General features: G+C 57.9%; 42 protein-coding genes and 2 pseudogenes (1 of these 44 running past the window's edge). 27 read left to right on the top strand and 17 right to left on the bottom strand.

Features of this window, described 5'->3' with window-relative positions; all coding sequences use genetic code 11:
- The 3 genes from FHW68_RS16870 to FHW68_RS16860 form a co-directional block, all read left to right on the top strand.
- On the top strand, positions 1–549 hold the end of the coding sequence (locus FHW68_RS16870) for an OprD family porin (protein ID WP_183681545.1). The gene continues 702 nt to the left of window position 1, outside the view; the window shows 549 of its 1,251 coding nt (coding positions 703–1,251); its start codon lies off the left edge, out of view; it ends in the stop codon at positions 547–549.
- A gap of 369 nt (positions 550–918) precedes the next feature.
- Positions 919–2,622, top strand: a complete 1,704-nt coding sequence (locus FHW68_RS16865; protein ID WP_183681542.1) for an AMP-binding protein — start codon at positions 919–921, stop codon at positions 2,620–2,622.
- A 104-nt stretch (positions 2,623–2,726) separates the two neighbouring features.
- A complete protein-coding gene (locus FHW68_RS16860) occupies positions 2,727–4,235 on the top strand; it encodes a CoA-acylating methylmalonate-semialdehyde dehydrogenase (RefSeq protein ID WP_183681539.1) in 1,509 nt (502 codons plus the stop codon).
- Between the two features lie 57 nt (positions 4,236–4,292).
- Here the strand turns inward: FHW68_RS16860 and FHW68_RS16855 are convergent, their stop codons facing one another.
- Together FHW68_RS16855 and FHW68_RS16850 are read right to left on the bottom strand one after the other, a co-directional pair.
- Positions 4,293–7,442 carry an efflux RND transporter permease subunit gene (locus FHW68_RS16855; RefSeq protein ID WP_183681536.1) on the bottom strand — a complete coding sequence of 1,050 codons (3,150 nt, stop codon included), beginning with the start codon at positions 7,440–7,442 and terminating at the stop codon, positions 4,293–4,295.
- Positions 7,439–8,548, bottom strand: a complete 1,110-nt coding sequence (locus FHW68_RS16850; protein ID WP_095632632.1) for an efflux RND transporter periplasmic adaptor subunit — start codon at positions 8,546–8,548, stop codon at positions 7,439–7,441. The genes FHW68_RS16855 and FHW68_RS16850 overlap by 4 nt, the downstream gene beginning before the upstream one ends.
- Positions 8,549–8,837: 289 nt before the next feature.
- Between FHW68_RS16850 and FHW68_RS16845 the strand changes: the two genes are divergently transcribed.
- Positions 8,838–10,328, top strand: coding sequence for an efflux transporter outer membrane subunit (locus FHW68_RS16845; protein WP_183681533.1), 1,491 nt, complete (start codon positions 8,838–8,840; stop codon positions 10,326–10,328).
- Positions 10,329–10,481: 153 nt separating this feature from the next.
- On the opposite strand, the gene FHW68_RS16840 is transcribed toward FHW68_RS16845, so the two are convergent.
- Entirely contained in the window at positions 10,482–11,102 is a 621-nt protein-coding gene (locus FHW68_RS16840; RefSeq protein WP_095632634.1) for a TetR/AcrR family transcriptional regulator, read from the bottom strand.
- A 525-nt stretch (positions 11,103–11,627) separates the two neighbouring features.
- Between FHW68_RS16840 and FHW68_RS16835 the strand changes: the two are divergent.
- Positions 11,628–12,283, top strand: a pseudogene (locus tag FHW68_RS16835) (substrate-binding domain-containing protein); the annotation flags it as partial.
- 333 nt (positions 12,284–12,616) lie between these two features.
- On the opposite strand, the gene FHW68_RS16830 reads toward FHW68_RS16835, so the two are convergent.
- Entirely contained in the window at positions 12,617–13,057 is a 441-nt protein-coding gene (locus tag FHW68_RS16830) for a CBS domain-containing protein (protein ID WP_095632635.1), read from the bottom strand.
- 58 nt (positions 13,058–13,115) lie between these two features.
- Positions 13,116–14,123 carry an AraC family transcriptional regulator gene (locus FHW68_RS16825; RefSeq protein ID WP_183681530.1) on the bottom strand — a complete coding sequence of 336 codons (1,008 nt, stop codon included), beginning with the start codon at positions 14,121–14,123 and terminating at the stop codon, positions 13,116–13,118.
- A 236-nt stretch (positions 14,124–14,359) separates the two neighbouring features.
- Here FHW68_RS16825 and antA point away from each other — a divergent pair, with 236 nt between their 5' ends.
- From antA to antC, 3 genes are read left to right on the top strand one after another with little or no spacing between them, the layout of a single operon-like run.
- Entirely contained in the window at positions 14,360–15,745 is a 1,386-nt protein-coding gene (antA, locus tag FHW68_RS16820) for an anthranilate 1,2-dioxygenase large subunit (RefSeq protein ID WP_183681527.1), read from the top strand.
- Between the two features lies 1 nt (position 15,746).
- A complete protein-coding gene (gene antB, locus FHW68_RS16815; RefSeq protein WP_183681524.1) occupies positions 15,747–16,235 on the top strand; it encodes an anthranilate 1,2-dioxygenase small subunit in 489 nt (162 codons plus the stop codon).
- 18 nt (positions 16,236–16,253) lie between these two features.
- Entirely contained in the window at positions 16,254–17,285 is a 1,032-nt protein-coding gene (gene antC / locus FHW68_RS16810) for an anthranilate 1,2-dioxygenase electron transfer component AntC (RefSeq protein WP_183681521.1), read from the top strand.
- A 70-nt stretch (positions 17,286–17,355) separates the two neighbouring features.
- On the opposite strand, the gene FHW68_RS16805 is transcribed toward antC, so the two are convergent.
- The 8 genes and pseudogenes from FHW68_RS16805 to FHW68_RS16775 form a co-directional block, all read right to left on the bottom strand.
- The gene (locus FHW68_RS16805) at positions 17,356–18,456 is read right to left on the bottom strand and encodes a methyl-accepting chemotaxis protein (protein ID WP_409258760.1); all 1,101 of its coding nucleotides are present in this window, start codon (positions 18,454–18,456) and stop codon (positions 17,356–17,358) included.
- Between the two features lie 141 nt (positions 18,457–18,597).
- A pseudogene (locus FHW68_RS27555) lies at positions 18,598–18,897 on the bottom strand (PAS domain-containing protein); the annotation flags it as partial.
- A gap of 99 nt (positions 18,898–18,996) precedes the next feature.
- Positions 18,997–19,944: a transporter gene (locus tag FHW68_RS16800; protein ID WP_260296645.1), complete on the bottom strand. Its 948-nt coding sequence runs from the start codon at positions 19,942–19,944 to the stop codon at positions 18,997–18,999.
- Positions 19,945–20,176: 232 nt separating this feature from the next.
- A complete protein-coding gene (locus tag FHW68_RS16795) occupies positions 20,177–20,719 on the bottom strand; it encodes a flavin reductase family protein (RefSeq protein WP_007905566.1) in 543 nt (180 codons plus the stop codon).
- 25 nt (positions 20,720–20,744) lie between these two features.
- The gene (locus FHW68_RS16790; protein WP_183681515.1) at positions 20,745–21,983 is read right to left on the bottom strand and encodes a styrene monooxygenase/indole monooxygenase family protein; all 1,239 of its coding nucleotides are present in this window, start codon (positions 21,981–21,983) and stop codon (positions 20,745–20,747) included.
- 78 nt (positions 21,984–22,061) lie between these two features.
- Positions 22,062–22,847, bottom strand: coding sequence for an SDR family oxidoreductase (locus tag FHW68_RS16785; RefSeq protein ID WP_183681512.1), 786 nt, complete (start codon positions 22,845–22,847; stop codon positions 22,062–22,064).
- Positions 22,848–22,857: 10 nt separating this feature from the next.
- Positions 22,858–24,102: a dienelactone hydrolase family protein gene (locus tag FHW68_RS16780; protein WP_183681508.1), complete on the bottom strand. Its 1,245-nt coding sequence runs from the start codon at positions 24,100–24,102 to the stop codon at positions 22,858–22,860.
- Between the two features lie 17 nt (positions 24,103–24,119).
- The gene (locus tag FHW68_RS16775; protein WP_095632643.1) at positions 24,120–24,662 is read right to left on the bottom strand and encodes a lecithin retinol acyltransferase family protein; all 543 of its coding nucleotides are present in this window, start codon (positions 24,660–24,662) and stop codon (positions 24,120–24,122) included.
- A 414-nt stretch (positions 24,663–25,076) separates the two neighbouring features.
- Here FHW68_RS16775 and FHW68_RS16770 point away from each other — a divergent pair, with 414 nt between their 5' ends.
- From FHW68_RS16770 to FHW68_RS16740, 7 genes are all read left to right on the top strand, one after another.
- The gene (locus FHW68_RS16770) at positions 25,077–26,105 is read left to right on the top strand and encodes an AraC family transcriptional regulator (RefSeq protein ID WP_095632644.1); all 1,029 of its coding nucleotides are present in this window, start codon (positions 25,077–25,079) and stop codon (positions 26,103–26,105) included.
- A 196-nt stretch (positions 26,106–26,301) separates the two neighbouring features.
- Positions 26,302–27,555: a multidrug efflux RND transporter periplasmic adaptor subunit MexE gene (gene mexE, locus FHW68_RS16765; protein ID WP_095632645.1), complete on the top strand. Its 1,254-nt coding sequence runs from the start codon at positions 26,302–26,304 to the stop codon at positions 27,553–27,555.
- A 12-nt stretch (positions 27,556–27,567) separates the two neighbouring features.
- Positions 27,568–30,759, top strand: a complete 3,192-nt coding sequence (locus tag FHW68_RS16760) for an efflux RND transporter permease subunit (protein WP_095632646.1) — start codon at positions 27,568–27,570, stop codon at positions 30,757–30,759.
- Entirely contained in the window at positions 30,756–32,177 is a 1,422-nt protein-coding gene (locus FHW68_RS16755) for an efflux transporter outer membrane subunit (protein WP_183681505.1), read from the top strand. Before FHW68_RS16760 ends, FHW68_RS16755 begins: the two co-directional genes overlap by 4 nt.
- A gap of 337 nt (positions 32,178–32,514) precedes the next feature.
- On the top strand, positions 32,515–33,570 hold the full coding sequence (locus tag FHW68_RS16750) for a lipopolysaccharide assembly protein LapB (RefSeq protein ID WP_095632648.1): 1,056 nt from the start codon (positions 32,515–32,517) through the stop codon (positions 33,568–33,570).
- A 278-nt stretch (positions 33,571–33,848) separates the two neighbouring features.
- The gene (locus FHW68_RS16745; protein WP_183681502.1) at positions 33,849–35,351 is read left to right on the top strand and encodes an ATPase domain-containing protein; all 1,503 of its coding nucleotides are present in this window, start codon (positions 33,849–33,851) and stop codon (positions 35,349–35,351) included.
- 5 nt (positions 35,352–35,356) lie between these two features.
- Positions 35,357–37,018 carry a response regulator gene (locus FHW68_RS16740; RefSeq protein ID WP_221217184.1) on the top strand — a complete coding sequence of 554 codons (1,662 nt, stop codon included), beginning with the start codon at positions 35,357–35,359 and terminating at the stop codon, positions 37,016–37,018.
- Positions 37,019–37,135: 117 nt separating this feature from the next.
- On the opposite strand, the gene FHW68_RS16735 is transcribed toward FHW68_RS16740, so the two are convergent.
- The 4 genes from FHW68_RS16735 to FHW68_RS16720 all read right to left on the bottom strand — a co-directional run bounded on the left by FHW68_RS16735 (position 37,136) and on the right by FHW68_RS16720 (position 43,155).
- Positions 37,136–37,513: a response regulator gene (locus tag FHW68_RS16735; protein ID WP_095632651.1), complete on the bottom strand. Its 378-nt coding sequence runs from the start codon at positions 37,511–37,513 to the stop codon at positions 37,136–37,138.
- A gap of 44 nt (positions 37,514–37,557) precedes the next feature.
- Positions 37,558–38,772 carry a hybrid sensor histidine kinase/response regulator gene (locus FHW68_RS16730; RefSeq protein ID WP_095632652.1) on the bottom strand — a complete coding sequence of 405 codons (1,215 nt, stop codon included), beginning with the start codon at positions 38,770–38,772 and terminating at the stop codon, positions 37,558–37,560.
- A 76-nt stretch (positions 38,773–38,848) separates the two neighbouring features.
- Positions 38,849–39,664 (bottom strand): protein-glutamate O-methyltransferase CheR, encoded by an 816-nt coding sequence (locus tag FHW68_RS16725; protein ID WP_095632653.1) that lies wholly within the window; start codon positions 39,662–39,664, stop codon positions 38,849–38,851.
- Positions 39,664–43,155 carry a response regulator gene (locus tag FHW68_RS16720; protein WP_183681499.1) on the bottom strand — a complete coding sequence of 1,164 codons (3,492 nt, stop codon included), beginning with the start codon at positions 43,153–43,155 and terminating at the stop codon, positions 39,664–39,666. Before FHW68_RS16720 ends, FHW68_RS16725 begins: the two co-directional genes overlap by 1 nt.
- A gap of 259 nt (positions 43,156–43,414) precedes the next feature.
- On the opposite strand from FHW68_RS16720, the gene FHW68_RS16715 reads away from it, so the two are divergent.
- The 12 genes from FHW68_RS16715 to tssI all read left to right on the top strand — a co-directional run.
- The gene (locus FHW68_RS16715; protein ID WP_095632666.1) at positions 43,415–43,777 is read left to right on the top strand and encodes a response regulator; all 363 of its coding nucleotides are present in this window, start codon (positions 43,415–43,417) and stop codon (positions 43,775–43,777) included.
- A 56-nt stretch (positions 43,778–43,833) separates the two neighbouring features.
- Positions 43,834–45,126 carry a glycosyltransferase gene (locus FHW68_RS16710; RefSeq protein WP_183681496.1) on the top strand — a complete coding sequence of 431 codons (1,293 nt, stop codon included), beginning with the start codon at positions 43,834–43,836 and terminating at the stop codon, positions 45,124–45,126.
- A gap of 170 nt (positions 45,127–45,296) precedes the next feature.
- Positions 45,297–46,169 (top strand): phospholipase, encoded by an 873-nt coding sequence (locus FHW68_RS16705; RefSeq protein ID WP_183681493.1) that lies wholly within the window; start codon positions 45,297–45,299, stop codon positions 46,167–46,169.
- A 201-nt stretch (positions 46,170–46,370) separates the two neighbouring features.
- Complete coding sequence (locus tag FHW68_RS16700) at positions 46,371–47,276, top strand: AraC family transcriptional regulator (RefSeq protein ID WP_095632657.1); 906 nt, start codon at positions 46,371–46,373, stop codon at positions 47,274–47,276.
- 321 nt (positions 47,277–47,597) lie between these two features.
- Positions 47,598–48,908: a sugar ABC transporter substrate-binding protein gene (locus FHW68_RS16695; RefSeq protein WP_183681489.1), complete on the top strand. Its 1,311-nt coding sequence runs from the start codon at positions 47,598–47,600 to the stop codon at positions 48,906–48,908.
- Positions 48,909–49,036: 128 nt separating this feature from the next.
- Positions 49,037–49,963 carry a carbohydrate ABC transporter permease gene (locus FHW68_RS16690; protein ID WP_095632659.1) on the top strand — a complete coding sequence of 309 codons (927 nt, stop codon included), beginning with the start codon at positions 49,037–49,039 and terminating at the stop codon, positions 49,961–49,963.
- Positions 49,964–49,973: 10 nt separating this feature from the next.
- Positions 49,974–50,804 (top strand): carbohydrate ABC transporter permease, encoded by an 831-nt coding sequence (locus tag FHW68_RS16685; protein ID WP_183681486.1) that lies wholly within the window; start codon positions 49,974–49,976, stop codon positions 50,802–50,804.
- A gap of 78 nt (positions 50,805–50,882) precedes the next feature.
- Positions 50,883–51,986, top strand: a complete 1,104-nt coding sequence (locus FHW68_RS16680; RefSeq protein WP_095632661.1) for an ABC transporter ATP-binding protein — start codon at positions 50,883–50,885, stop codon at positions 51,984–51,986.
- A 14-nt stretch (positions 51,987–52,000) separates the two neighbouring features.
- The gene (locus FHW68_RS16675) at positions 52,001–53,476 is read left to right on the top strand and encodes a mannitol dehydrogenase family protein (protein WP_183681483.1); all 1,476 of its coding nucleotides are present in this window, start codon (positions 52,001–52,003) and stop codon (positions 53,474–53,476) included.
- A 125-nt stretch (positions 53,477–53,601) separates the two neighbouring features.
- On the top strand, positions 53,602–55,098 hold the full coding sequence (gene xylB / locus FHW68_RS16670; RefSeq protein ID WP_183681481.1) for a xylulokinase: 1,497 nt from the start codon (positions 53,602–53,604) through the stop codon (positions 55,096–55,098).
- A gap of 13 nt (positions 55,099–55,111) precedes the next feature.
- Positions 55,112–56,056, top strand: a complete 945-nt coding sequence (locus tag FHW68_RS16665; RefSeq protein WP_183681477.1) for a carbohydrate kinase — start codon at positions 55,112–55,114, stop codon at positions 56,054–56,056.
- Positions 56,057–56,412: 356 nt separating this feature from the next.
- A partial coding sequence (gene tssI / locus FHW68_RS16660) for a type VI secretion system tip protein TssI/VgrG (protein ID WP_183681474.1) occupies positions 56,413–57,671 on the top strand: 1,259 nt, incomplete at its 3' end.

Below are 57,671 nucleotides of genomic sequence, written 5' to 3'. Positions count from 1 at the left end.
CACCTGGTCAACCTGACCTACGTGTTGCCAGTCACCACCGGCCAGTCGCTGAAGACGGATCTGCGCTTTGCCCGTTCCACGGATGATGGCGGCAGCAATATTGATAACAATGCGATTGGCGCGATGCTCACCTACAGCCTCGGCGGGCATGCGCTGGGCCTGGGTTACCAAGGCATGAGCGGCGACACCGGCTACGCCTACGTCAACGGCACCGATGCGTACCTGGTGAACTTCGTGCAGATCGGCGACTTCGCCAGCAAGGACGAAAAGTCCTGGCAGGCGCGTTATGACTACAACTTTGCGGCCATTGGCATGCCGGGCCTGACCTTCATGACCCGCTATCTCTCCGGTGACAACATCGATCTGGGCGGCAACCGCCCGCAAGGCAAGGAATGGGAACGTGATACCGACATTGGTTATGTGGTGCAGAGCGGGCCGCTGAAGAATGTCGGCGTGAAGTGGCGCAACGCGACGGTACGCTCGACCCACTTCGGCAGCGACCTGGATGAAAACCGCCTGATCATCAGCTACACCCTGAAGCTCTGGTAAATACGCCCGCGGGCCGAATGCCATTCCCAGCGCCAGGGCGGTGTGAGTGGCATTCGCCTTGCGGTTCAGCCACGAGACGTGGCCAAACAGCTGCATGCATTTTTGCACAACATACGGGCTTTTTTAGCCATTCATATTTGTTTTATGCATACCTATACTCGATTCATATCTGGTCATGAACCAGGTCAGTCCCGACAAAAATAACCAAGGGAATCCACCGTGAAACCATTCTTGACGGCCGTCTCTCCATCATCAGGTTTGCGCACCTGTCCCGTACGCCACGCGACGCGCAGCGATGCCTCTCTCGGCGCGTGACTGCTTCGTACTCGCTACCCGCGCCGATCGACACCTTGATTGATGGAGAGAACCATGAACACCAACAGCCACCCCTTCCTCGCCGCTCGCGACTTCCTGCTTTCCCACCGCACCGATTACGCCACAGCGGTGCGTGACTTCCACTGGCCGCAATTGAACGAGTTCAACTGGGCGCTGGATTACTTCGATGCCATGGCGCAGGGCAATCACGCCAACGCCTTGTGGATCGTCGAAGAAGACGGCAGCGAACAGCGCTACAGCTTCCAGCAACTGGCCTCGCGCTCCAACCAGGTGGCCAACCACTTGCGCGCCCTTGGCGTGCGTCGCGGCGATCGCATCCTGCTGATGCTCGGCAACGACGTGGCCCTGTGGGAAACCATGCTGGCCGCCTTCAAACTCGGCGCCGTGGTCATTCCCGCCACTGCCCTGTTGACCCCGGATGACCTGAGCGACCGCATCGAGCGCGGCCAGGTTCGCCACCTGGTGGTCGGCGGCGCCCATGTCGACAAGTTCGTCGGCCTGGGTGAAGGCTGCAGCCGCATCTGCGTCGGTCCGGGCCCCGCCGACTGGACCCCGCACAGCGCCGCCAGCGAATATTCCGAGCAGTTCGAAGTCGAGGGCCTCACCCTGGCCACCGACCCGATGCTGCTGTACTTCACCTCCGGCACCACCTCCAAACCGAAGATGGTGCTGCACAGTCACCAGAGCTACCCGGTCGGCCATCTGTCGACCATGTACTGGATCGGCCTGCAGCCGGGTGACCTGCACTTGAATATCTCCTCACCGGGTTGGGCCAAGCATGCGTGGAGCTGCCTCTTCGCACCCTGGAACGCCGGCGCCTGCATCTTCATCCACAATGTCGCGCGCTTCAGCGCCCCGGCCCTGCTCGGCGCGCTGGAGCGCTACGGCGTCACCAGCCTGTGCGCCCCGCCCACCGTCTGGCGCATGCTGATCCAGGAAGACCTGGCCAGTTACAAGGAGCGCTTGAAACTGCGTGAACTGGTCGGCGCCGGTGAACCGCTGAACCCGGAGATCATCGAGCAGATCCTGCATGCCTGGGACTTGCCACTGCGCGACGGCTTCGGCCAGTCGGAAACCACCGCCCTGGTCGGCAACACACCTGGCCAACTGCTCAAACCCGGCTCCATGGGCCGTCCGCTGCCGGGTTATCGAGTGACCATGCTTGACCCCGATGGCGTACCCGGCAATGAGGGTGAAGTAGCCCTGCCGCTGGATGTGCGACCACTCGGTCTGATGTTGTGCTACGAGGACAGCCCGGAAAAAACCGCCGAAGTGATGCGCGACGGTTACTACCGCACCGGCGATACCGCCCAGATCGACGAAGAGGGCTACATCACCTTCGTCGGCCGTGCCGACGACGTGTTCAAGGCTTCCGACTACCGCATCAGCCCCTTCGAACTGGAAAGCGCGCTGATCGAGCACCCGGCCGTCATGGAGGTGGCCGTGGTGCCGAGCCCTGATCCGGTGCGCCTGGCAGTGCCCAAGGCTTATCTGATCCTGGCCCATGACGCTCCGGGCAGCTGCGAACTGGCCGCCGACATCCTCGCCTTTGCCCGCGAGCACCTGGCGCCCTACAAGCGGGTGCGACGTATCGAATTCGTCAGCGAACTGCCCAAGACCATCTCGGGGAAGATTCGCCGGGTGGAATTGCGGCAAATGGAAGTGCAGCGTCGCCAGGGTGACGCGCGCGGCCCGCAGGAATACTTCGAAGAAGACTTCCCGCACCTCAAGGGCTGAACCTCGGGCCGGTGCGCCGGCCCCTTCTGAATTCAAACGCGACCGCTCGGCCAATCAGGCCGAGGGGCCTCACTCGACTCAAAAAAAGTAGACAGGACCCGAAAATGACCGCCTCCAGCATTCCTAGCGTCAAGCTTCTCATCAATGGCGAATTCGTCGAATCGCGCAGCACCCAATGGCGCGACGTGATCAACCCGGCGACCCAGGAAGTCCTGGCCCGCGTGCCCTTCGCCACCGCCGAAGAAATGAACGCTGCCGTGGCCAGCGCCAAGGAAGCCTTCAAGACCTGGCGCAAGACGCCGATCGGCGCCCGCTCCCGGATCTTCTTCAAATACCAGCAACTGATCCGCGAAAACATCAAGGAACTGGCCGCCCTGCTCACCGCCGAACAGGGCAAAACCCTGCCGGATGCCGAAGGTGATGTGTTCCGCGGGCTAGAGGTCGTCGAGCACGCAACCGCCATCGGCAATCTGCAGATGGGCGAATTGGCCAACAACGTGGCCAACGGCGTCGACACCTACACCTTGATGCAGCCGCTGGGCGTGTGCGCCGGCATCACCCCGTTCAACTTCCCGGCAATGATCCCGTTGTGGATGTTCCCGATGGCCATCGCCACCGGCAACACCTTCATCCTCAAACCGTCCGAGCAGGATCCGCTGGTGACCATGCGCCTGGTGGAACTGGCGCTGGAGGCCGGTGTACCGAAAGGTGTGCTCAACGTTATCCACGGTGGTGTCGACGCGGTGAACTTGATCTGCGACCACCCGGACATCAAGGCCGTGTCCTTCGTCGGTTCAACCAAGGTCGGCACCCACGTCTATAACCGCGCGACCCAGAATGGCAAGCGTGCACAGTGCATGATGGGCGCCAAGAACCACGCCATTGTGCTGCCCGATGCCAACAAACAGCAGACCCTGAACAACCTGCTGGGTGCTTCCTTTGGCGCTGCGGGCCAGCGCTGCATGGCTCTGCCAGTGGTGATTCTGGTCGGTGAAGCGCAGGCCTGGTTGCCGGACCTGATCGAGCGAACCAAGACCCTCAAGATCAATGGCGGCACCGAGCCGGGCACCGACATCGGCCCGGTGATTTCCTGCGCCGCCCTGGAGCGCGTCAACGGTCTGATCGCCAGCGGCATCGAAGAAGGCGCCAGGCTTGAACTGGATGGGCGCAACCCAAGCGTGCCGGGCTACCAAGATGGCAACTTCGTCGGCCCGACCATCTTCTCCGGCGTTACCGCGCAGATGTCTGTGTACCGCGAAGAGATCTTCGGCCCGGTGCTGTGCGTGATGCACGCCGCCAGCCTGAGCGAGGCGATCGAGATCATCAATGCCAACCCGAATGGCAACGGTACCGCCCTGTTCACCCGCTCCGGCGCTGCCGCCCGTCATTTCCAGGAAGAGATCGACGTCGGCCAGGTGGGCATCAACGTGCCGATCCCGGTGCCGGTCCCACTGTTTTCCTTCTCGGGTTCGCGCGCCTCCAAGCTGGGCGACCTGGGTCCCTACGGCAAGCAGGTGGTGACCTTCTACACCCAGACCAAGACGGTCACCCAGCGCTGGTTCGACGAAGACGACACCAGCGGCGCGGTAAACACCACCATCACCCTGAAATGACCTTTGCTGGCGTCCCGATGCTAGCGCGATCAACCTCGGCGCAAGCTCTACCTATGGCTAGAGCTTTGTGGTGAGGTGAACGGAGAGAGGACGGGGTGATGTCCTCTCCACCAGACTGGCTGGCTTGCTCGCGGTTTCAGTTTGACTCGTATTGTCAGGACCGATCTTGAACCAGATGGCATACATCGCTGGCAGGAACACCAGCGTCATGATGGTGCCGACCAACGTTCCTCCGATCAGCGTGTAGGCCAGCGTCCCCCAGAAAACGGAATGGGTCAGCGGAATGAACGCCAGGATTGCCGCGAGTGCAGTCAGCAGTACCGGACGAGCACGCTGTACGGTGGCTTCGACTACAGCGTGAAACGGGTCCAGCCCTTCTTGCGTATTGTGATGAATTTGCCCTATCAGAATCAGCGTATTGCGCATCAAAATGCCCGACAGCGCGATCAGGCCGACCAGAGCGTTGATCCCAAACGGCTGCTGGAAGATTAGCAGCGTTGGCACCACGCCGATCAATCCCAGCGGCGAGGTGAAGAACACCATGATCATTGCCGAGATCGACCGCACCTGGACAATGATGATCAGCAACGTCAGGGCAATCATGATCGGAACCAATGGCACTATCGCTTGGCCGGCCTTGCCCGATTCCTCAATTGCACCCGCCTGCTCAATCCGGTACCCGGCAGGCAGTTTATCGATGATCGGCTGCAGCTCCTTCATGATCACGCTCGAGACGTCCGGTGGCTGCAAGCCTTCGGCAATGTCGCCGCGCACGGTGATCGTCGGCGTGCGGTCACGGCGCCTGAGGATCGGATCCTCCATACGCACATCCACCTTTCCGACCTGGGACAGAGGGATACGCTGACCCGCCGCTCCCACCAATGTGAAACCTTCAATCCGAGCCGGATCAAGGCGGATGTCACCCGCGGCGCGACCCACCACCTGCACTGAACGAATGTCTTCGCGAACCGCGGTGATCGGCACCCCGGTCAGCAGGAATTGCAACTGCTGGGCGACCGCACTGGATGTCAGTCCAACCGCCTGCAAGCGATCCTGATCCAGGCTGAAATGCAGCGTCGGCGTCAGAGGCCCCCAGTCACTGTTGACCGTCCGCATCATCGGGCTGGCTTGCATGACCTCTTGGACACGGCCCGCAATCTCGCGCAGCTTCGTCGGGTCAGGCCCCATCACCCGGTAGGCAACCGGGTATGGCGAATACGGACCAAACACAATTTGAGATGCCCTGACCCGGGCCTCTGGGGCGAGGCCTGCAGCGACCGCTTCGCGAAGACGGAACTTGAGGGTTTCACGTGCCTCCTGGCTGTCCGTCAGCACCACGATCTTGGCGAACGATGGATCGGGCAGTTCTGGCGCCATCGCCAGGAAGAAACGCGGCGCGCCCTGCCCGATATAGGCCGTGACGATTTTTGCCTCTTCCTGCTTTTGCAGCCAGGCCTCGACTTTTGCCGCAGTGGCACTGGTCTGTTCGATGGAGGTTCCGTAGGGCATTTGCACCTCGACCATCACCTCGGGACGGTCTGAGGTCGGGAAGAACTGCTTCTTCACCAGGCTCATGCCCAGAACGGCCACGAAAAACAGCGTGACAACCGTACCGGCCACCAGCCATTTGCGGGCGATGACGCGTGTCAGAACCCGGCGGAAGCGGTTGTAATGGGGGGTGTTGTAGATGGCCGCGTGACCACCCTCGACTTTCTTGATGTTCGGCAACATCTTCACACCCAGATACGGGGTAAAGGCGACCGCAACGACCCAAGAGGCAATCAGGGCAATGCCCACGATCCAGAACATGTTGCTGGTGTATTCGCCAGCAGTCGATTGCGCGAAGCCGTTGGGCATGAAGCCAATCGCCGTTACCAGCGTACCGGCAAGCATCGGTGCGGCCGTGTGGCTCCAGGCATACGCGGAGGCTTTGATGCGGTCGTAGCCCTCCTCCATTTTCACCACCATCATTTCGATAGCAATGATGGCGTCGTCCACCAGCAGTCCGAGCGCCAGAATCAACGAGCCGAGGGTAATGCGGTCAAAGTTCTTTCCGGTGGCCGCCATCACCACAAACACGATCGCCAGCGTCAACGGTACCGCCGCTGCGACCACGAGGCCTACCCGCCAGCCCATGCTGAGAAAGCAAACAAGCATCACCACAAGCAGCGCGACAAAAAATTTGACCATGAACTCGCCAACGGCTGAGTCGATGTTCACGGCTTGATCAGTGACTTTGGTCAGCGTCATGCCCAGCGGCATGCTTTCATTTATCTTCGTCGTCTCGGCGTCCAGCGCCTTGCCCAGGTCCAGGCCATTCCAGCCCTCGCGCATTATGACCCCCAGCAACAAGGCCTCTTCGCCGTTATTGCGCACCAGGAAGGTGGCAGGGTCTTCATAGCCTCGCTCAACCGTTGCCACGTCCGAGAGCTTCAACGTGCGCCCCTGAATCGCCAGGGGCGTGTCACGAATTTTTTCCAATTTATCGAAAGCGCCATCCACCCGCAGGAAAACCTGTGGCCCGTTGGTTTCAATGGAACCGGCGGGTGTGAGCACGTTCTGGCTATTCAGCGCGGCGAAGATGTCCTGGGGAGAAACGCCCAAGGTGGCCAGTCGGTCGTGGGAGAAGGACACAAAAATGCGCTCGGCTTGCTCACCGATGATGTTGACCTTCTTCACGCCCGGCACATGCAACAGTTGTTGGCGCAAGGATTCAGCATCGCGCACCAGCAAGCGCTGCGACTCGCCCTTGGCTTTCAAGGCAAACAGCGCAAACGTCACGTCCGAATACTCGTCGTTGACCAATGGCCCGATCACACCCGCCGGTAGCTTGGTGGCTTCGTCGTCGAGCTTTTTGCGCGCCTGATAAAACTCTTCCTGCACCTGTGAGGGTGGCGTGCGGTCCAACAACGACACCATGGTGAACGCGAGACCGGGCCGCGTATAGGTTTCCGAGCGGTCGTACCATTTCAGTTCTTGCAGGCGTTTTTCAAGGGGTTCTGCTACCTGGTCCTGCATCTCCTGCGCGGTGGCGCCCGGCCACGCGGTAATGACCGTCAACTGCTTGACCGTAAACGGAGGATCTTCCGCACGCCCCAACTGGAAGAACGCCAGTGTGCCTGCAACAGCGATCAGAAAGATCAGAAACACCGTAATAGATCGCTCACGAACGGCGATCGAAGAAAGATTGAAGCGCCCCTCGCTCATGGACGCCCCCCGGCAACTTTTTCAGCATCCTGTTGAGGCAATCTAACCTCTTCGCCTTCGTGCAACAGATGTGCGCCTAACGCAACGATCTGTTCGCCGACCTGGAGGTCGCCCGCGACTCGCACTGAGTCGTCGCTCAAACCCAGGACTTGTACAGGTCGCCAGGCCACCTTCGCCGGTGTACCGGCAATGACCCACACGCCAGTGCCTTGGCCTGGGTCATAAACGGCAGCGATCGGTACTTGCAGCTCCTGCCCTTGCATGGTGGATTCAGCGATCCGAAGCGTGACGGTCGAACCGATCGGTGCATTGGCCAATGCGCCCTCAAGCACATACCGCGCCTCGAAGGTGCGCGTCATTGGGTCGGCCGAGTCAGACAGCAGCCTCAACTTCGCTGTCACAGCGTCCGTGGTATTGCCATAAAGCGTTGCCTGCGCGGTGGATCCTGCGGCAGGGCGCAACGTCTCGGGCAGGTGCACGATGGCTTCGCGCTGCCCTGCCCGCGCCAATCGAACCACTGGCTGTCCCGGGCTGACAACTTGTCCGGGCTCGGCGAGTGTCTCCACCACCACGCCGTCGGAATCCGCAAGCAGCACCGCATAACCGGAAGCATTACGGGCAACGTCAGCCTGCGCTTCAGCGGCGCTAAGCTGCGCCTTTGCGGTATCCGCTGCGGCTTTGATCTGGTCGTAGGCCGATGCAGAAATAGCGCCTGCGGCCACCAGACTGCGGTATCGCGCTTCGTCATCTGCTGTCTGTTTGGCTCGGGCCCGAGCGGCTATGACCGACTCTTGCTGTGCTCGCGCTTGCAGTCCCAAGTCGGTGGGATCGAGGCGCATGAGCGGCTGACCACGCTTAACGGTCTGGCCGGTATCTACCAGGCGCTCAAGGATCTTGCCCGAGACCCGAAACCCGAGATCGCCCTGCACACGGGCGGCCACCACGCCAGTGAAAGAACGTGAGTAGTCGGAGGAACCCTGAACCGTTCCAGGCCTTATCAGAGGGGCATGCGTGCGCGGATCGTCAGCACTGGATGAGTCACCACACGCCGTCAACACGAGAGGCAACAAGCAGGCCGCAATGGGGATGGGTCGAAGCCGGAGCATAGGTTCCCTTACTCGATCAGATAGAACAGGAATCCTATATTAGAATAGTGACCATAATTGTCAATGGTCACATTTGGAATGCTCAACTGCGGAGTATCAACACTGAAAGAGACTCAGCGTGTTGAAGCCCGCGAAATAAGTCATAGCGCCATAATCGCCCATTTCTCTTGCCTTCAACGATCTCATCGCGAACGCCAGGGTCGCGCAGTTCAGCCAAGAACCTCAAGTTGACAGAGAGTGACCGTGACGTACTATAGTCACCAACAACATTCAGCTCCAGGAATTCTCGATGCTCTCCCTCCGCCTCGCTCTATTGGTAAGCGCTAGCTTGATGGCAGGCTGCGCGGTCGGTCCGGACTATCAGCGTCCGGACGTTCCGCTTTCAGACCGCTACATGGGTCAGACTATTGTCGAACAGAGGCCTGGGCCGAGGCAGGCCGGTCTTGTTGACTGGTGGGAAGGCTTTGGTGATCCACAGCTTGCCGACTTCGTCTCTAAAGCACTCGAACAAAACCTGGACCTGGCGCAAGCGTCGGCGCGAGTCACACAAGCGCGGGCAGGACTTGGCGCCGCAAATGCCGCTTTACTGCCCTCAGGAAACATCAGTGGCCAGGCTGCGCGCTCCTACCAGTCCATCGAGACGCCACTGGGCCAAGTGTTGAACTCGACACCTGACTTCGATCGGTACGCAAGTTCCTACGAGCTCGACCTTGATGCCAGCTGGGAGATCGATATCTTTGGCGGGCTGCGACGCGGACGGGAGGCTGCATTAGCCGAGTATCAGGCTGCCGAAGCGGGCGCCGTCGCCACACGCCTGGCCATCGCCGCGCAGACCGCCGACACCTACATCATCATCCGTGGATTACAGTCGCGCCTGGACATAGCGAACCGACAAGTCACAACGCAGGAGGAGCTGTTGAAGAAAGTCCAACTGCTTTATGGCAAAGGCCTCGCCGCCCACTATGAAGTTCGCCAAACGGAGGGCGCGCTGTCGCAAGTCCAAGCGACAGTGCCAGCTCTGCAAACGGGTCTGGATGAAGCCATGAACGCACTGGATATCTTACTCGGCACGCCACCAGGCACTCATAGAACGCAACTAGCAAGTACTGGCCACATTCCTCTAGCGCCCCAGTTAAAAACCACTGGAGCACCCGCCGAACTGTTACGCCGCCGACCAGATCTCATTGTGGCCGAGCGCCGCCTTGCAGCCTCCAACGCACGCATCGGGGAGGCAATCGCTGAGTACTATCCGAAATTTTCCCTTGGCGCATTGCTAGGCAGTGCAACGGCCGTATCCAGCGGCAACCTTTTTAGCGGTGGTGCCAGCCAGTCCACAGGCGTATTGGGTTTGCGCTGGAGACTCTTCGACTTCGGTCGCATAAACGCCCAAATCGACCAAGCCAAAGGACAGGAAGCCGAAGCCCTGGCCGCTTACCGCCAGTCAGTGTTACGCGCCACCGAGGATGTCGAAAACGCCTTCTCCGCGCTGGTGAATCGGGAAGCGCAAGCAACCCTCCTCACCCGAGGAGAGGAATCACTGACACAGGCTCGCCAGTCATCGTTCACCGCCTATGAAATGGGCACAGCCAGCCTTATTGATGTTTTGCACGCCGACGAGACAATGCTGCAGGCCTCCGATACGCGGGCGCAAGCCAGAACAGAATCGGCCAGGGCCGCGGTCGCGGCATTTCGAGCGCTTGGAGGTGGCTGGCAGGCTCCCCAAGCCCAACCTATGACGAGTACGGCAAATACTGGCGCTGAATCATGGCGATCCCACTAGAGGTAATGCACCCTGTTTTATTCAGGTGACTTTTTATACCAATAGTCACGAATCAGGCATCAGCGCCCTCTTCCGCTGCCCAGTGCAAGAACTGAAATTCGATATGATTTTTTGTCTCTCGCAGCAGGGCAGCGTGCAATGCTTTGCCCGTAATCATGGCATGAGGCTACGCAATATCAGGTTGGAGGTGAGCGTTGGCGCCTCTTCGATGAAATCGAGATTGAACTGCAGCAGCAAAGGGTTGACGAAAGGTCGCAGCGCAAGATGTATTGAATTGACCGTCTCGTCTAAAGGAGTCTTGCGTTCAAATTCGTTGTTTTCCCGTCCCTCCCGCACGATCTGCGACACAAAACCCTTGATCTGTGCGTCGTAAACCTGCGAACTCGGCCAGCTTTCCAATGCAGCAAACGCCGCGATGTCGTAAAGCTTTCGGTCGTTAAAGAACAGGCTTACGCCTGTGGAGATCAGGGTTTTGACCAGACGTCGGAAGCGCTCCGTCGAGGAAATACCATCGACATTGATGGCATCCTCAACGGCTGCCACGATTTCCGCCAGGCAATTTGCGCAGATGGCTTCACCGATCGCCTGCTTGGAATCAAAGAACTTGTAGATGTAAGCCTTGGAGAATCCGATGGCCTTGGCCAGATCGGAAACCGTGGTTTTGCTGTAACCGTATTGGCTGAAATGCTCGTTGGCCGCCACGACAATCTGATTTCGAATGTCATGATCCGCTGGCCCCCGAACGCCGGGTGAAGGTATTGATGGCTGGTTCATATTTGTAGCTTACGCATCCATATGACGGTTGACAACTTGTGACCCATTTGTAATGCGGTCACAATCGGTTGATATAAAGGGTTTTGCCACCTTCCTGACTGAACTGCAGCCACAGCCAGAGATTGCCCATCGCACAGTTACAAAAAGCCCGAGACAGCAAGATTCTGCGATGAAGTGCCATTCAGGTTACGTGCAACGCTTTCGGCAAGCCTTCACACTGGATTGAAATGCCGGTAAGTAAAAGCCATTACAGCTACGACGCTCTCCTTGTAGGAGCTGTCGAGCCTGCGAGGCTGCGATCGGCTGCGCAGCAGTCGTGAAGCCGGCTGATGCGGTCTGCCTGACACACCGCGACCTCTGGTTTTACGACTGCTGCGCAGCCGATCGCAGCCTCGCAGGCTCGACAGCTCCTACAAGGCCGAGCGCAGCCTCGCGGGCTCGACTGTTGCTACAGATCGCATTACGCATTTTTTTGATTTTGATGAAGTTCAACTCATATCAAAAAAGGAAAAACCATCATGCGTCGCCGCCGCCAACATGACTCGCGCCGCCGTCGAGCGAAAATACCGCTGGTCTACGTCAATCGCCATCCGGACGAACGCGTCCTGCCCAAAGGCGTGGTCACGGTAACGTCCAACGGCGTTGAGGCCGGGCAACTGCAAATGCGTTACCTGGCTGACAAGATGGCGGGCAAAGGCAACATCGCGATCATCATGGGCGACCTGGCGCAGAACTCCACGCACGACCGCACCGAAGGCGTCAAACAGGTGCTCAAGGACTACCCCGGGATCAAGGTCGTCGAACAACAAAGTGCCGAGTGGCAGCGCAATAAAGGGATGGACCTGACCAGCAACTGGCTGCTGGCCGGCACCGGTTTTGATGCCATCGAGGCTAACAACGACGAGATGGCCATCGGTGCGGCCATGGCACTGCAGCAAACCGGCAAAGCCAAGGGCGAGATTGCCATTGTCGGCATCGACGGCGTGCCTGACGGTCTGGCGACCATCAAGCGCGGAATGCTCGTAGCCTCAGTCTTTCAAGACCCCAAAGCGCAAGCGACCAGCTCGCTGCAAGCAGCCATCAAGATAATCAAAGGGGAGCCGGTCGAGACGGATGTCTGGGTGCCCTTTCAACTGATCACGCCGGAGCAGGTAGCTGTATTTGAGCAGCATTATAAATAGCGTCAAACAGCTGCGTTAGTCGAGCTTGTTTATTGAGTACACACAGACGTTCAAGCAGTTTGATTGCTGCCCTTGATGAGGGGCAGCAATCGGCCTGTTGAACAAGCCGGATTTTCAGATCGCCGATGGCCCCGCAGCCTAACCCTTCTAGGCGGATCACAAGGATGATGATCCATCGCAAAATCTCCATAAGCGAGCATTGGAGCCCTGAGCCACACTCGACGAAAAAACCGGTTTTTTTCAACATCGCGGACGAGCAAATATATTCAGTTCCTCGCGCACGACCGGGATAGGGCTGAGCGAGCGATTGCCAAATCGGCGCGTCCGACGTCTTCAATGCCCGCGGATATAGCTTTCCAATTGCTGTATCAGGTCGGCTTGTTCTGCAATAGCCGCCTTTACCAGATCACCAATGGATAGCAAGCCCAGCAATTCTTCGTTTTCCACGACTGGCAGATGACGAAGATGGCTATCGGTCATAATACCCATGCAATCTTCAATGCGCTGTCGAGCGTCTACCGTTATCACAGGGAAACTCATGATATCCCTCACAGGCGTACCCGCCGAGGAGCGCCCCTGAAGTACCATTTTCCGCGCATAGTCTCGTTCACTGACAATACCGATTACCTTCCCGTTTTCTACGACAGGTAGAGCACCGATGTTTCGCTCAGCCATTAACCTGATCGCCTCCAACACCATTTGATCTGGCGCAATGGTGTGAACTTTTTGATTATGCACGGGCTTTAAACACAGTAATTGGGTCACTGTTTTCATAACGATCGTCTCTTGTTTTATTTTGATGCAAGCGCCTGCTAACAGGCGCCCTGGCCAGTCAATGATTCCGACTTCGTTCAACCGTTTTCGATGGCACTTCCAAAAACATTTTTTTGTAATCTGATGAAAAACGCCCCAGATGATTAAATCCCCACCGCATCGCTACCGCGGTGATGTTTTCATGACAACCACCTTCTAATAGCGCCTGCCTGACTGCTTCCAGACGAAACCGCTTCAAGTACAAAGCGGGAGATATACCGAAGTACTTCTTGAAGTCCTCGGAGAGTTTGAAACGGGATACGCCAGCCGCCCGACTGATTTCGTTCAGGTTCAGTTCGCCGCCAGCATTGTCATGCATAAATTGCTTGGCCTTCAGCAAATACGCAGGGCACCGTGTTTGCGAGATCCCCTCCAGTTCACTTGAGTAATTATTTGGCTGCGCCAGGATCAAACCTTTTATCAACGTCCGTTCAATGTCACGGACAATAGACACATGGCCAAAAAACTCTCGCCCCTGATCCAGTTCCATCAGCAAAAATTTAACCAGCCGCCACCATGCCGCGGGAGTTCCTTGATCTGTACTTATCCCTGTTTCGAAGACAATCGGTTGTGGGGCGGGTCGCTGTAGCAATTCCTCCAACACTTGATGCATTGCTACGCACTTGATCGCAACCTGAATTTTCCGACAGTTACCTGCAATGGCAAGTTCTTGCTGATCATAGGGCGAAACAATGAGCCCGTTGTTGCTATCGGACATCAATAATCCATTTGCTTTTCGCAACTCCTGTTGCCCACAGACCGGAAGACTGATGCTGTAGCTGTTGAGTACCGATGCATCAATATCGATAGTGACATCAGTACCGTATTCGATATAGCCAATCACCGTAGACATCGACTTCAGGACGTTTCCGTCATGCTGAAAATGAAGACGTTGCGCAGATGAGGTCTTTAGTTCGTGAGGGCCGCAAATGTTCGCCATCCAGGCCTGCGCACTCTGCAGGTCATGACGTACCGCATGGATGTCTTGAAATTCAGCATCAGCCCGAACATGAGTTTGCAGATTCATCACAGCACCCCGTTACAGATTAGTTGTAACCCTACTTTCTGCTCTCACATGCCTGCTATCCACATAGTGCAGAAACAATCAAAAAAACGCGAAAAAAAGCTTGCTTGAGCAGCGCTTACCCAAATCACTTCCCGAGCCCAAGAATCGGATAGATATCGCCTCGAATCCGGATAGCTGCACTGCACAGAAAGGCTTTCAATCAGGTTGAGCCTAAAACTACAAAAAGGGTGTACCTGATGAACAGCACTAGAAGCATTGCGCAGTGGCAAGACTACATTCAGGGTTGTCTGGATTTCCGGCCGGCTGAAGGCATATACCGTATCGCTCGTGATATGTTCACAGAGCCGGAATTGTTCGACCTGGAGATGGAACTGATCTTCGAAAAGAACTGGATCTACGCTTGTCACGAAAGTGAAATCGCGAACCCCAATGACTTCCTGACGATGCGCGCAGGTCGTCAGCCGATGATCATCACCCGAGATGGGAACAATCAGCTTCACGCGCTAATCAACGCTTGCCAGCATCGGGGCGCGACGCTGACTCGTGTCAGCAAAGGTAACCAGTCAACCTTCACCTGTCCGTTCCACGCCTGGTGTTACAAAAGTGATGGCCGCCTGGTCAAGGTCAAGGCACCGGGGGAATACCCGGAAGGTTTTGACAAGGCGACTCGCGGCCTGAAGAAAGCCCGGATCGAAAGCTACAAGGGCTTCGTCTTCATTAGTCTGGACGTTAACGGTAGCGACTCGCTGGAAGACTACCTCGGTGATGCCAAAGTGTTCTTCGACATGATGGTCGCGCAGTCCCCCACTGGCGAACTGGAGATACTGCCGGGCAAGTCGACTTATAGCTACGACGGCAACTGGAAACTGCAGCACGAAAACGGTCTGGACGGTTATCACGTCAGCACCGTGCACTACAACTACGTCTCCACGGTACAGCATCGCCAGCAAGTCAATGCCGCTAAAGGTGGCGGCTCCGACACACTGGACTACAGCAAACTGGGCGCCGGCGATGCCGAAACCGATGATGGCTGGTTCTCGTTCAAGAATGGTCACAGCCTCTTGTTCAGCGACATGCCCAACCCGACTGTACGCGCCGGTTATGCCACCGTCATGCCGCGTCTGGTGGAACAGTATGGCCAGCAGCAAGCCGAGTGGATGATGCACCGTCTGCGCAACCTCAACATCTACCCAAGCCTGTTCTTCATGGATCAAATCAGCTCACAACTGCGCATCGTGCGCCCAGTGGCCTGGAACAAAACAGAGATCACCAGCCAATGCATCGGCGTGAAAGGTGAGTCCGACGCGGACCGGGAAAACCGGATTCGCCAGTTCGAGGACTTCTTCAACGTTTCAGGCATGGGAACCCCAGACGACCTGGTGGAGTTTCGTGAAGCTCAACGTGGATTCCAGGCACGCCTTGAGCGTTGGAACGAAGTATCCCGCGGCAGTGAAAAATGGGTTGAAGGCCCCACACCTAACAGCGAGGTTCTGGGCATTAAACCGGTATTGACCGGCACCGAGTTCACCCATGAGGGGCTCTACATTAATCAGCACGGTTCCTGGCAGCGCTTCCTTCTGCAAGGCCTGGAACAAAAAGCCCTGAAGTTGAAGGAGGTGTGAAATGAGCGCACTACAACATTCCGTCGAGCAGTTCCTTTACCGTAAATCCGAGTTGTGCGATCAGCAGGACTGGGACGCCTACATCGCCCTCTTTGATGAACAGAGTGAATTCCATCTGCCGCAATGGGAGTCGGAGCATGTGTACACCACCGACCCCAAGCGCAGCATGTCGCTGATTTACTACTCGAACCGGTCCGGCCTTGAAGACCGGGTATTTCGCCTGCGCACCGGTAAGTCGGCGGCTTCAAACCCGATGCCGCGCACCCTGCATCAAATCAGCAACGTGCGAATCAAGGAGCTCGATGAAGGCTTGCTTGAAGTCAAGGCTGGCTGGGTCACGCTTTATACGCGTCAAGGATTGTCCGAGCAGTTCTACGGCCACGTGACCTACCACCTTAAAGCGGTCGCAGACAGCTGGAAGATCACTCGCAAGCACATTGTGTTGCTCAATGACACGATCAATTCTGTGCTTGATTTCTATCACCTGTGAGCTGTGGGGCACCTTGTCATGAACCATAAAGTCGCTTTCAGCTTCGCAGACGGCAAGACCTCGTTCTTCGAGGTCAAACCAAACGAACTGCTGCTCGACGCCGCGTTGCGTAATGGTGTGAACATTCCGCTGGATTGTCGCGAAGGTGTCTGTGGCACCTGCCAGGGCCGCTGCGAATCAGGTCAATTCACTCAAGACTACGTCGATGAAGAAGCATTATCTGAACACGATCTGGCCCAACGCAAAATGCTCTCTTGCCAGACCCGCGTGCAATCGGATGCTTCGTTCTATTTCGACTTCGATTCGACTTTGTGTAACGGCGGTGGAACCCAACTGTTACAAGCGGTTGTTACCGGTGTAGAGCAAGTGTCAGCCACCACCGCGATCCTTCATATCGACGCGTGTTCCAACAAGCAGCAACTGGATTTTCATCCGGGACAGTACGCACGTGTGCATGTTCCTGGAACCAGTGAGTGGCGCTCTTATTCATTCGCTAACCGCCCGAACCCCACTAACCAGCTTCAGTTTCTCATCCGGTTGCTGCCTGATGGAGTGATGAGCAACTTCATCAGAGAGCATTGCCAGCCTGGTCAACTCATTGAGTTCGAGGCACCTTTGGGTAGCTTTTATCTACGCCAAGTGACCAAGCCACTGGTACTGGTGGCAGGCGGCACCGGCCTGTCGGCGTTCCTCGGGATGCTGGATAACATTGCGGAAAAAGGAGGTTGCGGCCAGCCGATCCAGTTGTTTTATGGCGTTACGCAAGACAATGATTTGTGTGAACTCTCGCGGCTGGCCGGTTACCGTGAATGCATCGCGGACTTCGACTACCACCTCGTCGTCTCGAAACCATCCGCGGCATGGGCAGGCAAAACCGGGTGGATTCCAGAACACTTCGACCGCCAGCAATTGGAGGCTAATCCGTTCGATATCTACTTGTGCGGTCCGCCACCGATGGTGGAGTCCATCAAAACCTGGTTTGATGCCCAGCAGATTGAACATTTTCAGATGTACTACGAAAAATTCATCGAGAGCAACACCAAGCAGTGACGACTAAAAAAGGGGAAATAGCCTCGCGGCTATTTCCCCTTTTAATTTGTCTTTAATTGAACCTCGCACATCATTGATCAAAGCGTTCAGCCAGATGACACAATGCTTCGGCCTGACGTTGCAAGTCCTCGCTGATGCGTTTTCCATCCAGCGCCTTTTCGACACTGTCAGTCGACAGTTCAGCCACCTGCAATACCTGTTGCGACAAACTTTCCACCACTTGGGACTGTTGCTCCATGGCAGAAGCGATTTGCATGCCCATGCCGGAAATTTGTGCGAGGGATGAATTCACACCCGCCAGGTTGTTCTGCACCGAAGTGACTTCACGGGTGCTGTTTGAGGCAAACTCACGCCCGGCATCAGTCAGTTGCACCGTCAGCTCGGTGGCATCGCGCAGTTGCAGTAAGAGCGGTTGAATTTGTTGTGTCGCTTCCTGGGTTCGCGTCGCTAATTGCCGCACCTCATCAGCCACTACGCTGAAGCCCCTGCCCGCTTCCCCCGCCCTCGCTGCCTCTATTGCCGCATTCAGTGCCAGTAGATTGGTTTGCCCGGCAATCGAACTGATGATGTTGGTGATATGACTGATCGCTTCCGTAGAACTGGCCAATTGTTGAACGGCCGTGGCCGTGTCGCCCACGGATGTATTGAGCAATTGCATTGCCCTCAGGCTTTGACCGGATAGTTGCTCGCCATGGTTGGCCAGATCGACGGCCCGGGTAGTCGCCAGATGGGTGGCCTGCACATTGCCGGTAACTTCTTGAATCGTCGCGGCCAGCTCGGTGAGCGCTGTCACCGACAGATCGGTTTCATCGCGCTGACGTTCAAGGCGCAGGGTTTCGGCCTGGATCAGTTGCCCGAGCTCCAGCACCCGCTGCTGTACCACCAGACCGGTGCTGCCAATCCGCGACAGAGCACTTTGCAGACGAGCCTCTTGCGCGACCAAGGCCATATCCACTTGAGCTGCGGCACCGTGCTCGCGACTGTACATTTGCGCCATTAACGGTTCAGTGAATGCTTTGGGATGTGCAGAGAAAACACGCTGGAGAGCTCGAGTTTGTCGATACGCCTGAAAAGCCGCCATGGCCCCCAGCCCCACTACGATCAATGCGCTCTGAGCGACAAAAGCGTCCAGTTGCCAAAGCCCGGCCGACAGGACAAAACCTAAGGGCACCGCCGGTAATGCGCAGCCAAGCAAACGCCCGATATTCCATCGCACGACCGGATCCTGACTATTCAAGCGAGCATAGAGCTTTTGCGCACGTTCACGTTGTTGCTCGCTAGGTACGCTGTAAACCGCACCGTAGGCCTCTATGCCATCGAGGCCGAACACCGGTTTGATGTATACGCTCAACCAATAGGCTGTACCGTCCCGACGAAGGTTCTTGATCAGGCCCATCCAGGGCCGCCCTAGCTTTAACGTTTGCCACAGGCTACTAAAAACCTGTGGCGGCATTTCCGGATGCCGAAGCACGTTACCAGGTTGATCAGTCAGTTCTTGGCGTGAATAGCCGCTGAGCGCGACAAATGCTTCGCTGCAGTGGCTGATGCGCCCTCGCAGATCAGTGCGGCAGATCAGAACGGCGGTATCGGGTGATAAGGGAGATGCGGGCATGATCGAAAAGTCCCGGAAGCAGAAAAAAAAATGCCTGCCGCGTGGGGCAGGCAAAAGACCAAAGGCATCGAACGCCAAAGGAGCAGGAGTTTCGCGGTCTTAAAAGTGATGGATGTAACGCATTTGCACACGACTGCCGTCAGCACGGTTTTCTACGTCTTGCTCAAAATACGCATTCAAAAATACATGGTCATCCTTCGAGAAACTGTACATTGCACCCGGTCCGATGGCCCAGACCTTCTCTCGACGTCCAGACACTTCATGACCGTCCACTTTGGTATCGGTGATCTGCTTTAACCAATAACCGTTGATGCCCAGGCGCAGCTGTGGCGTGACGGCATACTCGGTTGCAAAGTTGGCGTGCAGAGCCTGTCCGGCCTGGATGTCGTCGGCATCGCCAAAACCTGGCCCCGGGTCGTTGTTTTTGCCGTTGTAGAGATAGTGCGCTCGCACCGACGCCGTCCATTTTGGCGTGAACCAATAGGTGCCCGCCCAATACGGATTAAACGACCAGGCATTAGCCCCGGGATTAACATCGTGTTTGCTATCGTATTTGCCGGTGGGCAAATTGACCTGCAATTCAATGCGATGAACGAAGCGCGGGCCATCGGGCCCCATAATCGGATCAAATTGAATCATCGGTCCCAACAGCAAATCACCAAAGCCACTTTGAGCTTTTATTGCTGCATTGTTCAGCCCGTCATCGACGTCCATCCGCGTCACAAAGGGCAGCAAGGCATTCATACCCAGTGCGGCATTACCTATGCGAATGTCGGACAAGTAAGTCAGTTGAGTGACGGCCACTTGATAATCCAGCTGTTGCTTGGGTAGCCCCAGCGCTTTGCCGTCTTTATCGCGCAGCCGATCGGCGCTGTAGCTCTGGAAGTACTCCTGGAAGTACCAACCTGATCCAGCGGGTGGGCCGCCATCGAGAAAACTGGTGAAGCCTAAATTGACCACGGGCAAGTCATACGCCTGCACCGTTTCAAATCCCGAAAAGCCAGATCCCAGAATGCACACCGACAGCAGTTTTATTTTTATTTTCATCACGCTCTCCACTTACAGCCAGGCTAAAGGTAGAGCAGTCGAAAGTTGCAATCTGCAGGCAAGGCCATCCGTTAACGTACAAACGCAAAATCCTCATTGCACAAGCAACAGTCAGACTCAACACCTTCAGGAAATACAGCGAATACTTGCGATCACACCGCAACTTTATGTTTTCAAGCGGTAACAAATACTTCGCCACTCTGAAGTAGCGGCGAAGTTCGGGGTTCTTAAATTATCGACTCAATCCTGGATGCTCCGACGCCACTCGATATTGTCCACAATGAAACACCAGCGGCTCGCCTGTGCCGTGGCGGTAGTGCTCGATCTGCCCCAGAAAAATCAGATGATCACCCCCCTCATACTGCGTAACGTTGCGGCAGACCAAGGTCGCGATCACGCCATCAAGAAGCGGTACTCCAGCCTCCCCGGCCTTGAATGCCACACCCGAGAACTTATCTGGCGCGGGCCGCGCAAAACGTCCCGAAAGATCGTGCTGATCAGCGCCCAGGATATTGATTGCAAAATGGCCACACGACAGGTAGTCCGCCAGGCTCGGAGCGTTGCGAGAAATACTCCAAAGCACCAGTGGCGGATCCAGCGATACCGATGAAAAGGAGTTAGCGGTCATGCCAACATTGCGCCCGTCAGGGGTGCGCGTGGTAATAACGGTCACACCGGTCGCAAACTTCCCGAGCAGATTACGCAGTTCGCGCGGGTCGCAGTCTTGTGCGTTGACCAGTTCGTGTTGGATAGACTCTGGACTAAATGCATTCATGATGAACTCCTGGCTCGATGGCGGCTCAAGCGGCCTGACGAGTCTTTTCCTGAACAAAGGCTTGGCAAGACTGGGCGTCGAACCACCAAGGTGCGAAATTGCGCGGATCATCGAAGCCGTTGGCGATGGCCGAGGCCAGGGGTTTTGACTGGCTGGCGGCGCCCAGCAGTTCCAGCAGGTGCTGAGGCGGCGGAGTCAGCATGGTGTTGGTCCACTTGACCACATGCTGGGCATAGCTCCAGTACTGCTCGAAAGTGTCGTGCATCCAGTCCGGGCCAAAATCTTGCGCACCACGAGCGACAATCGCATCCAGGTAAACCTTGCTGCACTTGGCGGCATTGTTCGAACCCTGGCCGGTAATCGGGTCGTTGACTACCAGAGCATCGGCCATGCCAAAGACCTTGCGGCCAGACGGCAGCGTCAATACCGGTTTACGCACCATCGGCGTGAATCTGCCGGACAAGAAGCCCTTGTCATCGGTCATTTCCACAGAGCGGCAGCGTTCGGCTTCCCAAGGGACGTAACGATTGATCAGCTCCAGGCTTTTCTCAAGATGTTGCTCTGCAGACGTAATCCCCTGCCAGCAATCCATCGGCCCGCCCGGAATCCCTTCGAAAACCATGATTTCGCAAGGTCCGGTGGTCGTCAGGCAAGGAAACACAAAGTACTCGCCTACACCGGGAATCAGGTTGAAGCTGACCCGGGAAAACGGCGACATCGGTGTCATGCCCTTCACATAGGTCAACGACAGCGCTCTTTGCGGTTGCTGAAACTGAGTCCGCTCGGCATCTTTTTCAAACAGATTGACGATTTCGCCCTTACCCGCCGCCAGCAGTACCAGGTCATGGCTGGTCGACAGAAGCTCCAACTCGGCCACACCGACATCCTGAATAATGACCTCGCCTCCACGCTTCACGACCTCATCCATCCAGACTGGCATTTTCAGGCGCTGATCGACTGATTGGGCGTAGCGATCCAGCCGGGTACTCCAGCTGAACAGTGGCTCATTTGGCTTCTCCGGGTCAGGCACTGCCAGGCCAATACCTTCTACGGCCGGGCACTGGTCCTCCCAAAAGTTCAGGCCCAAATCACGCTCGCTTTGCAGGGCGGCGTTGAACATGCACTGACTGGACATCACTTTACCGTTGCGAATGTCCTCGCCATTACGATTAGTGGCCAGGGTCACATGGTAGCCCTTGGCGAGCAGGCCTAGAGCGAGTTGCAGGCCGGCTTGACCGGCTCCGACGATGGCGATTCGACGCATTGTTATTCTCCTGGTTATCGACGGTTACAGGTGCAGCATTCGGCAGTCGCCGAACAGGGTTTCTTGTTAGTTTCGGTGTTACTCAGCAAGCCGTGGTATCGCCGGCAGGTTCTGTTCCGGCCCCATGACCGAGTAGCCTCCATCGACGGCATAATCCGCACCCGTCACAAAGCTGGCGGCTGGCGAACATAGAAACGCCACCACATTGGCCACTTCGCCGGGTTCTCCCAGACGGCCCAGCAGGTGATAGGAAGCGGCGACTGCATCAGCCTTTTCGCGGTTGCCGCCACTGGCCTGGTCGATCACCCGCGACCAGGTCCAGCCAGGCGACACCGAATTAACGCGGATACCGTCGGCGGCCAGGTCCATCGCCATGCAGCGAGTCAGCTGCACCATGGCGGCCTTCGAGACTGGATAAAGCCAGCGCCCGGTCTGGGCGCACTTGGCCGAGATGGACGTGAAATTGACAATCGCACCACGTCGGGCTTTAAGGTCCTGATGCACCGCTTGAGTCAATGCCACGGCTGAAACCAGGTTCACATCAAGTGCCTGTAGCCAATCCTGACGGCTGGAAGCAAAGCCCTGGTCGCTATAGGTGCAGGCCAGATTAATCAACAGGTCGACCCCACCAAAACGTGCCCGAACGTTTTCGACTGCATGGGCAATAAGTTCGTCATCCGTTACATCGAGATGAAAAAATGCGGCTCGCTCACCGAGCTCGGACGCCGCCCTGAGACCTGCGTCACGATCGATATCGAACAGTGCAACAACAGCACCGGCATCCATCAGCGCCCGAGCGACGGCAGAACCAATCAGGGTTGCGCCACCGCTGATCACGGCGACCTTATTCTCTAGATGAGACATGTCTTTCCCCTTACACCGGCTTGTCAGCGCTGGAAGCCCAACTCGGCATCAGCGTATTGGAGGGCAGTGACTCATCGAGCAACTTTTGCGCAGTCACCACACCCGCCACGGGTAGTCCGGTCGGGTCAAGCAGGCCGATCTGAACCAGCACGCTGGCCTGATCCCAGTAGATGTGTTCGTGATAGAGCTTCGGACCGCGGAACTTGACTACGCCAAGCATCGGGATCTCGACGTAGCGCCCGGTGGGTGCCACCCCGGGAAGCATCCAGTCAATCTCGGCGTCATGGGTAAAGCTCATGATGAATTCATCGACGATCTGTGATGCACCGACCGTGCGAGACAGTGGCGTCAACGCCATATCCTTGGGGTTGCCGTGGACAAAGTGATGCTGGTAGAAGCGGCTCAACTCTTTAGCACCCACGCCACCGGTCATGGTCGGAATGTGGTTAACGTAAGGTTCAGCGACCATGGTCGCCATGGTGGCAGGTACGTCCCGGGTATCGAACTCGTGACGGACATGCTCATCCCACAGGTCAGAGAGGTTGTAGTCTGGCCCTAGCTCCCTGCGCAGTGCAGCAACAGTCCGCTCGTGGGCCAGAAGCGCTGATGGCTTGTGGTAGTGATGACCGCCGGGGCGAGCAAACGCGTGATCAACGCCCGGATAGACGTAGAGTTCAACACCCTTTTTATCGCAAAGGGCCTCCTTGATCGCGGAGCGGGCCTCTGCTGGACAGAACTGATCCTGTTCGGCCATATGGAGCACCAGACGCCCTTGAAGTCCTTCAATTTCCGGGAGCGCGGTTTCAATTCCTACGCCGTAGTAGCCAACGGCACAGGCCACCTCAGGCAACCGACAGGCCGCCAGGTAAGCCAGCTTGCCACCCAGGCAATAGCCGACAACGCCTAGGTCCCCGGGCTTACATTGAGGCAATGACTCCAATGCCTTCAGACTGGCACGGATATCATCAATGCCCAGCGTCTCGTCGAAGCCCTGGTAGAGCGCATAGGCACGACCGAACTCCGCTTCGGTGTAACCTAAATCGACACCAGGCTCTTGGCGCCAGTACAGGTCCGGAACCAGCACCGTATAACCTTCCTCGGCCAACAGGTCGGCAACTTCACGCATAGCCTGGTTAACGCCGAAGATTTCCTGACAAAGCACCACACCCGGACCACGACCATCGATAGAGGTCGCAAGGTAAGCCTGGAACTGACCGCCGGACGGAACCGGCACGCTGATATATTGGCCTTTCATCTCGAATCTCCAAGGGCTCAGGAACGTTGGATGTGATATTGGGCACCTTCTGCTGCACCGACTATCCGCTGAGTGCAACGCTTGTCCGAGGCCTGCAGGAAGTTATCCGGCAGGCTTTGCAGCACCAACCGCAGCAGTGCCAATGGATGGGTCATGAAGCCGCGAACCTGTTCGCTACTGCTTTTGCCGTACAGGCACCAGTTACAGAAGTGCTCGCAATTATTAGTCAGCAACCGGTAGTGATTTTCCCCCAGGCGCGAGAGTGCCCGGCGGATCACTTCCTCACCGTCGAACTGAGACATCGGGGCATCGTCGACCCACACTGGTTGCCCGCCAGCAAAACAGTCCAATGCCAACACTTCGACAGGACCGACCTGAAAACCTTTATGAAAGCCTGCGTAGTGCACGACTCGACGCCCGCCCAGATAAATCCCATGGTGGTAGTAACGACGTCTTGACGTGATGAGATGGCTGCCAGGCTGAACGTCGGCGTTTTCCAGGTCGTCCCAGTTGCGCCATTGATGAGCGCTTGGAACAGGCGGTGTATGGGTAATGTTCATGGCGTTCAACCTCGCCGTCTGGCGGCTTCAACGAATTAACAAGCGTTGAAGTCATGGTGCGACCCTGCCCTTGCCAGCACTATCCATCTGATGCTGCCGTTGTCCGCGAGCTGCGAAAATGTGTCGGTGCCTTTGCCACATTCACCTATGCCTCGCCCCTCCAAAAAAAGTTGGACGCCCAGGATTTGCGGGAGGATTCTAAAAAATACCGACTACTGCACGCTGCGTCAGAATGCTTCTGTCGTCGCTTGGCACACCAATTGCTGGCTTAGGCAGAAAGCCCAATAAGGGCACAAAAAGAAACGGACATGCACACGGGTTATCCGGATAACGCAGCGATCATCCAGATCCTGCAAAACCTGGGTAACACCACCGTGCGACATGCCTTGAATCGTGCATGCAACTGAGGTGACCATGAGTCAGAATCTCATCGCACAGCGCTGCGCCAGCCTTTTCGACAGTGCGTCGCTGTTCACCCCGGAAAACCAGTTGTTCCTGCTCAATGATCTGGACGGCATCCGCGAAGGCGTCAGCGGCGTCTTCAAAAAACACGAATTGCGCTGCATCGACAGCACCGAACGGGTCAGCGCACGGATGCACCACATCAACCGTGGACGACTGTCCCTGAACCGATTGGAATACGGCGTCAACGTCTTTATCGACCCAGGTCGCCTCGAGGATTTTTTCCTGATTCAGGTACCGCTCAAGGGACAAGCACGCATTCAATGCGCAGGACATGACTTCATTTCCACGCCGGAACGGGCCTCGCTGATCTCCCCTAATCTGCCGTTGTCGATGAGCTGGGAGGCTAACGCGCCACAATTGGCCTTGAGGATCGAACGCAGTGAAGTCGAATACCATTGCGTCCAGCATCTGGGACACAATTTGGACAGACCGTTGGAGTTCGATCCAGAACTCGACTTGACCACACCTGGAGGTCACTACTTTCTCCAGCTCATCAACATTCTGGCGGACGCAATCAAGCTGGATGACCATCCACTGCACCATTCGCTGGTACTCAAGCAGTTTGAGTCAATGCTGATTAATGCTCTGGTTTACGGTCAGCCGAACAATCTTCGAGAACGCCTGGACTGCGCCAGCAAACCCAGAACGCCTTTACCCCACTTCGTCAAAAGAACCGAAGAGTTCATGCGCGCTCACGCCGACCAACCGCTAAGCATCGAGCAATTGGCCGAACATGCCGGTGTGAGCGTTCGCACGCTGTTCGCCGGCTTCCGCGACTTTTGCGATACCACGCCCATGGCCTACTTGCGCAACTTACGGCTGGAACAAGTGCACCTTGAACTTTGCCGTCAGCAACAAGAAGGTTCGGTCACAGATATCGCCTTCAAATGGGGTTTTGCTCATCTGGGACGATTTGCTCAGGAATATAAAAGACGCTACGGCGAAGCCCCCTCAACCACGCTCAGATTCCGTAGCTGAAGCCAACCTTTGCATTCCCCGCAACACACAATTGTCATCATTTCATTTGAACGCGCGCCAATGGAAGGTGCATGCTAGAGAGCTCGCAATGAACTTATATCATTCCGAATGATAGTTACCTTCGCTTCATTCGATTCGTGCCATACAACCCCGCCAAGCATCATCCGCCCATCTCAATACATTGGCGGATGCTCCCATGGAACAATCACTCAAACATTTGCGCTTCCCCTTGGCCCTGTTGGCCGTGCTGGTGATGAGCGCTTGCGGCAAGACTCCGGACGCTGCCGCCACCCTGCCAGCAGCCAAAGTCAGCGTGGCCAAGGTGCTGGAGCAACCGGTCAACGAGTGGGACGAATTCACCGGGCGCCTTGAAGCGCCGGAAACGGTAGAAATTCGTCCACGGGTTTCCGGCCAGATCGATGACGTGGCCTTCACCGAAGGCGCGCTGGTCAAGAAAGGCGATCTGTTGTTCCAGATCGATCCCCGCCCTTTCCAGGCTGAGGTCCGCCGCCTCGAAGCGCTGGTTTCGCAAGCTCGCGCTACCGCTACCCGCAGCGAAAACGAAGCCCAGCGCGGTGAACGTCTGCGTACCAGCAACGCGATTTCCGCCGAGCTCGCCGATTCGCGCACCAGCGCGGCTCAAGAAGCCCGCGCCGCCGTCGGTGCCCTGCAGGCCCAACTGGACCTGGCCAAACTGAACCTGAGCTTCACCCGTGTCACTGCGCCTATCAGCGGCCGTGTCAGCCGTGCGGAAATCACCGCCGGCAACCTGGTGACCGCCGACACCACCGCGCTGACCAGCGTAGTCTCCACCGACAAGGTCTACGCCTACTTCGACGCCGATGAGCGTGTCTTCCTCAAATACACCCAGCTCGCCCGCCAGGGCCAACGCGGCGCGACCACGCCGGTTTACCTGGGCCTGTCCAATGAAGACGGCAACCCGCACCAGGGCCAGATGAACTTCATCGACAACCAGGTCAACCCGAAGACCGGCACCATCCGCGGTCGTGCGGTGTTCGACAACACTGACGGCCAATACACCCCCGGTTTGTATGCCCGCCTGAAACTGGTGGGCAGCGGCACCTACTCCGCCGTGTTGATCAACGACGAAGCGGTCGGTACCGACCTGGGTAAAAAATTCGTGCTGGTGATGGATGCCGACAACAAAACGGCTTACCGCCCCGTCGAACTGGGTCCGAAGATCGAAGGTCTGCGCATCGTGCGCAGTGGCCTGAACAAAGACGACACCATCATCGTCAAGGGCTTGCAACGGGTTCGCCCTGGTTCACCGGTCACCCCTGAAGTGATCCCGATGGCCAGCCAGGAAACCCTCGCGGCTCTGGCTCAACAACGACAAGCGCTGGAAGCCAGCAACCTGCCCCAAGTCGCACCTGCCAAGGTCGCGCCGGGGACGGTTGTGAAAGTGGCTGCTGCGACTCCACGCGGTTAAGGGATCTCTACGATGAATTTTTCCCAATTCTTCATTTCACGGCCGATCTTCGCAGCGGTATTGTCGCTGCTGATCCTGATCGCCGGCGCGATCTCGCTGTTCCAGTTGCCGATCAGCGAATACCCCGAAGTCGTGCCGCCGACCGTTGTGGTCCGCGCCAACTTCCCGGGCGCCAACCCTAAAGTCATCGGTGAAACCGTGGCCGCTCCGTTGGAGCAAGCCATCACCGGCGTCGAGAACATGCTGTACATGTCCTCGCAGTCCACCGCTGACGGCAAGATCACCCTGACCATCACCTTCGCCCTGGGCACCGACCTGGACAACGCGCAGGTACAGGTTCAGAACCGCGTGACCCGGACCGAGCCAAAGCTTCCCGAGGAAGTGACGCGCATCGGTATCACCGTCGACAAGGCGTCGCCCGACCTGACCATGGTTGTGCACTTGACCTCGCCGGACAAACGCTACGACATGCTCTACCTGTCCAACTACGCCTTGCTCAACATCAAGGATGAGCTGGCGCGTCTGGGCGGTGTCGGTGATGTGCAGCTGTTCGGTATGGGCGATTACTCGCTGCGGGTGTGGCTCGATCCGAACAAGACCGCTTCGCGTAACCTGACCGCCACCGATGTGGTCACCGCGATTCGTGAACAGAACCGTCAAGTGGCGGCCGGTGCCCTGGGCGCTCCGCCTGCGCCGAATGCCACGGCCTTCCAGCTGTCGGTGAACACCCAAGGTCGCCTGGTTTCCGAGGAGGAGTTCGAGAACATCATCATTCGCTCCGGTGAAAATGGTGAAATCACTCGCCTGAAAGACATCGCTCGCGTCGAACTCGGCTCCAGCCAATACGCCCTGCGCTCCTTGCTGAACAACCAGCCGGCGGTGGCGATCCCGATCTTCCAGCGCCCTGGCTCCAACGCGATCCAGATCTCCAACGACGTTCGGGAGAAAATGGCCGAGCTGAAGAAGAACTTCCCGCAAGGCATGGACTTCAGCATCGTCTATGACCCGACGATCTTCGTGCGCGGTTCCATCGAGGCGGTGGTTCACACCCTCTTCGAAGCGCTGATCCTCGTGGTACTCGTGGTAATCCTGTTCCTGCAAACCTGGCGTGCGTCGATCATCCCGTTGGTGGCAGTGCCGGTTTCGCTGATCGGTACGTTTGCCGTGATGCACCTGTTCGGTTTCTCGTTGAACGCCCTGTCGCTGTTTGGGCTGGTACTGGCCATCGGTATCGTGGTCGACGATGCGATTGTGGTGGTGGAGAACGTCGAGCGAAACATCGGGCTCGGCCTGACCCCTGTCGAAGCCACCAAACGGGCGATGCGTGAAGTGACCGGTCCGATCATTGCGACGGCGCTGGTGCTGTGTGCGGTGTTTGTCCCGGCCGCGTTCATTTCCGGCCTGACCGGGCAGTTCTACAAACAGTTTGCCTTGACCATCGCCATTTCTACCGTGATCTCGGCCTTCAACTCGCTGACCTTGTCGCCGGCGCTGGCCGCTGTGTTGCTCAAGGGCCATGACGCGCCGAAAGACCGTTTCTCCAAAGTTCTGGACAAGCTCTTCGGTGGCTGGTTGTTCCGTCCGTTCAACCGCTTTTTCGACAAGGCCAGCCATGGTTATGTCGGCACCGTGGGCCGGGTTATCCGCAGCAGTGGTATCGCCTTGCTGGTGTACGCCGGCCTGATGGTGCTGACGTTCTTCGGGTTCTCCAACACGCCGACCGGTTTCGTCCCCGGCCAGGACAAGCAATACCTGGTGGCCTTCGCGCAACTGCCGGATGCCGCGAGCCTGGACCGTACCGAAGAGGTGATCAAGCGCATGTCCGACCTGGCGCTGAAACAGCCTGGCGTAGAAAGCGCCGTGGCCTTCCCGGGCCTGTCGATCAACGGTTTCACCAACAGCCCGAACGCCGGCATCGTGTTCGTCACTCTGAAGCCGTTCGACGAGCGCAAGGATCCGAGCATGTCCGCCGGGGCGATTGCCGGTGCATTGAACGGCCAGTACGCCGGGATTCAGGAAGCCTACATGGCGATCTTCCCGCCGCCGCCGGTACAAGGCCTGGGCACCATTGGCGGTTTCCGCCTGCAGATCGAAGACCGGGGCAACCTGGGCTATGACGAGCTGTACAAAGAAACCATGAACATCATCACCAAAAGCCACAGCGTGCCGGAACTCGCAGGCCTGTTCACCAGCTACACCGTGAACGTGCCGCAGGTCGATGCCGCCATCGACCGGGAAAAAGCCAAGACCCACGGCGTGGCCGTCAGCGACATCTTCGACACCCTGCAGATCTACCTGGGTTCGCTGTATGCCAACGACTTCAACCGCTTCGGTCGTACCTATCAGGTCAACGTTCAGGCCGAGCAACAGTTCCGCCTTGAATCGAACCAGATCGGTCAGTTGAAAGTGCGTAACAACCGTGGCGAGATGATTCCGCTGGCGACGTTCATCAAAGTCAGCGACACCTCGGGGCCGGACCGTGTAATGCACTACAACGGCTTCATCACTGCGGAAATCAACGGTGCGGCAGCCCCCGGCTACAGCTCCGGCCAGGCCGAGAAAGCCATCGAGAAACTGCTCAAGGACGAATTGCCCAACGGCATGACCTACGAGTGGACCGACCTGACCTACCAGCAGATTCTATCCGGCAACACCGCGCTGTTCGTGTTCCCGCTCTGCGTACTGCTGGCGTTCCTGGTACTCGCGGCTCAATACGAAAGCTGGAGCCTGCCACTGGCGGTGATCCTGATCGTACCGATGACCCTGCTGTCGGCCATTACCGGTGTGATTGCCTCGGGTGGCGACAACAACATCTTCACCCAGATCGGCTTGATCGTACTGGTGGGACTTGCCTGCAAGAACGCGATTCTGATCGTCGAGTTTGCCAAGGATAAACAGGAAGAAGGCCTCGGCCCGCTGGCAGCGGTACTGGAAGCTTGCCGTCTGCGTCTGCGGCCGATCCTGATGACCTCCTTCGCGTTCATCATGGGTGTGGTGCCTTTGGTCTTCTCCAGCGGTGCCGGTGCTGAAATGCGTCATGCCATGGGCGTGGCGGTGTTCTCCGGGATGCTTGGGGTGACCTTCTTCGGTCTGTTGCTGACGCCGGTGTTCTACGTACTGATTCGCAACTTTGTGGAGCGCGGTGAAGCGCGCAAAGCCGCCAAAGCGCTGAAATTGGAAAAGCCACTGGAGGCGCAACCATGAGCCTGAAAGCCTTCCTGCCGAGTCTTCTGGTACTGGCCCTGAGTGCCTGCGCCGTCGGCCCGGACTACAAAACCCCAACCACGGAGGCGGCCAACATCATGGCCGCCACCGATGGCAGCGCCGGTCAGAAGAACTTCGACCGCGCTCGTTTCGAAGGTATCTGGTGGCAACAGTTCGACGATCCGACCCTCAACCAGTTGGTGACGCAATCATTGCAAGGCAACCGTGATCTGCGCGTGGCCTTCGCTCGCTGGAAAGCGGCCCGGGCAATTCGCGATGACGCCAGCAATGATGCCATGCCGACCATCACCAGCCGCGCGAGCAGTGATCTGGCCAAAGGACAGATTCCCGGCCAGACCACCGACCGGGTCAGCAGTGAACGCTATGACCTGGGCCTGGACATGGCCTGGGAACTGGATTTGTTCGGTCGCATCCAGCGCAACCTGGAATCCAGCGACGCAGAACAGCAGGCGGCCGAAGCCGATCTTTACCAACTGCAAGTCACCATGATTGCCGAACTGGTGGACGCTTATGGCCAACTGCGCGGCGCACAGCTGCGGGAAAAGATCGCCCTGGCCAACCTGAACAACCAGCAGGAATCGCGCAAGATCACCGAAAACCTGCGTGATGCTGGTGTCGGCGATCAGCTGGACGTGGTTCGCGCCGATGCGCGCCTGGCCTCTGTCGAAGCCAGCGTGCCGCAATTGCAGGCCGAACAGGTGCGTCAGCGCAACCGCATCGCCACCCTGCTGGGCGAGCGTCCGGACAAGCTGAGCGTCGACCTGAGTCCAAAAGACTTGCCGGCCATCGCCAAGGCCCTGCCAATCGGTGATCCGGGCGAGCTGCTGCAACGGCGTCCGGACATCCGCAGCGCCGAACGCCAACTGGCGGCCGCCACCGCGCGCATTGGCGTGGCCAAGGCTGATTTGTTCCCTCGGGTCAGCCTCAGCGGCTTCCTCGGTTTCACCGCCGGGCGCGGATCGCAGATCGGCTCCTCGGCGGCCAACGCCTGGGCACTGGGCCCAAGCATTACCTGGGCGGCCTTCGACCTGGGCAGCGTGCGCGCCCGTTTGCGCGGTGCCGATGCTGAAGCCGAAGGCGCCCTGGCGACCTACGAGCAGCAAGTATTGCTGGCGCTGGAAGAATCGGAAAACGCCTTCAGCGATTACGGCAAACGCCAGCAGCGCCTGATCTCGCTGATTCGTCAAAGCGAATCCAGCCGCGCCGCTGCCGATCTCGCCGAGATTCGTTACCGCGAAGGCACCGTCGACTTCCTCGTGTTGCTCGATGCCCAGCGTGAGCGCCTCGCGGCGGAAGATACCCAGGCCCAGGCCGAAGTCGATTTGTATCGCGGCATTGTCGCAATCTACAAAGCCCTTGGCGGCGGCTGGCAACCAGAGACGATCGCCAGCAAGTAACGTTTCAACGAGCTCCTTTGGTTGGCGCAACCAACCAATTCTTTTGCCCCGCGCCCTCATTCGGTCGCGGGGCTTTTTTTTGTCGGTGCAGGTACCGACGTCCTCAAAACCTCTGCGGGAGCGGGCTTGCCCGCGATAGCGGTCTGTCTGGCACATGGATGTTGGATGTACCGACGCAATCGCGGGCAAGCCCGCTCCCACAGGGATTGCGGGGGATCGTGATTAGCCAGTGTCCCTACCAGACACGAATCGCGAAAAACACACGCCTGGTTTGACTCACAGCCCGGCCTGACCGAAGCTGATAGCTTTGCAAAAACCTGCCACCCCGGATTCCTGCATGCCTCAGTCCCGCCGCTACTTGCTCATCAGCGTTTGCGTATTGTTTGCCCTCGCCCTCGCCTGGTTTTTCCTGCGCAGCACGACGCCTGTGGTGCCAGCGGCGATCAAGCACGGCTACAGCGAAGCGCTGGCCCAGGCTCGTGCAGGTCAACCGGGGGCGGCGCGGGTGCTTTATCAGCAATTGGGTCGCCCTGACCTGTCGCCCAAGCGTCGTGTCTGGCTGCACGCCGAACTGCCTAACTACCCAAGCCCGCAAGCCCTGAAGCTGGCCGATGCGGACCTGCAACACCCTTCGGCCGAGGTGCGCATTGCTGCGATCAAAAGCATCAGCGGGCTAGTGTCCAGCGGGCAGCGCAGTTTACTGCTGGGGCCTTTGCTCGATGACAGCGATCCCAGCGTCCGGTTTGCCGCGGTCAATGCCTTATTGGGTCTGACCCCGGATGAATTGGGGTTGTACTTCGCCCCCCTCGAGCAAGCCATCGATGCCTGGGAGCAGCGCCTCAAGCTTCAACCGGAAAGCGCCGAAACCCAATACCAACTGGCGCGCCTGCACTTGCACAATGCCGAGTTGAAGGACGCGCAGCAGGCCTTGGAGCGCACGTTGCAACTGGCGCCCGGCAACCTGCCGGCACTGGTGATGCAGATCGAAGTGCTGGATAAACAGGGGCAAAGCGATGCCGCCAGGCAATTGTTGGCAAAACAGCTAAAAGCCCAACCTGACTCGGCCTACCTGCAACATGCGCTGGGACTCTGGTTGCTGCATCACGGGCAAAGTGAGTTCGCCCTGCTCGGGCTGTCCAAAGCCGTGGAGCTTGAACCGGACAACAAGGAATATCGCTACGACCTGGCCACCACGCTGCATGCTGAACAAGAGCTGGAAGCGGCGCAAAATCAGCTGCAGGAAATCGTCCAGCGCCATCCGGCCGATCGCAAGGCGCGGGTGCTGCTGATCAATTATTGGAAGGAAAGCGGTCAGTTGCAGAACGTGCAGATTCTGTTGGCACAGCTGGAACAGCTAAACCCGGACGATCCGGCGTTGCAGCAAGGGCTTTAATCAAGATCGAAAGTTCGAGAATCAAGATCAAAAGATCGCAGCCTTCGGCAGCTCCTACGCGCCTGTGGGCGCTGCCGAAGGCTGCGTTTGAGCACGTAGCACTCGTCATCGATTGACCGACGGGCGCTGCGCCCCCGAACGCAGCCTTCGGCAGCTGCTACAAATCAGAGCAGCAAAAGGTTGAACCGCCGCCTCGGCGAAGGGTCAAGTGATCAGGCAGTCCATTTAGGCACTTTCAGCCTGTTGCCTCGCTTCCCCTAGTCATGAGAGGGCATTTCTTGTCTATATCTAACGAGTTGATCAGTGCAAAAGCCGCCACCGGCATCGAAGGTCTGGATGACATCCTGGCCGGTGGATTGTCCCGCGGCCACGTGTTCTTGCTGGAGGGTGAACCCGGAACCGGCAAAACCACCGTCGCATTGCATTTTTTGCTGGCCGGCGCCCGTGCCGGCGAGCGCTCGTTGTACATCACCCTCTCGGAAACCGAGCGCGAACTGCGTCAGGGGGCACTGTCCCATGGCTGGGAGATGGATGAGAACATCCACATCTTCGAGCTCACACCGCCGGAGAGCCTGCTCAATGCCGAGCATCAGCAGAGTCTGCTGTATTCCTCGGACCTGGAACTGGGTGAAGCCACCAAACAGATTTTCGAAGCGGTCGAACGGGTCAAACCGACCCGTGTCGTGGTCGATAGCCTGTCCGAAATCCGCCTGTTGGCACAAAGCTCATTGCGCTACCGTCGGCAAATTCTAGCCATCAAGCATTACTTCGTGCGCTACGAAGCCACGGTACTGCTGCTGGATGACCTGACCACCGAAGCCCTCGACAAAACCGTGCACAGTGTGGCCCACGGAGTGATTCGCCTCGAAGAATTGACGCCCAACTACGGCGCCGAACGTCGGCGCATCCGCGTGGTGAAATATCGCGGTCAGAAGTACCGGGGCGGTTTCCATGACTTCACCATCATGGGTGACGGCGTGCATGTCTTTCCACGCCTGGTGGCAGCCGAACATCGCGGCCGTTATATCCGTCAGCAGTTGACCAGTGGCATCCCGGAAATGGATGCCCTGCTCGGTGGCGGTATCGAGACGGGCTCCAGCACGCTGATCCTCGGCCCGGCCGGTACCGGCAAATCGCTGATCTCCATGATTTTCGCCGCTGCGGCGGTGGCCCGTGGGGAAAAGGCCGCGTTGTTCATCTTCGATGAAGAACTGGGGCTGCTGTTCGAGCGGATGAAAAACATCGGCATCGACTTGAAAGCCCTGGAAGCCACCGGCAACTTGCTGATCGAGCAAGTGGACGCCGCCGAATTGTCCCCCGGCGAATTCTCCTACCGGGTTCGTCGTTGTGTTGATGAGGGCAATATCAAAACCGTGGTGATCGACAGTATCAACGGCTATCAGGCGGCGATGCCTGAGGAAAATGCCCTGGTGCTGCACATGCACGAGTTGCTGCTGTACCTCAATCGTCAGGGCGCCGCGACGTTCATGACCGTCGCCCAACATGGGCTGGTCGGTGACATGCAGGCGCCCGTCGATATTACCTATCTCGCCGACACCGTCATTCTGCTGCGCTACTTCGAAGCCCTGGGCAAGGTTCGCCGAGCGATCTCGATCATCAAGAAACGTACCGGCAGCCACGAATCGACCATCCGCGAATACCGCATCAGCAGCCGAGGCATGACCATCGGCAAACCACTGGATGCATTTCAGGGTGTATTGCGTGGCGTGCCCACTTATCTGGGCGCGAGCAATCCGCTGCTTGAGGAAGATGCCCAGTGACGGCCATGGAGGCAATGTCCGAGCGTGCGATCATTCTTGCGCCGTTGGGACGCGACAGCCAGATCGCGCTGATGATGCTCAACGAGGCAGGAGTCGAAGGGATCATCACAAAGGATCTGGTCGCGTTGTGCAACGAGCTGTCGCTAGGTGCCGGCCTGTTGGTGATTGCTTCCGAGGCCTTATTGGGCGCCGACCTTGAACCGTTGCTGAGTCTGATCGAACAGCAACCGGCATGGTCGGATCTGCCGATCGTGCTGCTGACCCATCACGGTGGCCCGGAGCAGAACCCTGCGTCGCGACTCGGTTCGCAGTTGGGCAACGTGACGTTCCTTGAGCGCCCGTTCCATCCGGTCACGCTGATCAGCCTGGTCACCACCGCGTTGCGCGGGCGACGACGGCAGTATGAAGCCAGGGACCGGTTGATTGATCTGAGCCAAAGTGAACTGCGCCTGCAAAACACTCTGGAAACCCTCGAGCAACAGGTTGAAGAGCGCACCGCGCAACTGCGCCGCAACGAGGAGGTCCTCAGGCAGTCGCAGAAAATGGAAGCGGTCGGCCAACTCACCGGCGGTATTGCTCACGACTTCAATAATATGCTGACCGGCATCATCGGCAGTCTGGAGCTGCTGCGTCGACGCCTGGCACGCGGACGCACCGAAGACCTGGACAGCCTGATCGATCTTGGAGTGACTTCCGCCAACCGCGCGGCGGGCCTGACGCATCGTTTGCTGGCGTTCTCTCGGCGTCAGTCGCTGGATTCAAAACCGGTGCAGATGAACACCCTTGTGCTGTCCATGGACGAGCTATTGCAACGCAGCATCAATGAGAGCATTCACCTGGAAATGCAGCTGGACGAGCAGCTGTGGGTGGCCGAGGCGGACCCCAACCAACTCGAAAGCGCCCTGCTCAACCTGGTGCTCAACGCCCGGGATGCCATGCCCGACGGCGGAAAGCTGCTGGTCAAAACCTCCAATCGGCATCTGGACACGGCGTTTACCGCGGCACACAGCAACCTGCAGCCGGGCGACTACATCGTCCTGAGTGTCACCGATACCGGTTACGGCATGCCGCAAAGCACCATCAACCGAGCTTTTGATCCCTTCTTCACGACCAAACCCATTGGCCAGGGCACAGGCTTGGGATTGTCGATGATTTACGGTTTCAGCAAACAGTCCGGCGGCCATGCGAGCATTGACAGTGAAGTCGGAAAAGGCACCACGGTCAGTCTGTTTTTGCCGCGTTTCAGCGGCGAACTGGTCCAGGATACCCAAATCGATGCCCAACATGCGCCTTACGCCCGGAACGGCGAAACCGTGCTGATCGTCGAGGATGATCCCGCAGTGCGAGTATTGGTCAGTGCCGTATTGAGTGAATTGGGTTACGCCTTCGTTGAAGCGGGCGATGCCGACAGCGCCATGCCGATACTCAACTCGGGTCAGCGAATCGACCTGCTGATCAGCGACGTGGGATTGCCGGGCATGAACGGCCGGCAACTGGCGGAAATCGGCCGGCAGTATCGGCCTGACCTGAAAGTATTGTTCATCACCGGTTACGCCGAACACGCTGCCGTACGCGGTGGTTTTCTTGATCCAGGCATGCAGATGATCACCAAGCCGTTCACCTTCGATTTGTTGACGGCGAAGGTGCGGGAGATGATCAGCGCCTGAGAGATTCTCGTGTAGGCGCTGCCGAAGGCTGCGATCTTTTGATCTGGGCCGTCGCGCAGGCGCAAAAAGATCAAAAGATCGCAGCCTGCGGCAGCTCCTACGGGGGGCCAGCCGTCTTCAGCACAGCATGTCCTGCATGATCTTTTGCAACACATCCAGATCGAAGGGCTTGCCCAGGATCGGTGCTTTGCGGGTGATCGGGCTGTCGGTCTCGCGAATTTCCTGCGGGTAGCCGCTGATGAAGATGACCTTGAGCTCCGGTCGCAGCTTGACGGCGGGTTCGGCGATCTGCACGCCAGTGATTCCCCCCGGTAAGCGGAAGTCGGTGATCATCATGTCCAGATGCGGTTTGCTCGCCAGAATTTCAAAGGCCTGTTCGCCGTTCTCGGCTTGCAGCACCCGGTAACCCTCACTCGACAAGTAAGTAGACAGCACCATCAAGATCGAAGGGTCATCCTCGACGATCAGTACCACATCTTGTGCATCTTCACTCATGGAAAGCCTTTGTTCAGTCAATAGCTGCTGATACGACCTTGCGGTCACTCAGAGGTTGCGTTTATCGGGCTGTTTTCCTGCAGCGGCAGACAAACGCGAAACAAGGCGCCTTCGCCAATCCGGCTCTCGACGGTGATGGAGCCACCGTGGGCGGCGACAATCTGCTCCGAAATAAACAGCCCCAGGCCCAGTCCCGCTACAACGGTCTTGGCGCAAACGCGTTCGAATTGTTGAAAAATGCGCGGCTGATCCTCTTCACTGATCCCGATACCGCGGTCCTGAACCTCAATCCACGCTAGCCCGTCCTGATTGTACACGCGTACGTCGATCAGGCTGTTGGCGCCATAACGCAGCGCATTGGTCAACAAGTTGGAAACCACTTGTTCGATACGGAATTCGTCCCAGTGCCCCATCACCGGCTGCTCGGCCGTCAAGATGACCGACGATTGCGCGGCCTCGACCTGCGGGGCAAAGTTTTGCAGAAGATTGTTTACCAGTTGCACAAGGTCAAACCGGCTGGGGCGAATCGACAGCTTGCCGGTGCGAATCCGCGACACATCGAGCATGTCTTCGATCAGGCGGATCAGGCTTTTGATCTGCCGCTCGTCGCGGTCGACCATGGCGTGCATTTTGTCCATCGTGAATGCCGCGGCGTTATCCCGGGCCAGGTGCATTTTACGTAACTGGGTTTCGAGAATCAGGCCATTGAGTGGCGTACGGACTTCGTGGGCCACGATGGACATGAAGTCATCTCGCATGCGCACCGCCTGCTCCAGCTCATTCTGGGTGTTCTGCAACTGTTTGAGCAGCGCCTCCTGCTCCCGTCGACTTTGCTCCAGCGCCTGGACCTGATGCTCCATCGCTTTGCTCTGGCGATACAGGTCGACAAAGACATTGACCTTGCTCTTGACCGCATGAACATCCAGCGGCTTGTGCAAGAAATCCACCGCACCGCTTTCATAACCCTTGAACGCGTAGTTAAGCTCGCGGCCGGCGGCACTGACGAACACAATCGGGATGTTTTTGGTTTTTTCCGTGCCGCGCATCAACTCGGCCAGCTCGAAGCCGTTCATGCCGGGCATCTGCACATCAAGAATGGCCAAGGCGAATTCATGCTGCAGCAACAGCGACAAGGCTTCGTCGGCGCACAGGGCTTTGTAGACGATACGGTCTTCGCGCCTGATCAATGCATCGAGCGCCAGAAGGTTTTCCGGCAGGTCGTCGACGATCAATAATTTGGCCTGGACATTTCTTAACATGCGACTCGTTCCAGCTCGACAAACAGATGGCTAATGCCGCGAAGATCCAGCCGATGAGTATCCAGCACTGCCCTATTCATGATTTGCGATAAATCCGTTCTGGTTTGACCAATGCTTCAAATTGTTTGCCATAGGCCGAGAATTCCAGGGTTTCCTTACTGCCCAGAGCCAGAATCCCCCGATGACACAGCGATTCGTGAAACAAGCCAAACGCACGATCCTGAAGTTTTTTATTGAAATAAATCAATACATTACGGCATGAAATCAATTGAGTCTCCGAGAACACACTGTCGGTGGCCAGGCTGTGGTCGGCGAAGGTCACGTTGTCGCACAGACTCTTGTCGAAAATCGCATAACCATAGGCCGCCGTGTAGTAATCGGCGAACGAGCGCTGACCACCCGCCTGCTGGTAGTTGTGAGTGTAGGCCCGGACGTTCTCCAAGGAGAAAATCCCCTGCCGCGCTTTATCCAGCGAGTATGGGTTGATGTCGGTGGCATAGAGAATGGTGCGATCCAGCAGGCCTTCTTCACGCAGCAGAATCGCCATCGAATAGACCTCTTCGCCAGTGCTGCAACCGGCGATCCAGACCTTGATCGACGGGTAAGTCTTGAGCAGTGGAACCACTTCCTGACGTAACGCCAGAAAATGCGAAGGGTCGCGGAACATTTCACTGACCGGAATCGTCAGGCATTGCAGCAGCTGCATGAACGCACTCGGATTATGCAAAACCTTCTCTTGCAGCGCCGAGATGGTTTTGCACTCCAACTGACTCAAGGCGTGATTGACCCGGCGTTTGATCGAAGCGCTGGAATAATCGCGAAAATCGTAGCTGTACTTGAGGTAGATCGCCTCGATCAACAAGCGCAATTCGATGTCATTGCCGCACTCCACTAGATGCGTTCCATCTTCGGTAGCCACACACGAATCAGCGAAAACAGGCGATCCAGGTCAATGGGTTTGGCCAGGTAGTCGTTGGAACCGGCCTGCAAGCAGCGCTCCTGATCGTCTTTCATCGCCTTGGCCGTCACCGCAATGATTGGCAGTTTGCGCCAGCGCGGGTCCTTGCGGATCTCGAGGGTGGCTTCGAAACCATCCATTTCCGGCATCATCACGTCCATCAGCACCAGGTCAATGTCCTCGACTTCATTCAATTTCTCGATCGCCTCACGGCCGGTGCGGCCAATGACCACGACGGCGCCCTTTTGCTCCAAGGCGCTGGTAAGGGCGAAGATGTTGCGTACATCGTCGTCCACCAACAGCACTTTACGGCCCTCGAAAACCTTGTCGCGGCTGCGGGCGATCTTGAGCATCGTCTGGCGCTCCTGGGACAAGCGGGATTCGATCTTGTGCAGAAAAAGTGTCACTTCGTCCAGCAACCGCTCGGGCGAGCGAGCGCCCTTGATGATGATCGAGCGAGAGTATTTGCGCAGCTCCGCCTCTTCGTCCCGGGTCAGGTTACGTCCGGTATAGACGATCACTGGCGGGAACGAGCAGATATCTTCGATGGACATGCGTTTGAGCAAGTCGTTGCCGAGCATGTCCGGCAGCTTCAGGTCGATGATCATGCAGTCGAAAATCGTGGTGCGCAGCAAATCCAGCGCATCCTGCGCCAGGCCGACAGCGGTGATTTCAATCTCCTCATCGCCGATCAGCCGGGCGATGCTGTCGCGTTGCACGTCGTCGTCTTCAACCAGCAAGACCCGTTTGACCTTTTGCGTCAATTTGTCTTCGAGACGGGCAAATACCTCCTTGAGCTCCTCGCGTGTGGTGGGCTTGACCGCATAACCGATGGCGCCCAGATGCATGGCCGCCTCGACCCGGTCTTCGACCGAAATCACGTGCACCGGAATGTGCCGGGTTTCGGCATGCTCTTTAAGGCGCTGCAAAACCGTCAGCCCGGAATGATCCGGCAGGCGCATGTCCAGCAGAATCGCATCAGGGAGGAACTGCATGGCCAGGTCGTAGCCTTCGTCGGCGCCGTGGGCCACCAGGCACTGATAACCCAGTTCATGGGCCAGATCGTAGAGAATGTGCGCGAAGTCTGGCTCATCCTCCACGACCAGAATGCAACGAGTCGCGAATGGCGCCTTGTTGCGATCATCGTCGAAACGCGGAATGTCGACGTCGGCAATCAGGGGCCCAGGCGCAGCAACCACGGCGTTTTTCGGCACGGCCACTGGCGTGGCGCTCATTGCCTCGACAGGCACCTCGTCCGGTTCGACGTAATGCTGCGGCAACATCAGGGTGAACACGCTGCCTTGCCCAGGCGTACTGGTCACGCTGATGGAGCCGCCCAACAACGTGGCCAGATCACGAGAAATCGACAAACCCAGGCCGGTGCCACCGTAACGGCGGTTGATGGTGCCATCGGCCTGACGGAAGGCTTCGAAAATGCTTTCCTGCTGATCCGGCGCGATACCGATGCCCGAATCGCGGATGATAAAGGCAATGCCCTCGCCCGGCTGGGCAGCGACGCTCAGGCTGACAGTGCCCTTCTCGGTGAACTTCACGGCGTTGGACAACAGGTTCTTGATCACCTGCTCCAGGCGCTGGCGATCGGTGAACAACACAAGCGGCGCATCGGCCAGCAATTGCACCTGGAAATCCAGGTTCTTTTGCGCAGCCAACGGCTGGAACATGCCACGCAAGCCTTCCACCAGACGCGCGACATGGGTGTTTTCCGCTCGCACCTCAAGCTTGCCGGCCTCGACCTTGGAAATGTCGAGAATGTCGTTGATCAGGTTCAGCAAATCGTTGCCGGCGGAATAAATCGACTCGGCGAATTTGACCTGTTCGGCACTGAGGTTTTCTTGCGGGTTTTCCGCCAACAACCTGGCCAGAATCAACGAACTGTTCAGCGGCGTGCGCAGTTCATGGGACATGTTGGCGAGGAATTCGGATTTGTATTTGCTCGAGCGCTGCAACTCTTTGGCGCGCGCTTGGAGCTCAATCTGCGCCAGATTCAGCTCGGTGTTCTTCTGGTCCATGGCATCGCGTTGCGCGGCCAGGATCTGCCCCTGCTCGGCGAGTTGTTCGTTGGTTTGCTCCAGCTCCACCTGCTGGGCTTGCAGATGAGTCTGGGACTCCTTGAGGATCCGCGACTGCTCTTCCAGCTCTTCGTTGGCGCTCTTGAGCTCTTCTTGCTGAACCTGCAGCTCTTCGTTGAGTTGCTGGGCTTCGGCGAGCACTTCCTGCAAGCGTTGACGATAGCGAGCGGCCTCGATCGAGGTGCCGATGTTGCCGGCGATCAACTCAAGCAGTTCAACATCACGATCCGTCAGCGTGCGCAGGAAACCCAGTTCGATCACACCGTTGACCCGATCGTCGTCGCTGGTGGGCACTACTAATACGCTATGCGGCAAACCTTCGCCCAGGCCGGAACTGACTTTGAAGTAGCCGCCCGGGACATCATCCAGGCGAATCAAACGCCCTTGTTGCGCCACCTGGCCGACAATGCCTTCGCCACTGTAGATCTGCTGTTCAAGCGCTTCCTGTTCCCGGGAAAAACCGTAAGACGCGATGCGCTTGAGGCCGCCGTGATCCTCACGGACATAGATCGCCGCGACAGCCGTGCCCAAGTATTGCGCGCAGAACTGCAAAATGTTGCGCCCCAACACATTGAGCGATAGCTGGCCCAAGACTTGCTCGGCCAGTTCAGTCTGGCCATTGCGCAACCAGGCTTGCTGTTCCAGACGCAGGGCGCTGGCCTGTTGTCTGGCGAGGTTGGCGCTGTAACTTTGCGACAGTTTGAGCAGGTCCCGACGGCCAATGTAGGCCAACAACCCGCTGATAGCGGCCACCAACAGCAGATAAAGGGCGATGCTCCAGATCGTAGTGCGGCGCACTTCCTCGTTGCGCGTAGCACGCAACTGCTGCTCCAGGTCGATAACGTCTTCGAATTGCTTGCGGATCTCGTCGGTCAGGCGCTTGCCACGCCCGGCCTTGACGACGCCACGGTAGTCACCGTTGGCGCGCTGCAAATCGATCATCGCTTGCGCGTAAGTGGCCCATTCGGTCTGCAAGGCCTGGAGCCGGTGCAGACGATCAGTCTGGAGCGGATTGTCGGCAGTCAATTCGAGCAAGGTACTGAGCGCGACGGCGATTCTCGGCTTGGCCGTCTCGTAGGGATCGAGGAAATGTTCATCGCCACTGAGCAGAAACCCGCGCATGCCGGTTTCCAGATCGACGGTCAGCTTTATCGCTTCATTGGCATTATTGATCACCCGGTCGGTGTGCTGGACCCACTGGATCACCGACAGCAGGTAGGTGATCAGCGAAACGAAGAAAACCGCACTGATGACGCCCATACCCAGTGGCAGGCTGACGTTGCGGCTCAGGAGTTTACGGAATCGTTGCTCATCAACCGAAGACGCAGAGGTCATGGGAAGCCTTGTCGTGCTGTTGAAAGGCATCGAGTCTGCCCCAAAACGGCCGGGGCGATCCATTTTTCTGACACGTTTTGCGGTAAAAACCTGCATTTAGCTGCTCTGGGACAAAGGAGCGGTTATTCTCTGCGGCTCTGGTGCGGCTATTGTCTTTGTAACGCGTCGGGAACCTGTCGTGATTCGTCACTGACCCATGCTGGAGTCCGGCGATTTCGATTGTCCGGCAACCGCGAAATTCAATGTTGAGAGCCCCACTATGTCCGCTGACACCTCCACCATTCTAGTCGTCGAAGACGATGACATTGTGCGCGCACTGATCGTCGATGTGCTGGAGGAGCTCGAATTCGAAGTACTCGAGGCAGATGGTAGCGAACAGGCCCTGGAGTTTCTAAATGACGAAGACCAGGACATTGAATTGCTAATGACAGATGTGGGGTTGCCGGTCATGGACGGTCGGGAATTGGCCAGGCAAGCGCGCATGCTGCGTCCGGAATTACCCATTCTGTTCGCCACTGGCTATGCCGAAAGCATCGAGGTGCCTGACGGCATGCATACCATTGGCAAGCCATTTTCCATTGATCAATTGCGGGGCAAGGTCCAGGACATCCTCAAGGACTGACTTTTCTCGCGTCCCGATTCTTTCCATTCCCTACCCGCTTCAAGGAATACCCGTCAATGAGTCAGCCCCGCGCAACCAAAGTCCTGGTGATTGGTTACGTCTGGCCCGAGCCCCGCTCTTCTGCGGCCAGTGGGCATGTGATGCAAATTCTCGATATGTTCCTGCAGCAAGGCTGGGACGTCACCTTCAGCAGCCCGGCCGGCACCGGTGAACACCGTGCGGACCTGACCGCGTTGGGCATCCGCGAAGTGCCGATCGAGTTGAATAACAGCAGTTTCGACACCTTTGTCAGCGAACTGGCACCGGATATCGTGTTATTCGACCAGTTCATGATGGAAGAACAGTTCGGCTGGCGAGTAGAGAAACACTGCCCCGACGCCTTGCGCGTGCTGGAAACCTCTGACCTGCAAAGCCTGCGACATGCCCGGCATCAGCGCCTCAAGGAACGCTTGAAGGCCAGTGATGATGCCAATGATTTCAGTGAATTGTTCGCCCCGGCATTGCGCGAAGAGTTCGAGCTCATGGCCGATACCGATCTGGCAAAACGGGAAATCGCCGCGCTGTATCGCTGCGACTTGAACCTGATGATCTCCGAAGTGGAGATTGAATTACTGGTCGAGCAGTTCGGGTTACCTCAATCATTGCTGCACTGGTGTCCGTTGATGGTCGAACCGCTGACCACCGCATCGCCAGCCTTTGAAGACCGGGCGCATTTCCTCAGTATCGGCAACTTCCGTCACGCGCCGAACTGGGACGCCGTGCTCTGGATGAAAACCACGATCTGGCCGCTGATCCGTGCACAGCTGCCAGAGGCGCAACTGCACATCTACGGCGCGTACACGCCGCCCAAAGCCACCGCCCTGCACAATGCGGCCCAAGGGTTTCATGTGATGAACTGGGCAGAAGATGCATTGCAAGTCATGTCCGCGGCGCGGATATGCCTGGCGCCGTTACGCTTTGGTGCGGGTATAAAAGGCAAGATTGTCGACGCCATGCTGTGTGGCACGCCCAATGTCACCACCCCGATTGGCGCGGAAGCGATGCACCGCGAACAGCCGTGGCCGGGTGCCGTGACCCGAACCGCGCGTGAGTTCGCCGATCGTGCGGTTCGTCTGTATAAAGACAAAGACCTGTGGACGAGCGCCCAATCCCATGGACAGCAACTATTAGTGGATCGCTATCAGCCAGCGGTACATGGCCCGGCGCTGATCGAAAAGTTGCTGCATTGCCAGCAACACCTGACACAACTTAGAAGAAATAACTTTACCGGCGGCATGTTGCGTCATCATCAACATAAAAGTACCCAGTACATGGCGCAGTGGATCGAGGCAAAGAATCGAAATCCATAACCAGGTTTTCAACCTTCTCCAACGAGCGGATGTATAAACCACACAGTTAGCATCAATCGAGCGATTGGCCATCGACTCGTTCACCGCTATAAATACGGAAAGCCACCTCTCAAGTATTTCGATACTCAGAGGTATGGCTTCTCCTATTTAATCGATGCAAGGATGCATTAATGAACAATAACGCTTCAGATAATTACGCCCTCAACAACTGGATGACCGCGACACCGGCCATCGACACGTTATCGCTCTGCCAGTTAACGCTGCCAGGCACTCACAATGCGGGCTGCGACTGGAAAGCGTCCTACCCAATAATTCCCGGCGCTCACTGGCTGGCATGCCAGCACGATTCGTTTTATGCCCAACTGAACAATGGTTCGCGGGCTCTGGATGTTCGATTGGATTTTGTCTTCGACGAACCGGGGCTGGGCAAATTCCGTTTTCAGCACAACGGATACCGCTCCACCCGTACGTTGGGGCACCTTGTGACAGATGTGAACCGTTTTCTTCAGGAAAACCCAGACGAATTTATCATTTTGGACTTCCACGAACTGAAGGGTAGCCAGCAACCCTTTGACTATCATTTTTTCAACGAAATGATGCTCAGGTTTCTGGGCGAAAGAATGATTCCTTCCAACAACCTGCACCTTAGCCTCGGTCAACTCAAGAAACTCAGCAACGTGCAAAGAGTCCTGGTCGCTGCCGAAGGGGACCGGGAGCTTGATCGAACCCGGTTTTGCAAAAAAATCGAGCATAAATGGAGTGGCATCGCCGACACGAATGCCGCTGAACTGGAAAAACACATCATTGAAGTTTTGAAAAACCCTCCCGGCACATGGGCACCATGGTCTCTTTCCGCAACCTGTTACAGCATTACTGGCGGCCCTGTCGACATCAAAGGACATCTCACTTGGTGGTTCGATCTCGCCAAACGCGATTGGGCTACCCAATGCAACATTATCAATGTCGATTTCATTGAAGAGTCAAAAATAGTTTCTTATTGTCGAGCCGCGAGCTTGATAAAAGCGAACAAACAAATCAAATAGTTCCACACCGACGCACCTCCTTTAGCTAAAACGATTATTCCTGTGCTGGTTCTGAACTCGTCTTCATGACAGCTTGCTTTCGATGAGTGCGAGATCGTTCCCCATTGCATGAGCCGGCGTGAACGGTCAGTGTCGTGGGCTGGCACAATCAGCCTGGAAAGAGGCATGATCAACCGGCGATAACAATAAAAGTGCCCTGAGATGAGCCGACCAGCCAGAGTTACCGACCCTTCCTACGAATTGATGGACGACCATAACGGGTTGTCCATCATCTATCGTCAGCACGGCTTCCCTTGCCCGTTGGTGCGCTGGCACTTCCACAAGGAATATGAACTGCACCTGATCGTCGCCAGCTCCGGGAAGGTGTTCATCGGTGACTACATCGGCAACTTTTACCCGGAAACACTGTTTCTGACGGGCCCCAACCTGCCCCACAACTGGATCAGCCAAGTGGCTGAAGATGAAGTGGTGCCCAAGCGCGACATGCTGGTCAATTTCACTGACGAACTGTTCGAAAGTGGCCATCAGGTGTTTGCCGAGCTCAAGATGCTCGCCCCTTTGCTGGAGCGCGCGCAGTACGGCATCGAGTTTCGCTGCAAGCGCACAATCCGCCAGGCCATGACCTTGATGCAGCGCATCGCTGATACCAGAGGCATGACCCGGCTTGGGCATTTTTTTATCCTGTTGGAGTTGCTGGCCGCGTCCGATGATTATCAGTTGCTGTCCGGTGCGACGACGCCGCAATTGGCCGATGAACACAATATCGACCGCACCAACCGGGCGGTGGATTACATCTTTGCCCATTACGCCCGGGAACTGCCGCTGGATGAAGTCGCCGAGCACCTGGGGCTCAAACCAACCTATTTCAGCCGCGTGTTCAAACAGGCCACCGGGCGCTGCTTTATCGAATTCGTCAATCGCCTGCGCATCAGCAAATCCTGCGAGCTGCTGGCCGATGGCGATAAAACCGTGACCGATGTGTGTTTTGAATCGGGCTTCAACAATATTTCCAACTTCAACCGGCGCTTTCAACAGCTCAAGGGCATGACGCCTTCGCACTACCGGCGGTTGGCGGTGCAGCGTTTGACCGAGCAAAACCTGGGCTAAGCGCTTTTCGTAGGAGCGAGGCTTGCCAGCGAAGGCGGTGTGTCAGACAAAACGCCTTCGCGGGCAAGCCTGGCTCCTACAGTCCCCCCTATTACAGATCAAAAACCTATACGGATTCGATAGCAGCTAATTGCTGGATAACCGTTCCTTACGCCTCACACCCCAAACCCCAGTGCAAAAAAGTATCGGTCACAGTGCGATGGATGATTTGTCAGCCCATCGATTGAAGGCTGTAATCAGCGCACATTCTTCCTGCCCAGGAAGACACAAAAACAATAACTGTCCTTCTGTAACCCGCCGGGTGCAGAAAAGGAGTGCACGATGCAACCTTCTGTAAAAGCTCTGCTTGCCCTCACCTGCATGACCCTCAGTAGCGTCAGCCTCGGCGCCCAGACCCTGACCATCGCCACCGTCAACAACAGCGACATGATCCGCATGCAAAAACTCTCGAAAACCTTCGAGGCCGAGCATCCGGACATCAAGCTCAATTGGGTGGTGCTCGAAGAAAACGTCCTGCGCCAACGCCTGACCACCGACATCGCCACCCAGGGCGGGCAGTTCGATGTGTTGACCATCGGCATGTACGAAGCCGCACTCTGGGGCGCCAAGGGGTGGCTGGAACCGATGAAGGACTTGCCGGCCAGTTATGCCCTGGACGACGTGTTCCCGTCAGTCCGTGAAGGCCTTTCGGTGAAGGGCACGCTCTATGCCCTGCCGTTCTACGCGGAAAGCTCCATCACCTATTACCGCACCGACCTGTTCAAGAACGCCGGGCTGACCATGCCCGAGCGCCCGAGCTGGACCCAGATCAGCGAATTTGCCGGCAAACTCACCAACAAAGACAAAGAACAGTACGGTATCTGCCTGCGCGGCAAGGCGGGCTGGGGCGAGAACATGGCGCTGATCACCACCGTCGCCAATGCTTACGGCGCACGCTGGTTCGATGAAAAATGGCAGCCGGAATTTCCCGGGCCTGAATGGAAAAACGCGCTGAATTTCTATGTCGAGACCATGAAGGAGTCCGGCCCTCCCGGTGCGTCGAGCAACGGTTTCAACGAGAACCTGGCGCTGTTCAACAGCGGCAAGTGTGCAATCTGGGTCGATGCCAGCGTCGCCGGCTCGTTCGTCACCGACAAGAACCAAAGCAAGGTCAGCGAACACGTCGGCTTCACCTACGCACCGCATGAAACCACCGATAAAGGGTCGGCCTGGTTGTATTCCTGGGCGCTGGCCATTCCGACCAGTTCCAAAGCCAAAGAGGCGGCGAAAACATTCAGCACCTGGGCCACGTCCAAGGAATATGGCGCGCTGGTCGCAGAAAAAGACGGTATCGCCAACGTGCCCCCAGGCACTCGCACTTCGACTTACACCGAGGCTTATATGAACGCCGCGCCGTTCGCCAAGGTGACCCTGGAATCGCTGAAGGCCGCGGACCCGAGCAAACCGTCCATCAAGCCCGTGCCCTACATCGGCATCCAGCTGGTGACCATTCCTGAGTTCCAGGCCGTGGGCACCCAGGTCGGCAAGCTGTTCTCGGCAGCGCTGATTGGCCAGACCACGGTCGACCAGGCTTTGACCGCCGCCCAGTCAACCACCGAACGTGAGATGAAGCGCGCCGGTTATCCCAAGTAATCCCGGCCCCTGTAGGAGCGAGGCTTGCCCGCGAAAGCGGTGTGTCAGACAAATCGCCTTCGCAGGCAAGCCTCGCTCCAACTGGTTTTGCGCTATGCCTGCTTTCGCACTTAATCGGTTCTATCGCCATGAATATTTCCACTGTCAAAGCTCACATGGACATTGCCCAACCGGTGCGTAAAAGCCGGTTGACCAACCCCGGCTGGTTTCTGGTCAGCCCCTCGGTGGCGTTGTTGCTGCTGTGGATGATCGTGCCGCTGGGCATGACCGTTTACTTTTCAATGATCCGCTACAACCTGCTCTACCCCGGTGAAAACCAGTTCGTGGGGCTGGAAAACTTCAGCTACTTTCTGAGTGACTCGGGCTTCCTGCCCGGCGCCACCAACACCCTGCTGCTGGTGGGCAGTGTGTTGCTGATCAGCGTGGTGTTCGGCGTGTTGATCAGCGCCTTGCTGGAGGCCAGTGAGTTTCTCGGTCGCGGCATCGTGCGTGTGATGTTGATCTCGCCGTTCTTCATCATGCCCACCGTCGGTGCGCTGATCTGGAAGAACCTGATCTTTCACCCGGTCTCGGGGATTCTCGCCTGCATCTGGAAACTGTTCGGCGCGCAACCGGTGGACTGGCTCGCGCATTACCCGCTGCTGTCGATCATCATCATTGTCTCCTGGCAATGGTTGCCCTTCGCGATCCTGATCCTGATGACCGCCATGCAGTCCCTCGACCAGGAACAGAAAGAAGCCGCGCGCCTGGACGGTGCTGGGCCAGTCGCGATTTTCTGGCACCTGACCCTGCCACACCTGGCCCGGCCGATTGCGGTGGTGGTGATGATCGAAACCATCTTCCTGCTCTCGGTGTTCGCCGAAATCTTCACCACCACCAATGGTGGCCCCGGCTACGCCTCGACCAACCTTGCCTACCTGATCTACAACCAGGCGCTGGTGCAGTTCGACGTCGGCATGGCGTCCGCCGGTGGTTTGATCGCGGTGTTGATTGCCAACATCGCGGCCATCGTGCTGGTGCGGATGATCGGCAAAAACCTGACAGACAAAGCCTGAGGCCTGCGCCATGACCCTTCAACAATCCCGCCGCCTGCAAAGCCTGCTGCTCGGCACCCTGGCCTGGGCCATTGCGATCGTGATCTTCTTCCCGATCTTCTGGATGGTGCTGACCAGTTTCAAAACCGAAATCGATGCGTTCGCCACCCCGCCGCAGTTCATCTTCATGCCGACGCTGGAGAACTACCTGCACATCAACGAGCGCAGCGATTACTTCAGCTTCGCCTGGAACTCGGTGGTGATTTCCTTCAGCGCCACGGCCCTGTGCCTGCTGATCGCGGTGCCGGCGGCCTACTCCATGGCGTTCTATGAAACCCAGCGCACCAAAGGCACGCTGCTGTGGATGCTCTCGACCAAGATGCTGCCGCCGGTGGGCGTGCTGATGCCGATCTATCTGCTGGCCAAGAGCTTTGGCCTGCTGGACACGCGCCTCGCGCTGATCGTGATTTACACGCTGATCAACCTGCCGATCGTGGTCTGGATGACTTACACCTACTTCAAGGACATCCCCAAAGACATCCTCGAAGCCGCACGCCTGGACGGCGCAACCCTGTGGCAGGAAATGGTCCGGGTGTTGCTGCCGATCGCCAAGGGCGGCCTGGCTTCCACGGTTTTGTTGTCATTGATCTTGTGCTGGAACGAGGCGTTCTGGTCGCTGAACCTGACCTCGTCCCAAGCCGCGCCACTGACCGCGTTGATCGCCTCGTACTCAAGCCCCGAAGGTCTGTTCTGGGCCAAGTTGTCGGCGGTATCGACCCTGGCCTGTGCACCGATCCTGATCTTCGGCTGGATCAGCCAGAAACAATTGGTCCGCGGCCTGTCGTTCGGCGCCGTGAAATGAAGATCGCGACTCAACGCGATCCCTGTAGGAAAAGCCCGCACGGCTCAACTGAATAACAACACCTGGAGGCCCATCATCATGGCCAACCTGAAAATCAAAAATCTGCAAAAAGGCTTCGAAGGTTTTTCCATCATCAAAGGCATCGACCTGGAAGTGAATGACAAGGAATTCGTGGTGTTCGTCGGTCCGTCAGGCTGCGGCAAATCCACCCTGCTGCGACTGATCGCCGGCCTTGAAGAAGTCAGCGGCGGCACCATCGAGCTCGATGGCCGCGACATCACCGAAGTCAGCCCGGCCAAACGCGACCTGGCGATGGTGTTCCAGACTTACGCCCTGTACCCACACATGAGCGTGCGCAAAAACATGTCGTTCGCCCTGGACCTGGCCGGTGTGGCGAAAGCCGAAGTCGAGAAAAAAGTCGGCGAAGCGGCGCGCATCCTTGAGCTTGGGCCGATGCTGGAGCGCAAGCCCAAGCAACTGTCCGGCGGTCAGCGGCAACGCGTGGCCATCGGCCGGGCGATCGTGCGTAACCCGAAAATCTTCCTGTTCGATGAACCGCTGTCCAACCTCGACGCCGCCCTGCGGGTACAGATGCGCCTGGAACTGTTGCGCCTGCACAAAGAACTGCAAGCCACGATGATCTACGTGACCCACGACCAGGTCGAAGCGATGACCATGGCCGACAAAGTCGTCGTGCTCAATGGCGGCAAGATCGAGCAAGTCGGTTCGCCACTGGACCTGTATCACCAGCCGGCCAACCTGTTTGTCGCAGGCTTCCTCGGCACGCCGAAAATGGGCTTGCTCAAGGGCAAAGTCACCCGCGTCGAAAGCCAGCGCTGCGAAGTGCTGCTGGACGCGGGAACCCGCATCACGTTGCCGCTGAGCGGCGCCCACCTGAGCGTCGGCGGCGCGGTGACCTTAGGGATTCGCCCGGAGCATCTGAACCTGGCGCAAACCGGCGACTGCAGCTTGCAGGTGACGGCGGACGTTAGCGAACGCCTGGGCAGCGACACCTTCTGCCACGTTCTGACGTCTTCCGGCGAAGCGCTGACCATGCGTGTTCGCGGCGATCTGGCCAGCCGTTATGGCGAGACCCTGAGCCTGCACCTGGATGCCGAGCACTGCCATTTATTCGATGCCGACGGCGTGGCGCTGACCCGCCCACTGCGCGCCGCAGCCTGATCCGAGAGCATGCGATGAAATTGAACAGACAGAACCTCAACCGCCTCGCTCCTGAGGTGGCCCTGCCCGCCTACACCCTGAGCGATACCCGCCAAGGCATCGCGCACATTGGCGTCGGTGGTTTCCACCGCGCGCATCAGGCGTATTACACCGATGCCTTGATGAATACCGGCCAAGCATTGGACTGGGCCATTTGCGGGGTCGGCCTGCGCGCCGAAGACCGTCGCGCCCGGGACGATCTCAAAGAGCAGGATTATCTGTTTACCCTGTACGAACTCGGTGACGCCGACGACGCTGAAGTGCGGGTGATTGGCGCCCTCCGGGACATGCTGCTGGCCCAGGACAGCGTCGAGGCGCTGATCGACAAACTCGCCGATCCAGACATCCGCATCGTCTCGCTGACCATCACCGAAGGCGGCTATTGCATCGATGACAGCAACGGCGAATTCATGGCGCACCTGCCGCAGATCCAGCATGATCTGGCTCACCCGAACGCACCGCAAACCGTGTTCGGTTTTCTCTGCGCCGCACTGGCCAAACGTCGTGCGGCCGGCACGCCTGCGTTCACGCTGATGTCTTGCGATAACCTGCCGCACAACGGCGCCGTGACCCGCAAAGCCCTGCTCGCGTTCGCCGCCCTGCGTGACGCCGATCTGCGCGACTGGATCGAGCGCCATGTCAGTTTCCCTAATGCGATGGTCGACCGCATCACGCCGATGACCAGCACCGGGCATCGTCTGCAACTGCACGACAAACACAGCATCGACGACGCTTGGCCGGTAGTCTGCGAGCCGTTTGTGCAATGGGTGCTGGAAGACAAGTTCGTCAACGGTCGCCCAGCCTGGGAAAAAGTCGGGGTGCAGTTCACCGACGACGTTACGCCGTACGAAGAGATGAAAATCAAACTGCTCAACGGCAGCCATCTGGCGCTGACCTATCTGGGCTTTTTGAAAGGTTATCGCTTCGTCCACGAAACCATGAACGACCCCCTGTTCGTGCGCTACATGCGCGCCTATATGGACCTGGACGTGACGCCGCAACTGGCGCCGGTGCCGGGGATCGACCTGACCGAATACAAAAACACCCTGGTGGCGCGCTTCTCCAACCAGGCGATTGCCGATCAGCTGGAGCGGGTGTGTTCGGATGGCTCGTCGAAGTTTCCGAAATTCACCGTGCCGACCATCAACCGCTTGATTGCCGATGGCCGGGAGACCAAGCGTGCGGCGCTGGTGGTCGCGGCGTGGGCGCTGTACCTCAAAGGCGTGGATGAGACTGGCCAGACCTACGCCATTCCTGATCCACGGGCGGCGTTCTGTCAGGCGCTGGTGGCCGATGATGCGTTGATCACGCAGCGGTTATTGGACGTGGAGGAAATTTTTGGGACGGCGATTCCGAACTCCGCCGAATTTGTCACAGCATTCCAATGGTGCTGTAACAGTTTGCGGGAGGTTGGGGTGACGCGGACCCTCGAAAGAGTGCTTGCCACCTGATCATTCCCACGCTCTGCGTGGGAATGCAGCCCGGGACGCTCCGCGTCCCATCCAGAAGCGGACGCAGAGCGTCCATTGAGGCATTCCCACGCAGAGCGTGGGAACGATCTTCGGTAGGATCTTCCATGGCAAATCAACAACTATTCCTGGGCATCGACTGCGGCACCCAAGGCACCAAAGCCGTGGTCCTCGACGCGTGCAGCGGCGAGGTCCTCGGTCAAGGCGCCGCCGCCCATAGCCTGATCAGCGGCGCCAACGGTCGACGCGAGCAAGACACTGCCCAATGGCTGGAAGCCTTTACCCTGGCTACCCACCGTGCATTGCTCGCAGCGAATGTAGACGGTCAGGCCATCCTCGGCATTGGTGTTTCCGGCCAGCAGCATGGCCTGGTGCTGCTCGACGAGCGCGGCCAGGTGCTGCGCCCGGCCAAGCTCTGGTGCGACACCGAATCGACGCCGCAGAACGACCGCTTGCTCGCCCATCTGGGCGGCGAAAAAGGCTCCCTGGAACGCCTCGGCGTGGTCATCGCGCCGGGCTACACCGTGTCCAAATTGCTTTGGACCAAAGAACAGCATCCGGAAGTGTTCGCCCGAATCGCTCGTATTTTGCTGCCCCATGACTACCTCAACTACTGGCTCACCGGCCGCAGTTGCAGCGAGTACGGTGATGCGTCAGGCACGGGTTATTTCAACGTGCGCACCCGCCAGTGGGATTTGCAACTGCTGCGCGACATTGACCCTACGGGGCGCCTGCAAGCGGCGCTTCCGCAGCTGATCGACGCCCACCAGCCGCTCGGCACCATCCTGCCGAGTATTGCCGAACACTTGGGCATCAACCCGCATGCGCTGGTCTCCAGTGGCGGCGGCGACAACATGATGGGCGCGATCGGCACTGGCAATATACAGCCCGGTGCGATCACCATGAGCCTTGGCTCCTCGGGCACGGTTTACGCCTATGCCGAGCAAGCGAACGTCAGCCCCGACGCCTCGGTCGCGACGTTCTGCTCCTCCAGCGGCGGCTGGCTGCCGCTGATTTGCACGATGAACCTGACCAACGCGACCGGTGCGATTCGCGAGCTGTTCGAACTGGATATCGAAGCGTTCAACGGCTTGGTCGAGCAAGCGCCGATCGGTGCCGACGGCGTGTGCATGCTGCCGTTCCTCAATGGCGAACGCGTCCCCGCCCTGCCCCATGCCCGCGGCAGCCTGCTGGGGTTGACCATGACCAACCTGACCCGGGCCAACGTGTGCCGCGCCGTGGTGGAAGGCACCACGTTCGGTTTGCGTTACGGGCTGGACCTTCTGCGCCAGAATGGCTTACAAAGCCTGCGCATCTGCCTGATCGGGGGCGGCTCGAAGAGCCCGGTGTGGCGACAGATCGTCGCTGACATCATGAATACACCCGTGATTTGCACCGAACAAAGCGAAGCCGCGGCCCTCGGCGCAGCGATTCAGGCGGCGTGGTGCAAATCCTGGGCAAACGGTCACGAAGACAGTCTGGCGGACTTGTGCGAGCGTTGCGTAAAGCTCGATCTGGCCAGTGAAACCTTACCGATTGCAGAAAATGTGTCGGCCTTTCAGCAGGCCTACGAACGCTATCAACAGCATGTCGCAACCCTTTAAAGAGCGAGAAACTATGTATCTGGTATGTGGCGAAGCGCTGTTCGATTTCTTCAGCGAAGACGATGCCAGCGGCCTGGCATCCAAAGTGAATTTCAAGGCGATTGCCGGTGGCTCGCCGTTCAATGTGGCGGTGGGTTTGCGCCGACTTGGCGTGGACGCCGGGCTGTTTGCCGGGCTGTCGACCGATTACCTCGGCCGACGTTTGCAGCAAGTGCTGCACGATGAAGGTGTGCGCCCGGACTACCTCGTGGACTTCGCCGCACCGACCACCTTGGCGATGGTCGCGGTCGGTGCCAATGGCTCGCCCCACTACAGCTTTCGTGGCGAAGGCTGCGCTGATCGGCAGTTGAGCCTGGCGCATCTGCCGACGCTTGGGCCTGAAGTACGCGGGTTGCACGTCGGCTCGTTTTCGCTGGTGGTGCAACCGATTGCCGATACCTTGCTGGCACTGGTGCAACGGGAAAGCGGCAAACGCCTGATCAGCCTCGACCCGAACGTGCGCCTGAATCCCGAGCCGAACATCGAGTTGTGGCGTTCGCGGATTGCCACGCTGGTGGAGCTGGCGGATCTGATCAAGGTCAGCGATGAAGACTTGAGCCTGTTGTACCCCGGGCAAGACCCTCAGCGCGTCATCGAAAGCTGGCTGGAATATCGCTGTCAGTTGGTGTTCCTGACCCGTGGCGGCGAAGGCGCGACGGTATTCAGCCGTGCCCACAGTGCGTGGTCGGTGCCGGCCTGTTCGGTGAAGATTGCCGACACCGTGGGTGCCGGGGATACCTTCCAGGCGGCGCTGATTACCTGGCTGACCGAGCAGCAGCTGGATTCGGTTGAAGGGTTGCAGCAGTTGAGCCGTGAACAGATCGACACGATGCTCAGGTTTGCGGGGAGTGCAGCGGCGTTGACCTGCAGCAAGACCGGGCCGGATTTGCCGTATCGGCAGCAGTTGGAAATGCGCTGAAGCTGATGGCCCCTTCGCGGGCAACCTCGCTCCTACAGCTCCGGTGTTGGCATGTTCAATGGATCGACACAAATCCGGTGTCGGCATGATCAACGGATCGACACAAAACCGGTATTGGCATGATCAATGGATCGCCACAAATCCTGTAGGAGCGAGGCTTGCCCGCGAAGGCGGCCTACCGGTTGCACAGCGAAAAATGGTAACTCCGCAATCAACGGCACAAGCCCATATCCATTGCTCGAAACCCTCTGGACAAGGGTTTCCCCTATACAGCTTGCCCTCCATTTGCGCCTTGAACATGGCACTTTAATCCTGCACCATCCGCCCCAGCTTTTTCAAAGGACGGAATTCAAGGCATGCTGGACGCAAACGCAATCCATATCTCCCTCACGCTCGAAGGCGTTTCCGTCGACCTGCAGGTGCTCAGCTTCGTCGGCCGCGAAGCCCTCAACCAGCCATTCTGTTTCGACATCGAACTGGTCAGCGCCCGCCCCGATTTGAAACTCGAAGAGCTGCTGCACAAGCCCGGTTGCCTGACCTTTGGCGCCACCGGCCAAGGCAAAATTCATGGCCTGGTCTATCGCATCGAGCAAGGTGACTCCGGCAAGAGCCTGACCCGTTACAGCATCAGCCTGGTGCCGCAACTGGCCTACCTGCGGCACAACCACGACCAGCAGATTTTCCAGCAGTTAAGCGTGCCGAAAATCATCGCCCAGGTCCTCGAAGCCCGGGGCATTCTGGCCGATGCCTATAGCTTCCAGCTCGGCGCCATCTACCCCGAGCGCGTGTACTGCGTGCAGTACGACGAATCCGATCTGCACTTCATCCAGCGCCTGTGCGAAGAGGAAGGCATTCACTTCCATTTCCAGCACTCGGCCAGCGGCCACAAACTGGTGTTCGGCGATGACCAGACGGTGTTCCGCAAACTTGCGCCGGTGAGTTACCAGCAAGACTCCGGCATGGCCGCCATAAAACCGGTGATCAAGCGCTTCAACCTGCGCCTGGAAACCCGTACCACCCGCGTCAGCCGCCGCGACTACGACTTTGAAAAACCGCGCCTGTTGCCCGAAGGCGCGGCCAAAAGCGAATTCGCCCCGGACCTCGAAGACTACGACTACCCCGGTCGCTTCACCGACCGCGCGCGCGGCAAGCAACTGGCGACCCGCGCCCTGGAACGCCATCGCAGCGACTACCAATTGGCCGAAGGCAAAGGCGACGAACCGACCCTGGTCAGCGGCCACTTCATGGCCCTCAGCGAACACCCGCGCGCCGAGTGGAACGACCTCTGGCTGCTGCTGGAAATCGTCCACGAAGGCAAGCAGCCGCAAGTGCTCGGCGAGAACATCACCAGCGACGTCTCCGATAACAAGGACGACTTCCACCAGGGCTACCGCAACCGCTTCCTCGCCACGCCGTGGGACGCGCATTACCGCCCCGCCCTGGAACACCCGAAACCCAAGGTGCTGGGCAGCCAGACCGCCATCGTCACCGGCCCGGCGGGTGAAGAAATCCATTGCGATGAATACGGCCGCGTCAAAGTGCAGTTCCACTGGGACCGCGACGGCCAGGGCAACGACACCAGCAGCTGCTGGCTGCGCGTCGCCACCGGCTGGGC

It is taken from the genome of Pseudomonas sp. Tn43 (genome assembly GCF_014192635.1).
Taxonomy (GTDB): Bacteria; Pseudomonadota; Gammaproteobacteria; order Pseudomonadales; family Pseudomonadaceae; genus Aquipseudomonas.
The sequence above is the reverse complement of the archived record's forward strand: the minus strand, read 5'-3'. Positions and strand labels throughout refer to the sequence as shown.

Bases quoted from the DNA above. Each gene is read 5' to 3' on its own strand.
- FHW68_RS16865 (WP_183681542.1), top strand. From the start codon at position 919: ATGAACACCAACAGCCACCCCTTCCTCGCCGCTCGCGACTTCCTGCTT.
- FHW68_RS16860 (WP_183681539.1), top strand. From the start codon at position 2,727: ATGACCGCCTCCAGCATTCCTAGCGTCAAGCTTCTCATCAATGGCGAA.
- FHW68_RS16855 (WP_183681536.1), bottom strand. From the start codon at position 7,442: ATGAGCGAGGGGCGCTTCAATCTTTCTTCGATCGCCGTTCGTGAGCGA.
- FHW68_RS16850 (WP_095632632.1), bottom strand. From the start codon at position 8,548: ATGCTCCGGCTTCGACCCATCCCCATTGCGGCCTGCTTGTTGCCTCTC.
- FHW68_RS16845 (WP_183681533.1), top strand. From the start codon at position 8,838: ATGCTCTCCCTCCGCCTCGCTCTATTGGTAAGCGCTAGCTTGATGGCA.
- FHW68_RS16840 (WP_095632634.1), bottom strand. From the start codon at position 11,102: ATGAACCAGCCATCAATACCTTCACCCGGCGTTCGGGGGCCAGCGGAT.
- FHW68_RS16830 (WP_095632635.1), bottom strand. From the start codon at position 13,057: ATGAAAACAGTGACCCAATTACTGTGTTTAAAGCCCGTGCATAATCAA.
- FHW68_RS16825 (WP_183681530.1), bottom strand. From the start codon at position 14,123: ATGAATCTGCAAACTCATGTTCGGGCTGATGCTGAATTTCAAGACATC.
- antA (WP_183681527.1), top strand. From the start codon at position 14,360: ATGAACAGCACTAGAAGCATTGCGCAGTGGCAAGACTACATTCAGGGT.
- antB (WP_183681524.1), top strand. From the start codon at position 15,747: ATGAGCGCACTACAACATTCCGTCGAGCAGTTCCTTTACCGTAAATCC.
- antC (WP_183681521.1), top strand. From the start codon at position 16,254: ATGAACCATAAAGTCGCTTTCAGCTTCGCAGACGGCAAGACCTCGTTC.
- FHW68_RS16800 (WP_260296645.1), bottom strand. From the start codon at position 19,944: ATGAAAATAAAAATAAAACTGCTGTCGGTGTGCATTCTGGGATCTGGC.
- FHW68_RS16795 (WP_007905566.1), bottom strand. From the start codon at position 20,719: ATGAATGCATTTAGTCCAGAGTCTATCCAACACGAACTGGTCAACGCA.
- FHW68_RS16790 (WP_183681515.1), bottom strand. From the start codon at position 21,983: ATGCGTCGAATCGCCATCGTCGGAGCCGGTCAAGCCGGCCTGCAACTC.
- FHW68_RS16785 (WP_183681512.1), bottom strand. From the start codon at position 22,847: ATGTCTCATCTAGAGAATAAGGTCGCCGTGATCAGCGGTGGCGCAACC.
- FHW68_RS16780 (WP_183681508.1), bottom strand. From the start codon at position 24,102: ATGAAAGGCCAATATATCAGCGTGCCGGTTCCGTCCGGCGGTCAGTTC.
- FHW68_RS16775 (WP_095632643.1), bottom strand. From the start codon at position 24,662: ATGAACATTACCCATACACCGCCTGTTCCAAGCGCTCATCAATGGCGC.
- FHW68_RS16770 (WP_095632644.1), top strand. From the start codon at position 25,077: ATGAGTCAGAATCTCATCGCACAGCGCTGCGCCAGCCTTTTCGACAGT.
- mexE (WP_095632645.1), top strand. From the start codon at position 26,302: ATGGAACAATCACTCAAACATTTGCGCTTCCCCTTGGCCCTGTTGGCC.
- FHW68_RS16760 (WP_095632646.1), top strand. From the start codon at position 27,568: ATGAATTTTTCCCAATTCTTCATTTCACGGCCGATCTTCGCAGCGGTA.
- FHW68_RS16755 (WP_183681505.1), top strand. From the start codon at position 30,756: ATGAGCCTGAAAGCCTTCCTGCCGAGTCTTCTGGTACTGGCCCTGAGT.
- FHW68_RS16750 (WP_095632648.1), top strand. From the start codon at position 32,515: ATGCCTCAGTCCCGCCGCTACTTGCTCATCAGCGTTTGCGTATTGTTT.
- FHW68_RS16740 (WP_221217184.1), top strand. From the start codon at position 35,357: ATGGAGGCAATGTCCGAGCGTGCGATCATTCTTGCGCCGTTGGGACGC.
- FHW68_RS16735 (WP_095632651.1), bottom strand. From the start codon at position 37,513: ATGAGTGAAGATGCACAAGATGTGGTACTGATCGTCGAGGATGACCCT.
- FHW68_RS16730 (WP_095632652.1), bottom strand. From the start codon at position 38,772: ATGTTAAGAAATGTCCAGGCCAAATTATTGATCGTCGACGACCTGCCG.
- FHW68_RS16720 (WP_183681499.1), bottom strand. From the start codon at position 43,155: ATGACCTCTGCGTCTTCGGTTGATGAGCAACGATTCCGTAAACTCCTG.
- FHW68_RS16715 (WP_095632666.1), top strand. From the start codon at position 43,415: ATGTCCGCTGACACCTCCACCATTCTAGTCGTCGAAGACGATGACATT.
- FHW68_RS16710 (WP_183681496.1), top strand. From the start codon at position 43,834: ATGAGTCAGCCCCGCGCAACCAAAGTCCTGGTGATTGGTTACGTCTGG.
- FHW68_RS16705 (WP_183681493.1), top strand. From the start codon at position 45,297: ATGAACAATAACGCTTCAGATAATTACGCCCTCAACAACTGGATGACC.
- FHW68_RS16700 (WP_095632657.1), top strand. From the start codon at position 46,371: ATGAGCCGACCAGCCAGAGTTACCGACCCTTCCTACGAATTGATGGAC.
- FHW68_RS16695 (WP_183681489.1), top strand. From the start codon at position 47,598: ATGCAACCTTCTGTAAAAGCTCTGCTTGCCCTCACCTGCATGACCCTC.
- FHW68_RS16690 (WP_095632659.1), top strand. From the start codon at position 49,037: ATGAATATTTCCACTGTCAAAGCTCACATGGACATTGCCCAACCGGTG.
- FHW68_RS16685 (WP_183681486.1), top strand. From the start codon at position 49,974: ATGACCCTTCAACAATCCCGCCGCCTGCAAAGCCTGCTGCTCGGCACC.
- FHW68_RS16680 (WP_095632661.1), top strand. From the start codon at position 50,883: ATGGCCAACCTGAAAATCAAAAATCTGCAAAAAGGCTTCGAAGGTTTT.
- FHW68_RS16675 (WP_183681483.1), top strand. From the start codon at position 52,001: ATGAAATTGAACAGACAGAACCTCAACCGCCTCGCTCCTGAGGTGGCC.
- xylB (WP_183681481.1), top strand. From the start codon at position 53,602: ATGGCAAATCAACAACTATTCCTGGGCATCGACTGCGGCACCCAAGGC.
- FHW68_RS16665 (WP_183681477.1), top strand. From the start codon at position 55,112: ATGTATCTGGTATGTGGCGAAGCGCTGTTCGATTTCTTCAGCGAAGAC.